We start from the raw sequence: 55,243 nt of genomic DNA on the forward strand, positions 1-55,243 counted from the left end.
GCCGACAGCTCCCCCAGAGGGGGAGCATCTTCAGGTTCAGGCCGCCTTGCGACGGCCCAGCATCAGGGTGCCGAGGATCGAACCCAGGGTTTCGGGCAGGTCCTTGCGGGCGGTGACGCGGTCGACCATGCCCTTCTCGACGAGGTATTCCGAGCGCTGGAAGCCCGGCGGCAGGGTCTCGCGGATGGTCTGCTCGATGACGCGGGGCCCTGCGAAGCCGATCAGGGCGCCCGGCTCGGCCAGGTGCACGTCGCCCAGCATGGCGTAGGAGGCGGTGACGCCGCCGGTGGTCGGGTCGGTGAGGACCACGACATAGGGCAGGGCCGCGTCGTTCAGCTCGTTGATGGCCAGGGTGGTGCGGGCCATCTGCATCAGCGACAGGGCGCCTTCCTGCATGCGCGCGCCGCCGGCGGCGGTGAAGGCGATCAGCGGGACTTCGCGAGCCAGGGCGGCCTTGGCGGCGGCGATGAAGCCTTCACCGGCGGCCATGCCGAGCGAGCCGCCCATGAAGGCGAAATCCTGGACCAGGACCACGGCGTCGACGCCGCCGACCTTGCCGTAGCCGATGGCCATGGCGTCCTGTTCGCCGGTGCTCTTGCGAGCGGCGGCCAGGCGATCCTTGTAGGGCTTGCCGTCCGAGAACTTCAGCGGGTCTTCGACGACCGACGGAGTCGGCAGCGACTCGTACTCGCCGTCGTCGAAGGTGAACTTGAAGCGCGCCTCGGGACCGATGCGCATGTGGCGTCCGGCCGGGGTGACCCACAGGGCCGCCTCCAGGTCGGAGCGATAGATCATCTCGCCCGTGTCGGGGCACTTGACCCACAGGTTCTCTGGCGTTTCGCGCTTGGCGAAGGCGCCGCGCACGCCGGGCGCGATCCGAGACAGCCAGCCGCCGCGACGGTCGGTCGAGGTCTTGGCCTTGTCGCCCTTCTTGGGGCCTTGGGGTTCAGCCATAGCCATAGCCTTAAAGCCTCATGCCGTTCCGACTCGCGCCGATCGCACAGCCTTAGCCAGCTCCGACGCCTTGGAAAGAACCTTTTGGGTCACGTTTTCGTTCAGCTTCGCCGCCGACGCGATTTCATCGACCAGCGCCGAGCCGACGACGACGCCGTCGGCCACGCGGGCCACCTCGGCGGCGCGCTCGGGGGTCTTGATGCCGAAACCGACCGCCACCGGCAGGCCCGAGGCGGCGCGCAGGCGCTCGACCGGGCCGCGCACGGCGTCGGCGTCGGCTTCCAGCACGCCGGTCACGCCCGCGACGGAGACGTAATAGATGAAGCCCGAGGTGCGCTTGACCACGGCCGGCAGGCGCGCGTCGTCGGTCGTCGGCGTCGCCAGGCGGATCAGATTCATCTTCGCCGCTTCGAGCGCGTCGGTCAGGGCGTCGGCCTCTTCCGGCGGGCAGTCGACGATGATCACGCCGTCGGCGCCGGCGTCCGAGGCGTCATTGGCGAAGGCCTCGAAGCCGTAGGACAGCACCGGGTTCAGATAGCCCATCAGCACGATCGGCGTGACCGTGTTGGTCTCGCGGAAGCGGCGGACGATGCCGAGCACGTCGCGCATCTTGGTGCCGGCGGCCAGCGAGCGCTGCGAGGCCAGCTGGATGGTCGGGCCCTCGGCCATCGGGTCCGAGAAGGGCATGCCCAGCTCGATGACGTCGGCGTGTTCGGCCAGGCCCGTCAGCAGCTCGAACGAGGTCTCCAGGTCCGGGTCGCCGGCCATGATGTAGGCGACGAACAGGGCCCGGTGGTCGTTTTCCCGCTGGAAGGCGCGCTCGAGGCGGGTGCCGTCGCGATAGCTCATCAGATCGCCCATCAGATCGTGCGCCCCAGGGCGTCGGCCACGGTGAAGATGTCCTTGTCGCCGCGGCCCGACAGGCACAGCACGATGACGCCGCCTTCGCCGATTTCCTTGGCCAGCTGCGGCAGCTTGGCCAGGGCGTGGGCGCTTTCCAGGGCCGGGATGATGCCCTCGAGCTCGGCGCACAGCTGGAAGGCCTTCAGGGCCTCGTCGTCGGTGCAGGTCAGGTACTGGGCGCGGCCGATGTCGTGCAGGAACGAGTGCTCCGGACCGATGCCCGGATAGTCGAGGCCGGCGCTGATCGAGTGGGCGTCGAGGATCTGGCCGTCGTCGTCCTGCAGCAGGTAGGTCTTGTTGCCGTGCAGAACGCCCGGGCGGCCGCCGGTCAGCGAGGCCGCGTGCTTGTCGGTGTCCAGGCCGTGACCCGAGGCTTCCACGCCGTAGATCTTGACGCTCTCGTCGGCCAGGAACGGGTGGAACATGCCGATGGCGTTCGAACCGCCGCCCACGCAGGCGACGACGGCGTCGGGCAGGCGGCCTTCCAGTTCCTGGATCTGCTCGCGGGTCTCGTTTCCGATCACCGCCTGGAAGTCGCGGACCATGGCCGGATAGGGGTGCGGGCCGGCGGCGGTGCCGATCATGTAATAGGTGTCGGCCACGTTGGTGACCCAGTCGCGCATGGCCTCGTTCATGGCGTCCTTGAGGGTCGCCGCCCCCGAGGTCACCGGGCGCACTTCGGCGCCGAGCAGGTTCATGCGGAAGACGTTGGGCTTCTGACGGGCGACGTCGACGGCGCCCATATAGACCACGCAGGGCAGGCCGAAGCGGGCCGTCACGGTGGCCGAGGCCACGCCGTGCTGGCCGGCGCCGGTCTCGGCGATGATCCGGGTCTTGCCCATGCGCTGGGCCAGCAGGATCTGGCCCATGCAGTTGTTGATCTTGTGCGCGCCGGTGTGGTTCAGCTCTTCGCGCTTGAAGTAGATCTTGGCGCCGCCGAGATGCTTGCTCAGCCGCTCGGCGAAATAGAGCGGGCTGGGCCGGCCCACATAGTGGGTCAGGTAGCCGCGCAGCTCCTTCTGGAACGCCGGATCGTTCTTGGCCTCGGTGTAGGCCCGGTCCAGCTCGAGCACGAGCGGCATCAGGGTCTCGGCCACATAGAGACCGCCGTAGTCGCCGAAGCGCCCCTTGGCGTCGGGATAGGCGGACCAGTCGTTAGGCCGTTCAGGAGTCGCGGTAGGAGCGTTCAAGATCGTCTTCCGGGCTTTTAGGCGCGTTTGACGGCGTCGAGGAACGCCGCGATCAGAGCCGGGTCCTTTAGGCCCGGACCGCGTTCCACGCCAGAGGAAACGTCCACCAGCGGGGCCCCCGAGGCCTTGACCGCCTGCGCCACGTTCCACTGATCGAGGCCGCCGGCCAGGAAATGCGGGCGAGAAAATCGCCGGCCTTCCAGCAGGCTCCAGTCGAACCTTGCGCCGGTCCCGCCGGGCAGGGCGGATCCTTCCACGGGCCTGGCGTCGAACAGGAACTGCTCGGCGACGGTCTCGAACGCGCGGGCCTGGTCGACATCGGCCGACGAGGAAACGGAGAAGGCCTTGATCACCCCGGCGCCGCTGCGCTGCGCGATCTCGCGCACGCGGCTGGGCGTCTCCTTGCCGTGCACCTGGATCAGGTCGGGGCGCATGGTCGCCATCAGCCGGTCGACCAGGGCGTCGTCGGGATCGACGGTGACGGCCACGGTCTGCACGCCCCGGCCGCGCACCGGCGCGACCAGCCGCTCGGCGGCTTCGGGCGTGATGTTGCGGGGGCTCTTGGCGAAGAAGACGAAGCCCAGATAGGCCGCGCCGCCGTCGAAGGCGGCCTTCACCGTCTCCGCCGTCGAGAGCCCGCAGATCTTGGCCTTGGTGGTCATGGCGGGGGAGTTACGGTGGGGAAGGCCTCAGCGCAACCCCCGCCGCCCAACCGGCCCGGCGTCACTGCAGGGTGAAGACCCCGTTGACCGCCCTCCACTCGGTGGGACCGATCATCCGGTTGTGGGCCACCTTCACCGAATGCAGCACGCCGTCCAGCTCGCGGCTCCAGAAGTCGAGGAAGCTCTTCAGGGTCGGGAAGCGCGGGGCCAGGTCGTACTCCTGCCAGACATAGAGCTGCAGCAGGTGCGGATGGTCGGGCAGGTGGTAGCAGATCTGGGCCGTGGTCAGGCCGTAACCCAGCATCTGCAGCTCGAACGCGCGGGTGGTCATCGAAAGCACTCCGACAACGGGTAAGCGTCACCGAAGAACCGTCCGCCCGGGGGCTGAGTTGCTCAAGAGGGCAGGGCGTCGCACCCCAAAATCCTTCTCCCCTTGCGGGAGAAGGTGGCGCCGAAGGCGACGGATGAGGGGTCGCGCGGCGGTCGAGGTCTGAGAGACCCCTCACCCGACCCGCTGCGCGGGCCACCCTCTCCCGCAGGGGGAGAGGGATCCCAAATCAATCCCGCACCAAACCCCCGTCGACCACCAGGTTCTGCCCCGTCACCGCCCGCGCCCACGGGCTGGCGAAGAAGAGCACCGCGTCGGCGAATTCGGCCGGGGTGGTGACCGAGCGCAGCGGGGTCATGCCGGCGATCAGGTCGAAGACCGGCTCGGGCGTGGCGGCGCTGGCGCCGGTGACGCGCAGCAGGCCGCCGGAGACCATGTTGACGGTGATGCCGGCCGGGCCGAGGTCGCCGCAGGCCGTGCGGGTCAGCGACAGCAGGGCGGCCTTGACCGCCGTGTAGTCGTGATAGGGCACGACCGGGTTCTGGAAGAGGTTGGTGCCGACGTTGATCACGCGGCCGAAACCGGCGTCGGCCATGTCGGGCGCGGCGACCTGGATGACGTTCAGCGCGCCCTTGAGCACCGTCGTGTTCTGCTTCTCGAAGTCTTCCCAGGCGATGCTGGCGAGATGCGCGCGGGCGTCGCCGTTGAAGCTGTAGTCCAGGGCGTTGTTGATCACGGTGGTGACGTGCGAGCCGAAGGCCTGCTTGGCGGCGGCGAACATCGCCTCGACGGCGGGGCGGTCGGCGACGTCGGCCTGGACGGCGATGGCGCGCTCGGGACCGCCCAGTTCGGCCGCCAGGGCCTCGGCGGCGTCCTTGCTGGCGCGGTAGTTGATCACGACGCGGGCGCCGTGGCGGGCGAAGGCGCGGGCGATCTCGGCCCCCAGGCCCCGGCCGGCGCCGGTGACGAGGACGATCTGGTCGGACAGCTGCATAGATAGAGACTCCAAAACTCGGCCCGTGAGGTTCCTAGCGGAGTTCGGGGCGAAAACCTCGTCCTTCGACAGGCTCAGGATGAGGTTTTGTTGCGGCCCTGGGCTTGGAATTGGTCCTCACCCTGAGCCTGTCGAAGCATGCCCTCGGGCGGGCCGCGCCGGCGGCGCGACCCGATGGGGGCGAGGGCCACGCAGGGCGCCTACCGCCTCTCGTCCAAACTCGCCACGACCCCCAGCTCCGGCGAGGGCGGGTTGGGCAGGGGGACCTGGGCCTCCAGCCGGCAGACCAAGCCCTGTGGCCGCCAGTCCATCCGCGCCTGGCCGCGCAGTTCGCCGCGCAGGCTGCGCTCGATCAGCCGCGAGCCGAAGCCGCGCCGGGCGGGCGGGGCGGTCACCGACGGGCCGCCGGTCTCGGTCCAGGTCAGGCACAGGGCGCGGGCCTCGGCGTCGAAGCTCCAGGCGACCGCCACCGCGCCTTCGGACGTGGCCCCTTCAGACGTGGAAAGCGCCCCGTACTTCAGGGCGTTGGTGGCCAGCTCGTGGAAGATCAGCGACATGGTCAGCGCCCCGCCCGGCGGCAGGAAGCAGGCCGGCCCCTCGACGCTCACCCGGCCGGCGGCGGCCGTGAACGGGGCCAATGCTCTTTGCGCCACCTCGCGCAGCTCGGCCCCGTGCCAGCTCTCGCGGGTCAGCACGTCGTGGGCCAGCGACAGGCCCAGCAGGCGGGATTCGAACTTCTCGAAGGCGGTGATCGGATCGGGCTCGTTGCGCAGGGTCTGGGCGGCCATCGACTGGACGGTGGCCAGGGTGTTCTTCACGCGGTGGTTCAGCTCGTTGATCAGCAGGCGCAGCTGGCCCTGGTGGCGCTCCTGCTCGACCTCGATCCGCTTGCGGGTGGTGATGTCGGCGATGATGGCCACCAGATAGGGCCGCTGGCCGGGCGGCTGCACGCGCGAGACGTTGAGGCGGATCCACAGGCTCGACCCGTCGCCGGCCCGCAGGCGGCGCTCGGCGTGATAGGTGTCGGTGCGGCCGGCCAGCAGCGAGCGGACGTGGCGCTGGGCGTCCGGCAGGTCCTCCGGCTCGATCAGCTCGGCGGCGTCGCCGGCCAGCAGGTGGTCGCGGTCGTGGCGGGTGATGGCGCAGAAGCGGTCGTTGACCTCCAGGAAGGTCCCGCCCGGCGCGATCCGCGCCACGCCCATGGCCGCCTGCTCGAACAGGGCCTTGTAGCGGGCCTCGGCCGCCTCCAGCCGCAGGCGCGCCTCGACGGCGGCGGTGGCCACCTCGGTATAGAGCACCAGCCCGCCGATCGCCCCGTCCTCGGTGCGCCAGGGGGCCATCGACCAGCGGATCCACTCGACCCGGCCGTTGCGGTCGACATAGCGGTCGCCGGCGTCCTCGCGCAGCTCGACCCCTTCGGCGATCACCCGCGCGTGCAGGTCGCGCCAGTGGCGGGGGATCTCGGGAAACACCTCGTAGTGCACGCGGCCCAGCAGCGGCAGGTCGGCCGGCAGGCCCTGGTCGGTCAGGTACTGGGCCGAATGGGCCAGATAGCGCATCGACCGGTCGAAGATGGCGATGCCCAGCGGCGCATGCTTCAGCGCCGTGGTCAGGCTGGGCGAGTCCTGCGCGATCATCGGGCGGGCGGCGGCTCCGGCTACGGACGGCGAGAGCGCGCATCATGACCCCGTTCGCGCGTGGGGGGAAAGGGGGCTCCTTCTCCCCTTGCGGGAGAAGGTGGCGACGAAGTCGACGGATGAGGGGTCTCTCAGATGGGAGACGCTTCGCCCGGCCTGACCGCCGCACGCGGCTTAGAGTTCCGGGAGACCCCTCACCCGACCCTGCTCCGCAGGGCCACCCTCTCCCGCAAGGGGAGAGGGAACGGGCGGGCGATCTCACGCATCAATCCCGCCCGCAGGCCCCCAACCCGTAAAATCCCCGCGAAAGCGGGGACCCAGGCTTTTTCTGAAAGGCAGGACGCGGGGATTTGACGGAAGGGAGGGGCGGACCGGATCGAAGCCCCCGCCCGGCGTGTTGCTTTCCAGATCCCCCGCCTGGAGACACCCGCCATGCTCGCCTCATTCCTGATCGGCCTCGCGGCCGGCGCCCGCGCCCTGACCCCGTTCGCCGCCGTCAGCGACGCGGCCGCCAAGGGTGCTCTGCCCGCCGACAACGGCACGCCGAAGTGGCTGGGCCATCCGCTGGTCAGCGCCGGGACCAAGGCCCCGGCGGCCGCCGAGCTCTGGGACGACAAGCTCCACTCGGCCCCCGACCGCATCGTCCCGGCCGGCCTGCTGGCCCGCGTGGTCACCGCCGGCATAGCCGGCGCGGCCCTGGCCCCCCGCAACCGCGCCCTCGCCGGCGGCCTCCTCGGCGCCACCGCGGCCATCGTCGCCGCCTACGTCACCTTCGACCTGCGGATGGCGGCCCTGAAGCGGTGGGGCCAGACGCCGACGGGGCTGATTGAGGACGCGCTGACGGTGGCGGCGGCGAGGGCGGTGGTGAGTGGGGCGAGCCGGGTCGCGATCGCCTAGGGTTTCTGGAAGCGTGGGTCGATCCGGCGGGCCAGGTCCAGCGGATAGGACTGGCTGACCGTGAAGCCGCCGTCCGGCGTACGCGACAGATAGAGCGCCCACGTCTCGCCGACCCCGGCGATCGCCTGGCCGTCGTCGCACGGGCCCGGATCGCTAGAATATCGTGTGCACGGTGCTAGCGCCGTCTAAATGGGCCGCGTCGGATCTTTCGCCGTCTGTCTCGGTGCTTCTCTTTAGCGATGCTTTATTTTCCGGTCGCCTTCAGGCGAAGGTCGACCTTTGAGTTGGCCTGTCCGCATGTGACGGTGGGGTGCACCCTAAAGTTATAATTGGAGGCTCTTCATCCATGAGGAGGTATGCCCAAAAATCCTCATAAAATACTGTTATATAAGGAAAAAACTTTTCGAAGATGCATGTATTGACGTCGTTGCAGCCAGCCGCCCGACCAGTCGATGTGGGAAAGCTCGGAACGGTGTCTGCTTCGCGGGCCTTTGACGCCCGATTGCGAGGCGAACTCGGATCGTTTCGTCGAATGACGACTGCGGGCTAAATTGGTTCTCTTTTAGATGGAAATTCGAAGCGGTAATTTTTACTATGTAAATCAATTAGTTGAACTTGCAATCATCCATCTATAACGGCTCTTAGTGGGTTGCCTAGTTGTCTGTGTCAAAAACTGTTGCGACGACTCATTAGCTTTGTTATGTCTCTCGCGTGGAGGTGTTCCGATGGACGGTACCCGGTCGAGAGAGGCGCTAGCGGACTTTCTCAGCTATTTAGCTGAGAAGGGGATGATGGCTGGAGCGACCGTTGCCTCGCGAAAAGCTGCTGCCTCAAAGATCTTAGGCATTTTGTCTGATGAGGAAGGGCAGGACGTTACGTCGATCGATATTGATGACGTCGTAAGCAGATTTCAGCGTCTTCACGGAAGAAACTACACGCCGGATAGCCTTGCTACCTATAGGAGCAGGCTAAAATCCGCTATTTCTGATTTTTCGACTTATCTTGATAACCCGCTAGCATTTCGTCCGTCTGTGCAGGGGCGGGAGAAAATTGCTCGTAGCCAAAAAGAGCCTATTGCGCCCTCGCGCCCCAAAGTCGCGGAGCAGCGGGCGGAAGCGCCGAAACCAGTCGGTGCGCCAATGGCCTCTAGCACTATCCTGCCGATCCCCCTTCGCGCGGATTTGACAATTTTTATTCAGGGAATGCCATTTGATCTTACCGAAGCCGAGGCGCGAAAAATCGCGGCGGTCGTAAGCGCGATGGCGATTTCCTAGAAATATCACCCCCTTCCAAAAGGGGTGATTAAGCCGAGCAATCGGCTGGAGCGGAGCTGCTGGGGCCGGACGTCCAAAGTCCAATCGCCCCAGCAGTCCAACTTCCAAACTGCGCTAAAATCTAACGTCCATCAAGCCTACTCCCCCGCCTCCACCGGCTGATCGTACGCCGCCATCATCGCCATGTTCAGGATCTTCGACACCGAAGCGCCGAGCGGGCAGATCTGCACCGACTTCGACAGCCCCAGCAGCACCGGCCCGATCACCGTCGCGCCGCCCAGCGACTGGACGAGCTTGGTCGAGATCGAGGCGGCGTGGATGGCCGGCATGATCAGGATGTTGGCGCTGTCGGTCAGGCGCATGAACGGGTAGGCGAGGCGCTTTTCGGGGTCGAGGGCGAGTTCGGGGGGCATTTCGCCCTCGTACTCGAAGTCGACGCCCATCTCGTCGAGGGCGGCGACGGCCTCGCGCACCTTGTCGGAGCGCTCGCCCATCGGGTTGCCGAAGGTCGAGTAGCTCATGAAGGCCACGCGCGGCTTGAAGCCGAGATTGGAGACGGCGCGGGCGGCCTCGCAGGCGATCTCGACCAGCTCGTCGGCGTCGGGCAGCTCGGTGACGTTGGTGTCGGCCACGAAGATGGTGCGGCCCTTGGCCAGCACGACCGACATGCCCATGATCCGGCCGCCGGGGGCGGGATCGACGACGCGCAGCACCTCGTCCAGGGCCTGGTCGAAGCTGCGGGTGACGCCGGTGACCATGCCGTCGGCCTCGCCCATGCTGACCATCGAGGCCGCGAAGCTGTTGCGGTCCTGGTTGATCAGACGCTGGACGTCGCGCTTGAGGAAGCCCTGGCGCTGGAGGCGGGCGTAGAGGGCGTCGACATAGTCCGGGTTGCGGTCGGACAGGCGGGCGTTGTGGATCTCCAGGCCCGAGGTCTCGGGATCCAGGCCCACCAGGCGCATGTTCTCGTGCACCAGGTTCTCGCGGCCGCAGAGGATGGCCTTGCCGTAGCCGCCGGCCTGGAAGGCGTAGGCGGCGCGGATGACGGACGGCTCTTCGCCTTCTGCGAAGACGATGCGCTTGGGCCGGGCCATGACCGAGCCGGCGATCTTCTGCAGGAAGCCGGCGGTGGGGTCGAGGCGCTGGGCCAGGCTCTGGCGATAGCCGTCCATGTCGGCGATCGGCTTGCGGGCCACGCCCGTGTCCATGGCCGCCTGGGCCACGAACGGCGGCACGTACCAGATCAGGCGCGGGTCGAAGGCCGAGGGGATGATGTAGTCGGGGCCGAACTTCAGCTGGCGGCCGTGATAGGCGGCGGCGACTTCGTCCGGCACGTCCTCGCGGGCCAGCATCGCCAGCGCCTGGGCGCAGGCGATCTTCATCTCATGGTTCACGCGGCGGGCCCGCACGTCGAGAGCGCCGCGGAAGATGTAGGGGAAGCCCAGGACGTTGTTGACCTGGTTGGGATAGTCGCTGCGGCCGGTGCCCATGATCGCGTCCTTGCGCACGCGGTGGACTTCTTCCGGGGTGATCTCAGGATCCGGGTTGGCCATGGCGAAGATCACCGGATTGGGCGCCATGCTGGCGATCATCTCCGGGGTGAAGGCGCCCTTGGCCGACAGGCCGAGCAGCACGTCCGCGCCGGCCACGGCTTCCTCCAGGGTGCGCTTGTCGGTGTCGACCGCGTGGGCGCTCTTCCACTGGTTCATGCCCTCGGTGCGGCCGCGATAGAGCACGCCCTTGCTGTCGCAGGCGATGACGTTCTCGGGGCGCACGCCCATGGCCTTGATCAGGTCCATCGAGGCGATGCCGGCCGCGCCCGGGCCGTTCAGCACCACCTTGATGTCGGCCAGGTTCTTGCCGGTGATGTGGCAGGCGTTGATCAGGCCGGCGGCGCAGATGATGGCGGTGCCGTGCTGGTCGTCGTGGAACACCGGGATGTCGAGCAGCTCCTGCAGCTCGGTCTCGATGCGGAAGCACTCGGGGCTTTTGATGTCTTCCAGATTGATGCCGCCGAAGGTGACGCCGATGTTCTTGACGACGGTGATGATCTCGTCGGCGTCCTTGGTGGAGACCTCGATGTCGATGCTGTCGACGTCGGCGAAGCGCTTGAAGAGCACGCTCTTGCCCTCCATCACCGGCTTGGAGGCCAGGGCCCCCAGGTCGCCGAGGCCCAGGATCGCCGTGCCGTTGGAGATCACCGCCACCAGGTTGCCCTTGGAGGTGTACTCGTAGGCCATGTCGGGATCGGCGGCGATCGCGTGCACGGGCACGGCCACGCCGGGCGAATAGGCCAGGCTGAGGTCGCGCTGGGTCGCCATCGGCTTGGTGGGGGTCACCGCCAGCTTTCCCGGCTGGGGATAGCGGTGGAAGGCCAGGGCCTCCGCGTCGGTGAAGGTCTTGCGTTCCGCGTCGCTCATGGCGGCGTTTCCTGTCCTGCGTAGCCAGTTGAAATGGACCCGCCGAACGATGCGACGCGCCCTTATGCACGGACCAGCCTAGCGACGGCGTCCCGGCGCGACAACCGCGCAATCATCGATGGTATCGCTACAAACGCTTGTTGGGATTGGGTTTGCGGCATGTGGGACACTGCCCCGGCGTAAGCCGGCGGAGAGACCACCGGATAAATCCGTTGACCCGACCGAGGGGCTGGGCGACGAGGCGCGGGCTCGTTTCGTGGAGAGAAAGCCCATGTCCGCCCCCCCCGTCAGGATCGCCGTCGCCGGAGCCCTGGGCCGCATGGGCAAGGCCGTGGCCGCCACGCTGGAGGGCCGGTCCGACGCCGTGGCCGTGGCCCGCTTCGACCGTCCGGGCGTCGAGGGCGAAGGCCTTGTGGCGCTGGAGAGCGCCTTGGCCCAGGCCCAGGCGATCATCGACTTCACCATCCCCGAGGCTTCGGTGGCCCTGGCCGAGACGGTCGCCGCCGCCGGCGGCGGCATCGCCCTGGTGATCGGCTCGACCGGCTTCACGCCCGAGCAGGACGCGCGGCTGGAAAAGGCCGCGCAGAGCGTCGCCATCGTGCGCTCGGGCAACTACTCGCTGGGCGTCAACATGCTGATGGGGCTGGTGCGCCAGGCCGCCGCCGCCCTGCCGGCCGCCGACTGGGACATCGAGGTCTTCGAGGCCCACCACAAGCGCAAGATCGACGCCCCGTCGGGCACCGCCCTGATGCTGGGCCAGGCCGCCGCCGAGGGGCGCGGCGTGGTGCTCTCCGAAGTGGAGGACCGCGCCCGCGACGGCGTCACCGGCGCGCGCACGGAAGGCAACATCGGCTTCTCCGTGGTGCGCGGCGGCGGCATCATCGGCGAGCACAGCGTGATCTTCGCCGGCGAGAGCGAAAGCCTGACCATCGCCCACTCGGCCATCGACCGGGGTCTGTTCGCGCGCGGCGCGGTGGCCGCGGCCGTGTGGGTGCAGGGCAAGCCGCCGGGGATCTACGACATGCAGCAGGTGCTGGGGTTCCGGGCGATCTAGCCGCCTGCACAGTCTCCCGTCGTTCCCGCCCTGGAACCGGGGACATCCACCGCTACCGACAACGCGCGCCCAAGCGGACGGGTTTGGTGTCGGCTATGGGTGGTTTGCGGAAGTAGACGGGTCGTCTGCTACGAGGGAACTAGGAGGGGCGCAATGATCCTAGAGCGTGACGAGATTGATCCAATCCGCCCTGTCGGCATTGATCACAGCATTGACGAGATATGGGCTGACGATAAGCGCAAGGTTCTCGAACAGCGCTACAACTTCCTGGAATATCACTTCGAGAAGGACGGGCGGTATTGCCGCGCCCGAGCTTACTTGGATGAACCCAAAACTGTGACCCTGTATGGTCCCTTTGTCAGCCGTGGGTCGATTGAACGCGTGGCGGATGCTGAGTTTGCTGACGCGGTGGCAACCTATCTGCGGCGCCGCTTCCCTAAGTTGAAGACGCTTTAGGTCCGTTCAGGGTCGAAACCGGGAAGTTGCGCTCGGGTGGTAGTCGACATATGCCAAGCCGCTTGGGGCAAAGGCGGTGAGATCGATGGCGGCTTCATCTGCGCGAATTTGGTCGGTTCCGGCCTTCCTGGAGTATGTTCATCCACCACTGACGGATGAGGCCGTCGAGGCTGCGGAACGACAGCTAGGGGTGAAGCTGCCTCCCACATATGTAGCGCTGCTTCGGGTGCAGAATGGCGGCTATACCGAAGTGACGCTGCCGGACTCGGTGCAAAGCCAAATCTGGGGCATTGGCTCGAAGTTTCCGACCGTATTGGACGGCTCGCTCAAACACCAAATGGCGGAGTACGCCGACGAGATCTGGCTGCCCGCCAACTCCAATGCGCTCATTCCGTTCGACGGAGATGGTCATTGGTACTTATGCTTCGATTTCCGCTCAGCCGGTCCTCGCGCCGAGCCGTCGGTCGCATATGTTGATCTTGAAACCGAAACGGAAGACCAGATCGCCGGGAGCTTTGGAGCTTTCTTAGGGCTGCTGGAGCGCGACTTCGGTGACCAAGTCGTGGTGGGCCTATCGCAAACCAGCACCGACGAGACCACGACCATTCTTGAACATCACTTGGGCGTGGCATTCGGCGCCCCCGATGATTTTGCGCACGGCTATCCCACCAGGAGCGCAAAACTCCGGGATGGTGATCCACCAGATTGGATTTGGATTGCCCCCAATATCGTGCCGTTGGGGTTCTCGCGCGGCGCCAATAGGGGCGTTCATGCAACGCCAGAAACGGTCCTTCGATTTCCCGAACAGCCGAATAGTGAGGCGATAGTCACCTGTAGCGCTGGCGCCGCCCAAGCAGTAATGGCAGCGCTCCAACGTGCGGGCCTAACTCTGCTACCGATACACATTCCCTGAACTAGAATTTCACCTGCAAGGTCGCAGAAGGGGCGTGAACCGAAGTCATTCCCACCGCCTGCCTCGGACACTCAAATCGCTGTCGCGAGTAAGTGTCTGTTTCGGTCGACACCCGCCCTTGCGGCGGGAAACCCTCCGCCAGCCGCGGGTGCGGCCGTTCCAACTTCAGTTCGCGACCCATCGCGGAGGCTGGAACGGCTCAGCGCCTGGAGGCGGCGAGGGCGCCCCTCAGTCTAAGCCCTGGCCAACTAACCCCTGGCCAGGACGCTGGCCGCCTTGCCGTCGTACTGGCCGCCGAAGTTGGTCTTCAGGTGGGCCATGATCGCGCCGACGTTGGTGTCGGGGTTCTGGGTGCGGAAGTCGTCGATGGCCGCGCGCAGTTCCGCTTCCGTCATCTGCTTGGGGCCATAGGAGGACAGGATCGCCAGTTCGGTTTCGGCCGCCTTGATCCGCTCGTCCACCCTCGACACATCGCCGGCCGCCTCGATCAGGCGCGCGCGTTCGGCCGCGAGGTTTTCCAGCGTCAGCTTCGTGTTCTTCAGGAACTTCGCGACGGTGGCGACGACCTTTTCGTCGGTGACTTCCGTCACGCCGCGCTTGAATTCCTCGGTCGTGATCTGCGTAGCTTCGCCGATCAGCGTGGTGAGCAGGTCGGCCTTCAGGCGGTCGCTCACCTTGCGCGCCGCGAGTTGGTCAGCCTTGAGCGCGTCGAGCAAAGCCATGTCGTCGTCCTTTCAATTCACTCTATTCGGTAGTGCCGTAGCCACTCATAGCGGCCTCTCGATGCGTTCGCTAATGGGCGAGTGTCGATAACGGCTCCGGGGTGGGAATGACGGGAAGAAGGGGGTGGCCGAGCGAAGGCCGCGCGTCCCTCTCCCTGTTTCAATACCGGCGCTTTCTCGACTTTTCCGCAACGGGGGCCTCACAAACGCCACGGCTTGCGGCATGGTGCGGCCGATGGCCGAGCCCCACGCCGACCCCGATTCCGCACCGAAGACCGCGAAACCCAAGCGGGGTCTCCGCCTCGACAAGGCCGCCCTGGCCGACGCCGGGCTGGAGGCCGTGTCGTTCGCGATGATGGCGTTCATCGCCCTGGGCTTTTCCGCCTATTCCGGCCGGCGCGAGATCAGCCGCGCGCTGGCGGAAGCGTGGCTGGCCGAGCGCGGCATCGAGGGCCTGATCTCGGTCGAGAGCCTGGACGCCAGCGGCTTCGCCGGCTCCATTCGCCTCGGCCCCGCCAACGACCCCTATTTCTCGGCAAAGCGGATCGAGGTGGCCTACGACCTGACCGCGCCGTGGTCGGGCGGGCCGTTCGCCATCGACACCCGGGCCGTGCGCATCACCAGCCCGCGCCTGCGCGCCCGCTACGACGGGCAAAAGCTGACCTTCGGCAAGCTCCAGCCGCTGATCGACGAGGCGCTGAAGTCACCCGGCGAGGAAAAGCAGGGCGGGCCGGCGGTTCTGGTCGAGGACGCCCGGGTGACGCTCGACACCCCCGGCGGCGTGGCCCGCCTGACCGGCGACGCCAGCCTCGACGACGGCCAGCTGCTGCGGCTGGACGCGGCGGTGGCGGCCATGCGCTACGCCACCGACAATCTGCAGGTCGAACTGCGCGGGGCGGCCCTGCGCGCCCGCAAGCGCGGCGATCGCCTCACCGTCGACGCCCGCGCCGACGTCGAGGGCCTGGACGCCGAACAGATCGACCTGGAAGAGGCCGACGCCCGCCTCGAGGCCGACGTCGCCTATCCCGATCTCAAGCGCCTGGCCGCGACCGGTCCGGCCGACGTCAAGCTGTCGATCAAGGCGCAAGGCCTGCGGGCCGGCGAGACCAGTCTGGCCTACGTCGAGACCCGCCTGACCCTGGCGGGCCTAGTGGCCGGCGACTTCAAGAAGGGCGGCGCGGCCGCGCGGGTGTCGGGCCAGGCCCGGGCCGGCCGGCTGGTCGCCCCCGGCGTCGAGGCCCGCAGCTTCGCCGCCGAGATCGACAGCGACGCCATGCGGGTGGACTTCGATCAGGCCGGTCTGCGGGCCATCGGTCCGGCGCGGCTGCGCGGCGCGGCCGACCAGGCCCTGGCCGGCGGCGCGGCGCTCAGCCGGGCGTCGGTGGACGTCAAGTCGACGAACCTGGCGTTCTCGGCGCCGAAGGGCGGGGCGATCGGCCTGACGGGCGCGGTGACCGTGGCGGCCGGCGTCGGCCGCGCGGCGCGCGACGGCCTGGGTCTTTCGGCGCTGGTGCTCGACGCCAAGGGCCGCTTCCGGGCCGGCGAGGGGCTGAACCTGAGCCTGGCCGGGCGGGCGGGGGCGGACGGCGCGGTGTCGGCGCCCGACGCCGAGCGCCTGACCGCCGGCCTGCCCAATCCCGCCTACGCCGGCGCCGCACGCAAGGCCCTGGGCGATTTCGAACTCGACGCGCCCGACCTGCGGCTGGAGATCGGCGGCGGCAAGGTTTCGGCCTTCGCCGGCAAGCCGGTGACCCTGGCCTCGGCCAGCGGCGCCAAGGCGACCCTGACCGCAGGCGGCGGCCGACTTGTGGAAAGCGCCGGCGGCGTCTCGCGCGGTTCGGCGACCCTGGCGCTGGCGGGCGGCGGCCTGCCCGAACTGACCCTGACGGCCAGCGACTGGCGCGCCGACGCAGGCGGCTTCGCCTCGCCCGTGACCCTGGCCGGCACGCTCGACGTGCCGCCGGCCGAGGGGATCAAGCTCGACGCCAAGGGCCAGGCCCGCTTCGCCGGCGGGGTGCTGGACGTGCGCCTGGCCGGTTGCACGCCGGTGACCGTGGCCGCCATCGCGGCGGGCGAGGCCGGCGAGCGGCCGATCCAGGACATCGCCCTGGACGTCTGCCCGGTCGCGGCGCCCCTGGTGCGGGTGGCCGGCGGCCGCTGGGAGGCCCAGGCGCGGTTCGCCAACGGACGCGGAACGATCACCGCCGCAGAGGCGAAAGCCGAAGACGTGGCCGGAACCTTCGTCGGCGGCGGGCAGGGCTTCGACCGGGCCGAGGTGCGGCTGACCCAAGGCCGGCTGGTCGACGCGGCCTCGGCCAAGCGGTTCGAGCCGGTCAAGGCGACGGGACGGCTGGCCCTGGCCTCGGGCGTGTGGAGCGGCGGCGTCGATTTCGGCACGGCCAGCGGCTTCGCCCTGGGCCGCATCGACATCCGTCATGGCGTCGAGAGCGGCCGCGGCTCGGCGCTCATCGACGCCTCGAACATCGTCTTCAGCAAGCAGCAGGGCCTGCAGCCGGTGGCGGTCAGCCCGATGGCCGCCTTCGCCAGCGAGGCCGAGGGCAAGGCCAGCTTCAAGGGCCGCTTCGACTGGACCGACAAGGGCGTGACCAGCAGCGGCGAGGTCTCGACCCAGGGGCTGGACTTCCGCGCCAGTCCGCTGGGCTTCGTGGCCACCCTGAACGGCGACGTGAAATTCGACAGCCTGGCGCCGCTGACCAGCGCGCCGGACCAGAAGCTGGCGATCACCCGCATCGACTCCATCGTGCCGCTGGAGGCGGTGGGCGCGGTCTTCACCCTGGGCGCCACCTCGCTGAAGGTGTCGGAGGCGTCGCTGACGGCGGCCAAGGGCAAGATCTCGATCGAGCCGATCGACGTGCCGCTGGACGGCAAGGCGATCACCGGCGTCATCGTCATCGACGGCCTGGACCTTGGCGAGCTGACCGCCGGCTCGACCCTGGCCGACAAGGTCAAGCTGGACGCGGTGGTCTCGGGCCGCCTGCCGTTCCAGTTCAGCGACAAGGGCTTCAAGCTGCTGGACGGCAAGCTGAGCGCCATCAAGCCCGGCCGCATCTCGATCGCCCGCGAGGCCCTGACCGGCGTCGAGGCCAACCAGACCGCCAGCCAGGCCGAGAACGACAGCCCGGGCAATCCCAACAACGCGACCGTCGCCCAACAGCCGGTCAACGCCATCCAGGACTTCGCCTACCAGGCCATGGAGAACCTGGCGTTCGACACCATGGAGGCCGGGGTCAATTCGACGCCGAACGGCCGCCTGTCGCTGCTGTTCCACATCAAGGGCGAGCACGATCCGAAGGTCGCCGAGAAGGCCAAGGTCGGGATCCTGGAGCTGATCCGCGGCAAGGCCTTCCAGCGGCGGATCCCCCTGCCGGCCAAGACGCCGGTGGACCTGACGCTCGACACCTCGCTCAATTTCGACGAGCTTCTGGCCGCCTGGGGCCGTCGTTTCGCCGAGGAAACCGAAGACCGAGCGCGTTAGGCGAAAGTGTATGCGGTTTCGCCGGCTAACGCGCTCGATTGCAAAGAAACCGTCTTTCATTCCAAGGAATGAAAGACTTGGGCCGTTCAGCGCCGGTTCAGCCGTGACCGCGCAACGTGAACCCCGAACTGGAGACTAAGCCATGCACAAGCGCGTCCTGATCGCGACCCTGCTGGCGGCGGGAGGCCTTGCGGCCTGCACCCCGACCGTCCGCGTCAAGGTCGATCCGATCAACATCTACGCCAAGCTGGACGCCGATGTGCGGGTGCGGCTGGACAAGGAAGTCCAGACGCTGATCCAGCAGAACCCGAACCTGTTCTAAGAGGAGGAACCGCCATGATCCGCAAGACGATGACGGTCCTGGCCATCGCGGCCGCCATGGGCGCGGTCGCCGCGCCCGTTCTGGCCCAGTCGGCCGCCGCCAAGGCCGCCGTGGACGCCGGCAAGGCCGCCGGCACGATCGGCGAGCAGGCCGACGGCTTCCTGGGCATCGTGTCGGGCGGCGACGCCGACCTGCGCGCCGCCGTGGCCGAGATCAACACCGGCCGCGCGGCCGTCTACAAGGACACCGCCGCCAAGACCGGCGTCACCGCCGACGCCGCCGGCCAGGCCACCGCCAAGCAGCTCTACGCCCGCCTGGCGCCGGGGCAGTACTGGAAGCCGCTCGGCGGCGGCTGGGTGAAGAAGTAGCCCTGGCCTTAGATGCTCCCCCAGAGGGGGAGGATCTGGATCCTGATCCTTCTCCCCTTGCGGGAGAAGGTGTCGGCGAAGCCGACGGATGAGGGGTCTCTCAAACGCAAGACGCCGCGACGGCTGAACAGCTGTCGCGGCGTTTCTGTATGTGCGACCCCTCACCCGACCCCACTCCGTGGGGCCACCCTCTCCCGCAAGGGGAGAGGGAACCGGATCAGCGCGGGGCCATGCGGATTCCGCCGTCGAGGCGGACGTCTTCGCCGTTGAAGTAGCCGCAGGTGATCATGGTCAGGGCCAGCTGGGCGTATTCGGCAGGGTTGCCCAGGCGCTTGGGGAAGGGCACCGAGGCGGCCAGGGCGGCTTTGACGTTGTCGGGGGCGGCGTTCATCAGCGGGGTGTTGAAGATGCCCGGCAGGATGGTGTTGACGCGGATGCCGTCGTTCATCAGGTCGCGGGCGATCGGCAGGGTCATGCCGATGACGCCGCCCTTGGAGGCCGAATAGGCGGCTTGGCCGATCTGGCCGTCCTCGCCGGCGACGCTGGCGGTGTTGACGATGGCGCCGCGCTCGCCGTCCTCCAGGGGCTCGAGATCGAGCATGCCCTTGGCCGACTTGGCGATGCAGCGGAACGTGCCGACCAGATTGATCTGGATCACCCGGTCGAAGATATCGAGCGGGAAGTGCTTGGTCTCGCCGGTAGCCTTGTCGCGGCTGGCGGTCTTGGCGGCGTTGCCGACGCCGGCGCAGTTGACCAGGATCCGCTCCTGGCCGTGGGCGGCGCGGGCCTTTTCGAAGCCGGCGTCGACGTCGGCGTCGCTGGTGACGTTGACCTTGCAGTAGACGCCGCCGATCTCCTTGGCGACCTCCTCGCCGCGGGCCTCGTTCATGTCGAAGATGGCGACCTTCACCCCCTGGGCGGCCAGGGCGCGAGCGGTGGCTTCGCCGAGGCCCGAGGCGCCCCCGGTGACGACGGCGGCGACGGTGTTGTCGAGTTTCATGGACGTTTCCCCTGGGGTTGCGTTTAATCGTTGTGTTGAGGAGCGGTTTAACCCCATGAGCGCCGACGCCAAACCATCCCCCGACGTCAACGGCGGCGTCACGCCCGACGACGTGCTGGATCCCAGGAAGGCGCTCGTGCCGGCCACGGTGCGGGTCAACGAGCAGCGGGTGGCGCGCGGCTTCTGGCCGAAGATGCGCCGCGTGGCCGCCAAGGTGCCGTTCGCCGCCGACGCTCTGTCGGTGTGGTGGTGCGCCCGCGACCCGGAAACCCCGGCCGCGGCCAAGGGCATGATGTTCGCGGCCCTGGCCTATTTCGTGCTGCCGACCGACGCCATTCCCGACCTGCTGCCGGCCATCGGCTTCACCGACGATGCGGCCGTGATCGCCGCCGTGCTGGCCATCGTCGGCAAGAACCTCAAGCCCCGCCACAAGGACGCCGCCCAGGCCTTCCTCACCAAGCTGTCGTCGGATGACTGACACGCAGCTGTGGGCGATCTGCGGGGTCTGCGCCCTGGCCTATGGCTTCGTGCTGGTGCAGCGGCCGCCGTCGTTCGTGCGCACCGTGGTCAAGGCGGCGGCGACCAGCGCCCTGGCGGTGCTGGCCTATCTGGAAGGCGGCACGGTGCTGCTGGCCGTGGCCCTGACCCTGTGCGCCCTGGGCGACGTGTTCCTGGCCGGCGATCCCAAGCGCTGGCTGCCCTACGGCCTGGCGGCGTTCCTGGCGGGGCACGTGGTCTATGTCATCGTGTTCTGGCGCGAGCGCACGACGCCCAGCCAGGCCTTCTTCGTCATCGCGCCGGTCGCAGCCCTGGTCGGGGCCGTGATGCTGCGGCGGCTTTGGGGATCGCTGGGACCGCTGCGGCCGGCGGTGCTGGCCTATGTGGCGGCGATCCTGGCCATGGTGGTCTCGGCCGCCGCCCTGCCGACAACGCGCTGGCCGGCCACGGCGGGCGCCGTGGCGTTCATGGCTTCGGACGCGATCCTGGCCTTCGACCTCTTCAAGGGGGCCAAGCTTTTTGGCTCGGCGAGGCTCACGGCGTGGGCCGTGTGGTTCCTCTACATCGGCGGCCAGGCGGCGATCGCCTGGGGGATGTTGCGCTGACCGGCTGGCGCCGGCCCCCTCAGTCGCTCCGCGACAGCTCCCCCAGAGGGGGAGCATCTTGAAGGCTCGGCGCTCCTAGATCCTCCCCCTTTGGGGGAGGTGGCCCGGAGGGCCGGAGGGGGTCTTCCCCGGCTTTCAGTAAGCCCCGTCGGTGAACAGCCGGCCGATGTCGCCCTGCCATTCGCCGTGGAACTTCTCCAGCAGGCGTTCGGCGGGGGTGATCCCGCTGTCGGCGATCTCTTCCAGTTCGCCCAGATAGATCGTCTCGTCGAGGAAGCCGCCGTTCAGCTGGGCGCGGGCCTTGAGGCCCTGCTTGGCGATGGCGACGAAGTCCTTGGCGACGTCCTGCACGGTGCGGCCGGCGACCTTGGCCTTCAGGCCCAGGGTCGGCACGTCGCGGCGCAGGCCTTCGCGGTCCTCCACCGTCCAGTCCTTGGCCAGGTCCCAGGCCGCCGCGAGGGCTGCGTCATCGTAGAACACGCCGGTCCACAAGGCGGGCAGGGCGCATAGACGGCTCCAGGGGCCGGCGTCGGCGCCGCGCATTTCCAGATAGGTCTTCAGGCGCACTTCGGGGAAGGCGGTGGTGGCGTGGTCGGCCCAGTCCTTGATCGTGGCCCGCTCGCCGCCGACCTCGTCGATCTTGCCGTCGATGAAGTCGCGGAAGCTGCGGCCGGCCAGGTCGATATAGCGGTCGCCGCGCTTGGCGAAATACATCGGCACGTCGAGCAGGTACTTGGCGTAGCGCTCGAAGCCGAAGCCGTCCTGGAACACGAAGTCCAGCAGGCCCGTGCGGTTGGGATCGGTGTCGGTCCAGACGTTGGCGCGAGCCGACAGGAAGCCGTTCGGCTTGCCTTCCGTGAACGGAGAATTGGCGAACAGGGCCGTGGCGATCGGCTGCAGGGCCAGGCTCATGCGGAACTTGGCGACCATGTCGGCTTCGCTTTCGAAGTCGAGATTGGCCTGCACGGTGCAGGTGCGCAGCATCATGTCGAGGCCCAGGCCCCCGACCTTGGGCATGTAGTTGCGCATGATGACGTACCGGCCCTTGGGCATGATCGGCACCTCTTCGCGCTTCCACTGCGGCGAGAAGCCTACCCCTAAGAAGCCCAGGCCCAGCTCGTCGGCGACGGTCTTGACCTCGTCGAGGTGGCCGCCGGTCTCCTCGCAGATGTCGTGCATGGTCAGCAGCGGCGCGCCCGACAGCTCGAACTGGCCGCCCGGCTCCAGGCTGACATTGGCGCCGTTGCGCTCGAGGCCGATGATCACATCGCCTTCCATCACCGGCTTCCAGCCAAAGCGCTGCAGGCCGACCAGCAGGGCGTGAACGCCCTTATCGCCCTCGTAGGGCACGGGCGTGTGCGAACCCAGATAGAAGCCGAACTTCTCGTGCTCGGCGCCGACGCGGAAGGCCGACTTCGGCTTATTGCCCTTGGCGAAATAGGCGGTCAGGTCTTCGAGGGTCAGCGGGCGCTGATCCAGGCTGGCGGTGTCGGCCATCGCCGTCTCCCCTAAAATCGAACGCTACAGGAGGGGAGGGGCCCGTTCCCCCCGACCGCCACGAAACGCGTGGAGCGCAGTTGGGAGCCGTCTTAGCCGACCTCAAGAGGGTCCGCTACAATTAGCGTTACCGTTCGGTCTCGGACCCAGAGTCCTTCTCCCCCTGCGGGAGAAGGTGGCGGCCGAAGGCCGTCGGATGAGGGGTCTCTCAGACCTATCCACCTCATCCAGTCGTTCCGCTGTCGAAGCGGACAGGGTGTTCGACCCCTCACCCGACCCGCTTCGCGGGCCACCCTCTCCCGCAAGGGGAGAGGGGATTTAGCGCCAATCCCCCGCCGCGGCCTGCCACAGCGTCATGGCGCTGATCGCGGCCGTATCCGCCCGCAGGATGCGTGGACCCAGCGACACCGGCACGACGAACGGCAGCGACCGCAGGCGTTCGCGCTCCTCGGGGGCGAAGCCGCCTTCGGGGCCGATCAGGATGGCGGCGGGCGCGGCCGTGCCGGCCAGGGCCTCGATGGCCGGTTTCGCATCGCCGCCCTCGTCGCAGAACACCAGGCGGCGGGTCTCGTCCCAGCCGTCGAGGATCTTGTCGAGCTTCTCGGGATCCAGGATCGCCGGCACGTCGAGGCGGCCGGTCTGCTCGGCGGCCTCCATGGCGATGGCGTCCAGGCGGCCCAGCTTCATGTAGTCGACATTGGTGCGGCGGGTGATGGTCAGCCGCACGCGGCGGGCGCCCAGTTCGGCGGCCTTCTCGACGATGGTCTCGACCCGGCCGCGCTTGACCATGGCCACGACCAGATCGAGGTCGGGCGTGACGACCTGCTCCCGGGTCTGTTCCTCGGCCTTCAGCAGGCAGCCGCGCTTGCCGGCGTCGACCAGACTGGCGCGCCACTCGCCGTCGGTCCCGTTGAACACCAGGATCTCGTCGCCGACCGACAGGCGCATGACCGAGACGAGATAGCGCGACTGCTCATGGGTCGGAGCGATTCCGGCGTCCTTGGACAGCGGCTGGGGCACGAAGAGGCGGATCATGCGCTCCTTCTAGCGCAGGTTTCCTTTCTGGGGGTAGGCTCCACAAATGACCAAGTCCCGCGACTACGACGAAGAGCTGCGCGACCTGCAGATCGCGCTGATCGCCCTCCAGAGGCACGCCATCGACAAGGGCTGGAAGCTGCTGGCGATCTTCGAGGGGCGCGACGCCGCCGGCAAGGACGGCACGATCGCCCGCATCACCGAGCACCTGCACCGCCGCCAGACGACGGTCGTGGCCCTGCCCGCGCCGACCGAGCGCCAACGCAGCGAGTGGTATTTCCAGCGCTATGTGGAATGGCTGCCGGCCTGCGGCGAGGCGGTGATCTTCAACCGCTCCTGGTACAACCGCGCCGGGGTCGAGAAGGTGATGGCCTTCTCCACGCCCGAGCAGCAGGCCCAGTTCCTGCGCGACGTGCCGGCCTTCGAGACCATGCTGGTCGAGAGCGGCATGCGGTTCTCGAAGTTCTGGCTGGATATCGACAAGGAGACGCAAGCCGAGCGCCTGAAGGCCCGTCGCGACGATCCGCTGAAGGCCTTCAAGACCAGTTCGCTGGACGCCGTCGCCCAGGAGAAGTGGGACGACTACACCGCCGCCCGCGACGACATGCTGGTGCGCACCCACACCGAGACCGCCCCCTGGGTGTGCGTGAAGGCCGACCACAAGAAGGCCGCTCGCCTGAACGTCATCCGCTGGCTGCTGCACACCGCAGCGCCCGCCGGGGCGGCCGGCAAGAAGATCCTCAAGGGCGTGCCCGAGCCTGATCCGGAAGTGATTTTCCGCTTCGAACCGGCGGCCCTGAGCGACGGGCGGCTGGCGCGGTAGGGCGGTTTTTCCTCCGACTCCGGATGGTGACGCGCCGCCGAATTCGCACTTGCAAAATCCGAGCGGCTTATCTTAGGGTTGAGCAAAAGTGCGCGGGGGCGGGCCGAAGTGACGAAAAACAGGGCGGCCGCCGAGGCGAAGGCGAACAATCGCTGGGCGGATCACAGCCCTCGGAAGAGGCGTAACCGCCGGATAACGTTGGCGCTTCCTGTTTCAGTACGCGTGCGTTAACCATGGCTTGGCCCTGGCCGCGTGAGCCTTCTACCTGCGTCTTCGTCGTGGAGGCGGACTTCCCGACCATCGCCGCGATCGGCATCGCGGCCACCGAGGAGGAGCTACGTCAGCTCACGGCCATGATCTGCTCAGGGGTCCCCGACAAGATCGAGTTCGTCGCCAAGTGGCGCGGCGAGGCGGCCGGCGCGGTCAGCCTGTCGATCGACGTCCCTGATCAGGTGCAGTTCTACCAGACGTTCGTACGGACGCCCGAAGGACTGTGCGCCCATCAGGGCGTGTTCTGGATCAACGAGAAGTATCGTCAGGGCGGCCATGCCTGGCGGCTGATGCGCGCCCTGGCCCACGTCTATGCCGACCTGAAGGTCGTGGGCGTCACGACCACGGCCGGAATGGACAACGGCGGCTACACCTGGGCGGCGGCGGGCGCGCGGGCGGTCGATCCGGACCTGCATCGCCGCGAGCTGGTCAAGCGCCTGGACGTCTGCATCGCGAAAGGCGAGGTCGACGCCGACTATCGAGACGCCGTCGTGGAGGTCATCGAGTCCGCGAAGGATGACGATCTGATGCTGACCGTGGCCGCCCTGAGAGACGGGCGAGGCGCGTCGATCGGCAAGGCCATGCTCGTTTCCTATATCTGGGACGCCTACTGGAACCCCAGTGATCCCAGGCTCCGCCAACATCTGATACAGGCTCTGTCATGACCCACACGCCCAGGGCCACGGCCCGCCCCGCCATGCCTGAAGGCATGATCGACGCCTTCAGCGCCGACGCCGACCTGTTCAAGCTGAAGCCGATCGTCCTGCAGCCGGCAAAGGCCAAGGCGGGCAAGGCCGTGGAAGTCGCTCCGGTCGAAGCCGCCGAACCCGTGCTGGCCTTCAAATAGGCTGGCAAATAGGCTGGCAGATAGGCGGGGGGCGAGCGGACGAGGGCCGCGCGCGGCCCTACTTCTGGTGCGCGGCCTTCTTTGTGGGTTGGGGCGCGGCGCCGGCGCGGCCCTTGGGCTGCAGCACGATGGGCGTGATGCGCAGGTCGTCGGCGGCGTCGGCGAAGGCGTCGATGAAGCCGGCCGGGATGGCCGTCTTGCGAGAATTCTGCGGCGTCGTCGCCATGGGCAATCTCCGTTCAAGGCGCGACGGGGTCGCGTCGCGAGCCTGTTGAGAACGGCGGCCTGTAAATCCGTCAGGACAGTCCGTCGTCGCCGCCGTGATCCGAAGATCTCGACGGATGGAAAGCTAAGCTCTGCAGCTTTAAGATACGCCTAAGCGCAGAGCTTTATCGTTAACTCGGGTTAAGAAAACTCTTTACATCCAGTGTTCGTTCCACCTGCTTGATCTGGATCAAGCAAGTCCTGTCGGAGCGGCGTCGACAGCGTTGTCTATGTTGATAGATAGGCTTTTTCGGGGTCTCTTCTCGTCAGCGGGGCGACAATGTTTCGACGCAGCGCCAGCCTCTCGCCTTGGGGGAGGGGCGAGCGACCCCACAGTTGGGTATCCGCGTCCGATCGTCGCAAGGGGACGGTCGAGGTATTTCTCGGCGGCGGAAAAACGAAGACGGCCGCCCCTTTCGGAGCGGCCGCCAGATCGTCTTCCAGAGGAAGAAACGCCTCAGTTGGCGCCGTACAGCTTCCTGACGTCGGCGCGGAAGGCAGCCCCGCTGTCGGGGCGGCTGTAGAACATGTGGCCGCCGGGGTAGTTGGACAGGGTCACCCGGCCGTTGGCGGCGGCCGGCATGGCGTCGACCACCAGGCGCGAGGCGAAGAACGGGCACGACAGGTCGTTGTAGCCGTGGACGATCAGCACCTTCAGCTTGGGGTCCACCGAGACCGACTTGCGCAGGTCGGTGACGGACTCGGTGTCGGGGCCGCGGCCACGATCCCAGGCCTGGTTGACGTCGCCCGACAGCGCCTCGTAGCGGCTCTCGACCTTCCAGCCGACGGTGCGGGTGGTGAAGTCGACGATGGCGCTGGTGGTTGGGGCGATGATCGAGTCGAGGATCGGGTCGTTGGTCTCCTGCTCGGGGGCGAACGGGAAGGGGTCCAGCGAGGTGACGTTGCTGTCGTAGCGGCTGCCCAGGCGGCCCGTCTGGCGGAACACCTCGCGCAGGAACGACTGGGTCTCCAGCCGCCCGCCGGCGCGACGCACATAGGTGGGATCAAGGCCGGTCATGGCCGAGACCTTGGTGGTCAGGCGATCCAGGGCGGCCGGGTCGCTGCCCTTCATCAGGTCGACCATGTATTCGCCGCGCGTGTAGTCCTCGACGTCCTTGATGGCGGCCGGGGTCAGCTTGCCGTCACGCTCCAGCTTGGCGGCGGCGATCGACGGCAGGGTCCACATGGCCGGCAGGGGCGAGATCTCCTGGGCGGTGCGGCCGGCGCTCGACAGCAGCGGCGAGACCAGGACCAGGCCGTTGATCCCGACGCCGTAGTCGGTCTGCAGGGTGTAGGTCAGGCGCGGGCCGCGGAAGCCGCCATAGCTTTCGCCGACGATGTACTTGGGCGAGGGCAGGCGCTCGTTCTTGACCAGCCAGTCGAAGACCACGCGCGACAGGTAGTCGATGTCCTGCTTGACGCCGTAGAAGCGCTTCTTGGTCTCTTCTGGCGTCGTCAGGCTGCGCGAGAAGCCGGTGCCGACGGCGTCGATGAAGACGAGATCGGTGAAGTCCAGCCAGCTGGCCGGGTTGTCCTGCAGGCGGGTGGGGGCCGACGGGCTGTCGCCCTCGGCGCCGAACTGCACGCGCTTGGGGCCCAGGGCGAAGTTCAGATAGACCGAGGCCGCGCCGGGGCCGCCGTTGAAGGCGAAGGTCACCGGGCGGTTGGGATCGCGCGGGCCGTCCAGGGTGTAGGCGGTGAACACCACCTCGGCGATCTTCTTGCCCTTCTCGTCACGCACCGGCAGCGAGCCGACGGTGGCGGTGTAGGCGATGGTCTTGCCGGCCAGGACGGTGGTCTGCTTGACCGACTTGTCGGCCGGGAAGGCGGGCAGTTCGACGGCGGGAGCCTTTTCGGCGGGTTTGGCCTCGTCGGCCAGGGCCGCGCCCGGCAGGGTTCCGGCGGCCATCATTCCGATCGCGAGGGCCGCGCCGGCGGTCCACGACTTCCAAGTGCTGAGCAATGTCGCCTCTGTGTTCCGGAGCCTGGAGCGGGCCGAGTTTCTTCAGGCGCGCTCGGGTGAGGACGAAATGGCTAGAGCAAGGCCAAGCTGTCGGCAAGGACGCCGCTTAAAAGTGGGCTCGCGGCAAGATCGTGCCCGGCGAAGACCCTGCCCGGGTTCGCCTCAAACGCGAGCACGGCTTGGGCGGGCGAGCCGGATTTCCCTTATCCGATCACGACTAAGCACGAAAAACGGGTTCCGTTTTGTCCCCCGCCGCACTAGGAGTAGCCCCGCCTCGGCAAGGCCTGCCAACGCGTCTTGCCGACCCTATATTTTGTCCGGCGCCGGTCCGGCGCGTTGCTCCAAGGCGAAGATCCCATGGCCCAATACGACGTCGTCATCATCGGGGGCGGTCCCGGCGGCTACAACGCGGCGACCCGCGCTGGTCAGCTGGGCCTGAAGACCGCGATCGTCGAAGGTCGCGGCAAGCTGGGCGGCACCTGCCTGAACGTCGGCTGCATGCCCTCCAAGGCTCTGCTGCACGCCTCGGAATACTATGAAGCCGCCGCCGGCGGCGAGTTCGCCAAGCTCGGCATCGAAGTGAAGCCGAAGCTGAACCTCGACCAGATGATGGCCCAGAAGGCCGAGAGCGTCGAAGCCCTGACCAAGGGCGTCGAGTTCATCATGAAGAAGAACAAGGTCGAGTACGTGAAGGGCTGGGGCCGCATCGACGGGCCCGGCAAGGTCGTCGTGAAGGCCGAGGACGGTTCGGAACGCGTCCTGGAAACCAAGAACATCGTCATCGCCACGGGCTCGGAGCCCACCCCGCTGCCGGGCGTGACCATCGACAACGCCGGCCGCATCGTCGACTCGACGGGCGCCCTGTCGCTGCCGACCGTGCCCAAGAGCCTGATCGTGGTCGGCGCCGGCGTCATCGGCCTGGAACTGGGTTCGGTGTGGCGTCGCCTGGGCGCGGAAGTCACCGTCGTCGAGTACCTGGACCGCATCGTCCCGGGCACCGACACCGAAGTGGCGACCGCCTTCCAGAAGATCCTCACCAAGCAGGGCTTCAAGTTCAAGCTGGGCGCCAAGGTCACCGGCGCGGCCGACAAGGGCAAGCAGGCCGAACTGACCCTCGAGCCGGTCGCCGGCGGTCCCGCCGAGACCCTGCAGGCCGACTACGTGCTGGTGGCCATCGGCCGTCGCCCGTTCACGCAAGGGTTGGGCCTGGAAACCGTGGGCATCACCCCCGACAAGCGCGGGATCATCGCCAACGACCACTACAAGACCGGCGTCGACGGCATCTGGGTGATTGGCGACGTGACCTCGGGTCCGATGCTGGCCCACAAGGCCGAGGACGAGGCCGTGGCCTGCATCGAGCTGATCGCGGGCAAGGCCGGCCACGTGAACTACGACATCATCCCGGGCGTCATCTACACCAAGCCGGAAGTCGCCACCGTCGGTAAGACGGAAGACGAGCTGAAGGCCGCGGGCGTCGCCTACAAGGTCGGCAAGTTCCCGTTCCTGGCCAACAGCCGCGCCAAGATCAACCACGAGACCGACGGCTTCGTGAAGGTGCTGGCCGACGCCAAGACCGACCGCATCCTGGGCGCCCATGCCGTGGGTCCCAACGTCGGCGACATGATCGCCGAGATCTGCGTGGCCATGGAGTTCGGCGGTTCGTCGGAAGACGTCGCCCGCACCTGCCACCCGCACCCGACCCGCTCGGAAGCCCTGCGCCAGGCGGCCATGGGCGTCGAAGGCTGGACGATGCAAGCCTAAGACTTGGGCAGGCCTAACAGGCCACGCATCGCCCGAAGATCGGAAAGCCCCGCCGGAGACGGCGGGGCTTTTTCTTTTTCAGGCGAGGGCCTCGGCGGCGACCGAAAGCGGCAGCGGCGGGGCCTCGAGCGTGCGGGTGTGTTGCATGGCGATGCGGGCGTTGCCCTTGGCCAGCGGCGGGAGATGGCCGCCGCTGAAGCTCTCGATGAATTGGCTGACGCCGTTCCAGTTCAGGCCCGTGGGCAGGTGCTTGTTGCTGAAGTAGACGGCGACCTCGACGTTGATCAGGAACGGAGCCGCCGAATGGGGGCGGCGCACCAGCACCTGGCCCAGCAGGGGTGTCGCGCCCTCCGCCTCCAGCGACTTCGCCGCGATGATGTATTGCCAGGAGCCGGCGACGCTGCCGCTCACGCCCGAAAGGTTGAGGACCTCCAGGCTCGCGATCGAACTGGTGGTCGTGTTGGAAATCGTCTGGCTGCTGCCGATCGAGACGCTGGGCCCCGACGGCGAGAAGCCGATGCTTCCGTTGAAGCTGTAGCTGAGCGAGTCGCTGTAGGTCGTCGTCGTCACCGTCGTGTCGGGCGAACTGAGGATGAGTTCCACGGGCGGCGGCGGCTCGTTGGGCGTGTTGAAGTCGATCGTGAGACCGTAGCCGACGGGCGGGCGGTTGCCCTTGTTGACGGTCAGCGAGCTCTGGCCGACCAGCTCGATCAAAAAGTAGTCGTAGATGTCGGTCTGACCCGTCGGCTGGACCGACACCGCCTTGCCGGTGACGGAGATCGTGGACTGCCAGACCCCGATCGCGGTGTTGCCGTTCCAGGTGTCGTTCAGGACGTAGGGGACGGTGGCGATATCGGCGAAAAGGTTGTCGGTTGTCGTTCCGGTAGACATTTGCGGTTCCCCCAGTGGATGGCGCGGTGCGTCCGGCGTGTGGCGGCCGGACAATCAATCTTAAATTGCGCGACCGTTTTGGCCGCGCAACAGGATCGGCGGGGGGAGGCTCAGATTGAGACGCCTGGTCGAATCCGGGCCGATGGTGGTGAACCGGAAGAAGGGATCCCTCTCCCCTTGCGGGAGAGGGTGGCCTCGCGGAGCGAGGTCGGGTGAGGGGTTGAAAGCCCTGTCCGCCACGGCGGCGGATGGGCTGTCGCGGTGTTTGATTTCTGAGAGACCCCTCATCCGACGGCCTTCGGCCGCCACCTTTTCCCGCAAGGGGAGAAGGGCTTTTGTTACGCGCCGCCGCCCCCTCCACCGCAAGCGGAGGAGGAATAAAAAACCCCGCCGGACGGGCCGGCGGGGCTGGTAGTCATGAGGAGGATACGCCCCCGATACGCGGGGCGGTACGCGCACTAGATCGGGATCAGAATTCTTCCCAGTCGTCGCTGCTGGCGGCCGGGGCCGACGAGGCGAAGGCGGCGAGCTTGGCCTGGGCCGAGCGGACCGGGTTGACGCCCGGGCGGCTGTCGGCGCCGGCCAGCGACACGGGGGCCTTGGGGGCGGGCCGGGCGGCCGGACGCGAGATCGGCGGCGGAGCGCTGCGGCGGGTCTGGCCGCCGCTGGCCGAGACGCGGGTGGCCTCGGCGCCGGCGACGCGGAAGCGCGAGATCATCTGCATCAGGCCGTTGGCTTCGCCCTTGAGCGAGTGGCTGGCCGCGGTCGACTGCTCGACCATGGCGGCGTTCTGCTGGACGGTCTGGTCCATCTGGTTGACGGCGGCGTTGACCTGGTTGAGGCCGGTGGCCTGCTCCTGGCCCGAGGCCGCGATCTCGCCGACCAGGGCGTCGATCTCGCCGACCTTGGAGACGATGGCCTGCAGGGCCTCGCCGGTCTGGCCGACCATCGACACGCCTTGATTGACCTGCTGCGACGAGGTCGAGATCAGGGTCTTGATCTCCTTGGCCGCTTCGGCCGAGCGCTGGGCCAGGGCCCGCACTTCTTGCGCCACGACCGCGAAGCCCTTGCCGGCGTCGCCGGCGCGAGCGGCTTCGACGCCCGCGTTCAGGGCCAGAAGGTTGGTCTGGAAGGCGATCTCGTCGATCACGCCGATGATCTGGCTGATCTCGCTCGACGACTTCTCGATCTGCTGCATGGCGTCGACGGCGCCCTTGACCACGACGCTGGAGCGTTCGGCGTCGGCGCGGGTCGAGCCGACCACGCGGGCGGCTTCCTGGGCGCCGGCCGAGCTGCGGCGGACGGTGGCGGTGATCTCGTCGAGGGCGGCGGCGGTCTCTTCCAGGCTGGCGGCCTGCTGCTCGCTGCGGCGCGACAGGTCGTCGGCGGCCGAGGCGATCTCGTCGCTGCCGGCGCCGATGCCGTTGGCGGCATGGACGATGGTGCGCATCGCGTCTTCCATCTGGGCGATGGCGCCGTTGAAGTCCGATTGCAGGCGCTTGTAGTCGGCCGGGAAGTCGGCGTCGACGCGGTAGGTCAGGTCGCCTTCGGCCAGACGGTTCAGGCCGGTGGCGATGGCTTCCATGACGAAGGCCTGCTCCTTGGCGGCGGCTTCGCGGACCTGCTCGTTCTTGCGACGCTCGGTCTCGGTCTCGGCGGCGGCGCGCTGCTGGGCGGCCTCGGCGGTGCGCAGGGCCAGGGCGTTGTCCTTGAACACCTGGACCGAGCGGGCCATGGCGCCGACTTCGTCGCGGCGCTCGGCGCCGACCACGTTCACGTCGACGCTGCCCTGAGCCAGGACTTCCATGGTCTTGGACAGGTTGATCAGCGGGCGGGCGATCTTGCTGCGGCCGATCCAGACGGCGAACATCAGGGCGGCGGCGGCCGAGATCAGGCCGAACAGCATGGTGATGGCGACGCCAGTCGCGCCGTCCTTGCGGGCCTTCTCGACGGTGGCCTGGGTCTCGGCCGAATGCTTGTCGGTCCAGGCCGAGACGTCCTTGGTCAGGGCGGTGATGTCCGGATCGATCACGGCCATGACCATGATCGCGGCTTCGTTGGCGTCCTGCAGGCCCAGATCAGCGCCCTGGCGGCCGCTGTCGTAGACCTTCTTGAAGCGGGCGCGGAAACCGGCCACGTCCTTGGCGGTCTCGGGGTCGGCCTTGGCGACCTTGTCGAGGCGCTCGTTGCCGCTCTTGAAGTTGTCGTCGATTTCCTTCGAGGCCTGGCCGGCGGCTTCCGACGAGCCGCTGTTGGCGACCGTGCGGTAGGCGGCGTAGCCGATGCCGGAGACGCGACGGTTGAAGCGGGCCATCTCGAGTTCGGCCGGGGCGCGCTGTTCGACGATCCGTACGACGGCGGTTTCCAGCTTCTTCTGCTGCCACACGCCCACGCCCACGCAGGCGACGGCGACGAGCGCCAGCACGATGGCCGGCAGCATCACCTTGGTGGCGATCTTCAGATCGTCGAGTTTCATCAGGCGGTCCCGCTTTCAGCGTTCCTCCGAACGCCGCAGCGCGGCCGGAGGTGTTTCATCTTTGGATTTCACCAAGCGGGGTGCGCGGTAAAAGCGTGGTTAAGCCGGGGATTTTCCTTATCTCCCGCGACCGCTTGTCGCAGATCGTCGGTCGGGCGGCCGACCAAGTGTGAAGGCGAGCACAGTTCCGTTGCAATTTTAGCGTCAGCTTCCGGTCCAGGGCGAACGCGCCCGGACCTGGGGAGGCGACCATGGCCAAGCGGCCCAACATCCTGCTGATCACCTGCGACCAGTACCGCTTTCCACGCTTCTCCTACGGCCCCCTGCATGGGCTGGACGAGGACCTGAAGGCGGTGCTGGGCTTCCAGCCCCTGGAGCCGCGCAACAGCTACGCCGAGCATTTCCCGGGCCTGCTGGCGCTGCGCGACAACGCCGTGCTGCTGGCCAACCACACGGTGGCGGCCAGCGCCTGCACGCCCAGCCGGACGGTGATCTATACCGGCCAGTATGGGACGCGGACCGGCGTCACCCAGACCGACGGCCTGTTCAAGAGCGGCGATTCGCCCAACTTCCCGTGGCTGGCGGCCGACGGGATCCCCACCCTGGGCGCCTGGATGCGCCAGGCCGGCTACACCACCCACTATTTCGGCAAGTGGCACGTCAGCGATCCGCCGGACCACTCGCTGGAGGCCTTCGGCTTCGACGACTGGGAAAAGAGCTGGCCCGAGCCGCACGGCGCGGCGATCAACAATCTGGGCCTCTATCGCGACGCCGGCTTCACCGACTCCGCCTGCGCCTTCATCCGCCGCCAGGCCCTGGCGGTGAACTACGACCGGGCGGTGGCGACGGCGCAATCGATCGACCCCTACGCCTCCGGTCCCGATCCGGCCGACCTGAAGCCGTGGTTCGCGGTCGCCTCCTTCACCAACCCGCACGACATCGCCACCTATCCGGCGGTGATCGGCCAGGCCCTGCCCACGCCCGACGGCAGCGGCGTGCAGGGGATCTTCAACCCGCTGACCGTGCCCCTGCAGGGCCAGAGCACCCCGGCCCCGACCGCCGGCACGGCGACCATCCCGCTCAATCCCGGCGGCTTTCCGCAGGAGTGCGGGCACGTGCCGCCGACCTGGAACGAGGACCTGTCGAGCAAGCCCTCGTGCCAGGCCGACTACGCCTGGAAGATGGGCCTGGCCCTGAACGCCAAGACCGGCTTCAACGTCGCCCGAGCCCTGCCCACCCAGTCCGAGCAGCAGGCCCTCGAAGCGGCGGCCGACATCGCCCTGCAAGGCCCGATCCCGTTCCAGCTGACCGACGATCCGCGCGGCGGGGTGAAGGCCTTCGTCCAGCTCTATGGCTGGCTGCACAGCGTGGTCGACGTCCACATCGCCGCGGTGCTGAAGGCGCTGGAGGAGAGCGGCCAGGCCGACAACACCATCGTCGTCTTCCTGTCGGACCACGGCGAATACGCCGGCGCCCACGGCATGATGATCGAGAAGTGGCACACGGCCTATCAGGAGGCGTTGCACGTGCCGGTGGTCGTGCGCTTCCCGCCGGCCCTGGCCAGCATCGAGACCCCGGACGGCGTTCCGCTGGCCAAGGACGCCCTGACCAGCCACGTCGATATCCTGCCGACCATCCTGGGCCTGGCCGGCGTGCACGAGGCCGAGCGTGACGCCATCGCCGGGGTGCTGGCCAAGACCCAGCCCGTTCCGCCGCTGCCGGGCGTGAACCTGGCTCCGTTGATCCGGGGCGAGACCGACAAGGTGATCGAGCCCGACGGCTGCGAGCGCCAGGGCGTGCTGTTCATCACCGACGACGAGATCACCGCCCCCTCGCCGCCGCTGAACAACCCGCACAACACCAAGTGCGAAAAGGAGTTCGCGGTGTTCGACGTGGCGGTGGAGAAGCTGCGGGCGGGCAATCCGAAACGTCCGCCGGTGGACATCGCCCCCGGCTCGGTGCGCCAGCCCAACCACGTGCGCTCGGTGCGCACCCAGCGCTTCAAGCTCAGCCGCTATTTCGATCCGTCGGGCCGCGCCGGGCAGGAGTGGGAGATGTACGACCTGCTCGACGATCCCAACGAGGCGGTGAACCTCGTCTATGTCGAAGCCGACCCGCCCCGCGCCCGCCTGGACCCGGCCCTGCAGCCCGAGGTGGACCGGCTGGCGGCGCTGCTGGCGGCGCTGGAGGAAAGGGATCTTTCCTGACGCCCCTTCTCCCCTTGCGGGAGAAGGTGTCGGCGAAGCCGACGGATGAGGGGTTTCTCAGAAATCAGACGCCCGCCCGGCCTATCGGTTTCGCGGTGGCGAGGTTTGAGAGACCCCTCACCCGACCTCCCTCCGGGAGGCCACCCTCTCCCGCAAGGGGAGAGGGCTTAGCGTCTTGGATGCGCCTTGCCGTAGGCGGCCAGCAGGCCCTCGGCGTCCACCTGGGTGTAGCGCTGGGTCGTCGACAGCGAGGCGTGGCCCAGGAGGTCCTGGATCGAGCGCAGATCGGCGCCGGCGCCCAGCAGGTGGGTGGCGAAGCTGTGGCGCAGGGCGTGGGGCGTGGCGCGGTCCGACAGCCCGAGACGCCCGCGCAGCAGCTGCATGGCCGCCTGCACGTGGCGGGGCGACAGCGGTCCGCCGCGCTTGGCCCGGAACAGCGGCTCGTCGGGGCCGAGCACGAAGGGCAGGGCGGCGACATAGGCGTCCACCGCCGTGCGCACGGCGTCGAGTACTGGCACGATCCGGGTCTTGCCGCCCTTGCCGGTGATGCGCAGCGTTTCGGCCAAGGGCGCGTCGGCGCGGGTCAGGGACAGGCCCTCGGAGATCCGCAGGCCGCAGCCCCAGAGCAGGGTCAGCACCGCCTCGTCGCGGGCGGCCTCCCATTCCTCGCGGTCAGGGTCGAGGGCGATCTCGGTCAGCAGGCCGCGCGCCTGGTCTTCCGAGACCGGACGCGGGGCGCCGATCTTGATGCGCGGGCCGCGCACCAGGCCGATGGCGGCGTTGGGCGTGTTCAGGCGCGCGTCGAGAAAGCGGTGGAAGGCGCGGATCGACGACAGGCTCTGGCTGACCGAGCGCGGCGACAGCGGATGATCGCCCGAGCGTCGGAAGGCCAGATAGGCCCGCAGGTCGGCGGCCGAGACGGCGCCGAGGTCCTTGAGCGACAGGCCGCCGCCGTTGTGGCGCTCGATGAAGTTCAGATAGGCCAGGACGTTGTCGCCATAGGCCCGCACCGTGCGCGGCGAGGCGCGGCGCTCGTCGGCGAGATGGGTGAGCCAGGCGGCCAGGGCTTCGCGGGCGGAGCTCATTGGATCCTCCCCCTCTGGGGGAGGTGTCGGCGAAGCCGACGGAGGGGGGAGTAGGGGCAAGGCCGGTCAGCTTTTCGGAAGCTGAAACCGCCCCCCCTCCGGCCCTCTGGGCCACCTCCCCCAGGGGGGGAGGATCTTAGGGAACCGGCCAACGCTCGGCCGTGCGCTCGACGACGCGGGCGAGGAAGGCCACGAGGTCGGAGCCCATGTCGGGGGTGAAGGCTTCGGGGTCGGTCGAGCCGAAGGCCAGGACGGCCTGGCGCGAGGGCTCCCACAGGGCCATGCGGACGATGGCCATGCTGCGGATGGTTTCGAACTTCTCGCCGAACAGGCCCAGCGCCGGCGCGAAGAAGCCCATGCGGGCGACGCCGTGGTCGCCCATGATCATGTCGACCTGGCCGTCGACCAGGGCGTGCCAGCCGGCGGGCACCCGGGCGGGGCCTTCCAGGGCCAGGGTGCCGGCGGCGAGGCTGAAGCGCAGGGCGGCCATTTCGTCGACCCGGCGGGCCAGATCCGAATGGTTGCGGGCGTCGAGCAGGTCGATGACGGCGGCGTGGACCTGGGCCTGGGCCGACATGTTGGCCTCCGCGGTGGCCTCGACGAACTTGCGCGCATGGGCCTCGCGTTCGCGGGCGGCGGCGGCCTTGGCGATGGCGACGTGACCGAACTCGACGACATTGCCGCCATCGAGCTTGAGGCCCAGGTCGCTGAGCAGGTCGGCGTCGTCGCGCAGCATCTCCGGCTGGTCGCGCAGGAAGTCGCGGACCAGGTCCGGATCGATCTGCGGCTGGGCCAGCGCCTGACTGAACTCGCTCATGAACACCTATCCCTGCGTTCGCCCGCACGCGTCAGGCGAACCCGATGAAGCCCTGTTTCGGTTAACGACGGCTTGATGAGCTGAGCCGAACCCCCATCTCGACGCGGCCACGTTTCTGGAGCAGAAGGCGGGTCCCATGCCGCGCATCGCCTCCGTCCTGCTGCCCATGCCGCTGCCCGAGGCCTTCGACTACGCCGAGCCGGAAGGCCTGGCGCTGGCCGTCGGCGACCACGTGGCCGTGCCCCTGGGTCCGCGCACCGTGCGCGGGGTGGTGACTGGATTGCGCGAAGGCGCGGGCGGCAACCGGCCGCTGAAACCCGTGCTGCACCGGGTGGACGACCCGCCCCTGCCGGCCAACGTCATCACCTTTGTGGAATGGGCCGCGCGCTATTCGGTGGATGTTCCGGGCTGGCCGCTGGCCATGGCCCTGCGCGGCCTGCGCCATCCGGCCGCCAAGCCCGAAAAGGCCGTGGCCCTGACCGGCGTCCAGCCCGGCCGCATGACGCCCGCGCGCCTGAAGGTGCTGGCGGCGGCCGAGCATGGCCCGATGAGCGCCGCCGAACTGGCCCGCCAGGCCGGGGTCTCGGCCGGGGTGGTCAAGGGCCTGGTGGACGAAGGCGCGCTGGAGGCGGTGCTGGTCGCCGCCGACGACTCGGTGGCCCAGCCGGACCTGACCCTGCCGCCCCAGACCCTGAACCCGAGTCAGAAGGCCGCGGCCGACGTCATGGCCGACATGCTGGCGGCCGGTGGTTTCCAGGCGGCGCTGCTGGACGGCGTCACCGGCTCGGGCAAGACCGAGGTCTATCTGGAGGTCGCCGCCGCCGCCCTGGCCGCCGATCCGGCCGCCCAGGTGCTGGTGCTGCTGCCCGAGATCGCCCTGACCCAGGCCGTCATGGCCCGCTTCGAGCAGCGGTTCGGCGCCGCCCCCATCGAGTGGCACTCGGGCGTCTCGCCGCCGCGTCGCCGCCGGGCGTGGGAGGCCGTGGCCGACGGCCGCGCCCGCATCGTGGTCGGGGCCCGCTCGGCGCTGTTCCTGCCGTTCACGAACCTCAAGCTGATCGTCGTCGACGAGGAGCACGACGGCTCGTTCAAGCAGGAGGAGGGCTTCATCTATCAGGCGCGCGACCTGGCCGTGGCCCGCGCCAAGATCGAGAAGGCCCTGGTGGTGCTGGCCAGCGCGACGCCGTCGCTGGAAAGCCTGTGGAACGCCCAGTCCGGCCGCTATCGCTGGCTGCGCCTGGGGGCGCGCCACGGCACGGCGCAGCTGCCCGACGTGCACCTGATCGACATGCGGGCCAATCCGCCCGAGCCCGGCCGGTGGCTGTCGCCGACCCTGGTCAAGGCCGTGTCGCTGACCTTGCAGAAGGGCGAGCAGAGCCTGCTCTTCCTCAATCGCCGGGGCTATGCGCCGCTCGTTTTGTGCCGGGCCTGCGGCGAGAAGCTGAAGTCGCCCGACAGCGACAGCTGGCTGGTCGAGCACCGCTATACCGGCCGCCTGGTCTGCCACCTGACCGGCTTCTCGATGAAGAAGCCCGAGGCCTGCCCGCACTGCGGGGCCAAGGACAGCCTGGTCTCGATCGGCCCGGGCGTGGAGCGGGTCGAGGAAGAGGCGCGCTACCTGTTCCCCGACGCCCGCATCGCCGTGTTCTCGTCGGACACGGTGTTCGATCCGGCGGGGGCGCGGGCGCTGGTGGACTCGATGGTCGCCGGCGAGATCGACATTCTCGTCGCCACCCAGGCCGCCGCCAAGGGCCACAACTTCCCCAACCTCACCCTGGTGGGGGTGATCGACGCCGACCTCAGCTTGCGGGGCGGCGACCTGCGGGCCGGCGAGCGGACGTTCCAGCTTCTCGCCCAGGCGACGGGCCGCGCCGGCCGTCACGAGAAGCCTGGTCGCGCCTATCTGCAGACCTACGCGCCCGAGCACGCGGTGCTGCAGGCCCTGAAGGCCCAGGACCGCGACGCCTTCGTCGAGGCCGAGATGGCCATGCGCGAGGAGGCCGGCCTGCCGCCGTTCGGACGCCTGGCCGCGGTGATCGCCTCCGGTCCCGACGCCGAAGCGCTGGAGGCCTATGTCCAGGCCCTGGCCGCGGCGACCCCCAACGCCGAGGGGGTGGAGGTCTACGGCCCCGCCGACGCACCGCTGGGTCTGGTGCGGGGCCGTCGGCGCAAGCGGTTCCTGGTGCGGGCGGGACGCAATGTCGACCTGCCGGCGTTCATGGCGGCGTGGCGGGCGCGGGCCAGGATCCCGAACTCGGTGCGGGTGACGATCGACATCGACCCGTATTCGTTTCTCTGATCCCTCTCCCCTTGCGGGAGAGGGTGGCCTCCGAAGGAGGTCGGGTGAGGGGTCTCTCAGAAGTTGGCGGACAGGGCTTTCGACCCCTCATCCGTCGGCTTCGCCGCCACCTTCTCCCGCAAGGGGAGAAGGATCGGTTCTATTCCTTCTCCAGCACCGGCTCCTGCGTCGGCATGCGCGACCTCAGCGGCAGGGCGGGGACGAAGAAGATCACGATCACGCCCAGCACGATCACCAGCAGCGCCGCCTGCATCACGCCGCTGACGGCGTAGGCCAGGGCCTGGCCCAGGGCCGGGTCGCGATGGCCGCCGACCACGCCGCTCTCCAGGGCCAGGCCCTGCAGGGCGCCGAGATCCAGCTTGCCGCCGCCGTAGCTGGCGAGGCGCGTGGTCAGCAGGGCGCCGGCCACCGCGACGCCGACGGTCGAGCCGATCTGGCGGAAGAACTGGTTGGAGCTGGTGGCCACGCCGATGTCGCGCGGCGACACCGCGTTCTGGGTGGCCAGGTTGAAGAGGCTCTGGTTGGGTCCGAGGCCCACGCCGACCACCAGCAGCAGCAGGCACAGCCAGTAGAGGTGGCTGATCCCGGCCAGGTGGGTCATCGGGGTCACCCCGACCAGCAGCAGCACCGCCCCGGCCAGCATGAACGGCTTGTACTTGCCCGTGCGGCTGACCAGTTGGCCCGAGACCGACGAGCCGACGATCAGCCCGCCCATCAGGGGCAGCATGGCCAGGCCCGAGGTCGTGGCGTCCACGCCCAGGCCCAGCTGCATGTAGAGCGGCAGGAACACCGCCACCCCCATGAAGGCCATGGAGATCAGGAAGGCCGCCAGGTTGGCGGTGACGAAGGTCTTGTTCTTGAAGAGATGCAGCGGAACGATCGGGTTCGACACTCGGCTCTCGACATAGACGAACAGGGCGAGGGCCACGGCCGCGCCGGCGAACAGGCCCACGCTCTGGACCGAGGCCCAGGCGATGTCGTGGCCGCCCAGGCTCAAGGCCAGCAGCAGCGGCACGAAGGCGGCGATCAGCAGGGCCGCGCCGAGGAAGTCGATGTTTCCCGAGCGCTGGTGCGGCAGGGCCGGCATCTTCACCAGGATCATGAACAGCGACAGCAGGCACAGCGGCAGGTTGACGTAGAACACCCAGCGCCAGCCGGCGATCACGTGGGCGCCCAGCTGGATCGTGCCATGATCAGTGAAATAACCGCCGATCAGCGGGCCCAGCACGCTGGAAAGGCCGAACACCGAGCCGAAGATGCCGGCGAACTTGCCCCGCTCGCGCGGCGGATAGAGGTCGGCGATGATGGCGAAGGCGGTGGTGAACAGCGCCCCGCCGCCGATCCCTTGCAAGGCGCGGAAGACGATCAGCTGCACCATGCCGCTCATGCCGGCGATCGGGCCGAACTCGCCCGAGAGACCCGACAGCCACGAGCCGATCATGAAGATCGAGATGCCGGCCACCAGCACCGGCTTGCGGCCGTAGATGTCGCCCAGCTTGCCCCAGATCGGCACCATCACCGTCGAGCTCAGCAGGTAGGCGGTGGTCACCCAGGAATAGAGCGTCAGGCCGTGCAGCTCGGAGATGATCCGCGGCATGGCGGTGGAGACGATGGTCTGGTCCAGCGCGCTGAGCAGGAAGACGATCATCAGGCCGGCCAGGGTGGTGCGGCGTTCGGCGTCGGTGAATTGGCCGGTCATGCGATGGTCCGTGGGCGATGTCCCGAGGGGGTCGCCCCGCCTAGCATGGTTCGCGCCGGAAGGCGGAGAGGGAACGGCGATCTCGTTCGCAGAGCGGACGTTCTCATCCCTCTCCCCTTGCGGGAGAGGGTGGCCCTGCGGAGCAGGGTCGGGTGAGGGGTCTCTCAGAACTTAAAGCCGTGAAAGCGGTCAGGCCGGGTGATGAGTCTCATGTCTGAGAGACCCCTCATCCGTCGGCCTTCGGCCGCCACCTTCTCCCGCAAGGGGAGAAGGCAACTGGGAGTTGCTCGCCCCGCGCGCCGGGGCGGCGTAAGCGTCTTGCGCCCTCCAGGGAGACCCCGCCCATGCGCCGCCTCGTTCTGTTCCTCGCCCTCCTGGCCCTGGCGCCCATCGTCGCGACGGCCGCGCCGCGCGGCGCGCCGGTGTCGGTGCGCGAGGCCTGGGCGCGGCCGGCGCCGGCGGGGATGAACGGGGCCGGCTACCTCGTTCTGATCAACACCGGCGAGCGGCCGGTGACGCTGGTCCGGGCCGAGAGCCCGTCGGCCCGCGAGGTGATGATCCACCAGACCCGGATGCAGGGCGGCGTCGCCTCGATGCAGGGCATGGGCGAGGGCGTGGTGATCCCGGCGGGCGGCAAGCTCGTCTTCGGTCCCGGCGGCCGGCACTTCATGCTGATGGGGCTGCGGGCGGAACTGACCCCCGGCGGGCGCCTGCCGCTGACCCTGATCTTCGACGACGGTCGCCGCGTCGAGGCCCGTCTGGCGATCCAGCGCAACGCGCCGCGACCGATGGTTGCGGCCCCGCCCGCTCCCCCGCACCGTCACTGACCAGGCAAAGGGCGCCGGCCCGGTTTCCGGCAAACATGACAGAATTTTAAGGCAGGAAATTTCAGCGTCCGGCGCAGATTGCCGCGGGTTTTCCAACGGATCTGCCTTTCGATGAAAAAAGCTTGGTTCGGCGCCGCCGCGGCGGTCGCCCTTTCGATGTCCGCCTACGCCGTCCAGGCCCATGAGGAGCACGCCTGCGTCGACGACGCCTGCACCGTGCAGTCGCTGCTGCCCCAGGGCTCCGACGCCGGCGGCGCCGAGGTCTCGCTGGAGTCGCCGCGCTACGGCCAGTGGGGCTTCGACCTCTCGGGCATGGACACATCGGTGAAGCCGGGCGACGACTTCTACAAGTACGCCAACGGCAAGTGGGACGAGGTCACGACCATCCCGTCCGACCGCACCCGCTACGGCAATTTCGACAAGCTGGCCGAGCTGTCCGAGGCCCGCACCCGCGCCATCATCGAGGGCGCCGCGGCCGGCAAGACCACCGACGCCGACAGCGTCAAGGTCGGCGCCGCCTACAAGGCCTTCATGGACGAGGCCCGGATCAACGCCCTGGACGTCGCGCCGATCGCCGGCGAGCTGAAGCAGGTCCGGGAGGTCAAGGCCAAGGCCGACTTCACCGCCCTGATGGGCAAGAGCGCGACCACGGGCTTCTCGTCGATCCTGGGCCTCTATGTCTCGACCGACGCCAAGAACCCGACCCGCTACGCCGTCTACGCCGGCCCGGGCGGCCTGTCGCTGCCCGACCGCGACTACTATCTCGACGCCAAGTTCGCCGACAAGAAGGCCGCCTACGAGCTCTATGTCGCCAAGATGCTGACCTCCGTCGGCTGGGAAAACGCGACCGAGAGCGCCAAGGCCGTGGTCGCCTTCGAGACGCGGCTGGCCGAGGCCAGCTGGACGCGCGTCGAGCGCCGCAACCGCGACAAGACCTACAATCCCAAGACCTGGGCCGAGCTGCAGGCCCTGACCCCGGGCTACGACTGGAACCGCTTCCTGGTCGGCACCGAACTGCCGAAGATCAATCGCGTCGTGGTGACCACCGACACGGCCTTCCCGAAGTTCGCCAAGATCTACGCCGAAACCCCGCTGGAGACGCTGAAGGCCTGGCAGACGTTCAAGGTCGTCGACGGCGCCGCGCCGCTGCTGTCCAAGCGCTTCGTCGACGCCAGCTTCGCGTTCCGCAACAAGACCCTGGCCGGCCAGCCCGAGCAGAAGCCCCGCTGGAAGCGCGGCGTCGCCCAGGTCAACGACATGCTCGGCGAGAGCGTCGGCAAGGTCTATGTGGCCGAATACTTCCCGCCGGACTCCAAGGCCAAGATGGTCGACCTGGTCGGCAACCTGCGCACGGCGCTCAAGGCCCGGATCGAGAACCTCGACTGGATGGGTCCGGAGACCAAGGAACGGGCGCTGGACAAGCTGGCCAAGTTCACCGTCAAGATCGGCTATCCCGACAAGTGGCGCGACTATTCCAAGCTGGAGATCCGCGAGGGCGACGCCTACGGCAACAGCCTGCGCGCCAACGCCTTCGAATGGCGCCATGACGTCGAGCGCCTGAACCAGCCGGTCGACAAGACCGAGTGGGGCATGACCCCGCAGACGGTCAACGCCTACTACAACTCGGTCAACAACGAGATCGTGTTCCCGGCCGCCATCCTGCAGGCGCCGTTCTTCCATCCGGACGCCGATCCGGCCGTCAACTACGGCGGCATCGGCGGGGTGATCGGCCACGAGATCGGCCACGGCTTCGACGACCAGGGCCGCAAGTCCGACGGCGACGGCGTGCTGCGCGACTGGTGGACGGCCGAGGACGCCGCCAAGTTCGAGGTCCAGAAGACCAAGCTGGGCAAGCAGTACTCGGCGTTCGAGCCCTTCCCGGGCGTGCACGTCAACGGCGACCTGACCATGGGCGAGAACATCGGCGACATGGGCGGCCTGTCTTTCGGCCTGGACGCCTATCACGCCTCGCTGAAGGGTCAGCCGGCCCCGGTGCTGGACGGCTTCACCGGCGATCAGCGGGTCTATCTCGGCTGGGCCCAGGTGTGGCGCCAGAAGAGCCGCGACGACGCGCTCAAGCAGCAGATCGCCAGCGACCCGCACTCGCCGGCCTATTACCGCGTCAACGGCACGATCCGGAACCAGCCGGGCTGGTACAAGGCCTACGACGTGCAACCCGGCGACAAGCTCTACATCGCGCCGGAAGAGCGCGTGAAGATCTGGTGATCGCCCTGATCCCTCTCCCCTTGCGGGAGAGGGTGGCCCCGCGGAGCGGGGTCGGGTGAGGGGTCTCTCAGACACCGGACGCCGCGACAGCCGAAAGGCCGTCGCGGCGTTTTCCGTTGGTGCGACCCCTCATCCGTCATCCTTCGGATGACACCTTCTCCCGCAAGGGGAGAAGGAAGCTTCAGGTCGCCGCCTCGAAGATCGCCTCGCGCACCAGGTCGGGGCGCTCCATCGGCAGGAAGTGGCTGGTCCCGACCACGGTCTCGATGCGCACGGCCTTGCCGCGACGGGTGAAGGCGGCGCCGTCGCCGGTGCGGCAGGTCGAGCCGTGCTCGGCCTTGAGGATCCTCACCGGACCGCGGAACTCGCTCACGGCGCGCCAGGGATCGTGGCCCTGGGCGGCGTAGTTGGAGGCTTCCCAGGCGGGCGTGCAGGCCAGCTCGACCTTGCCGTCGGGCCGGTCCCTGAACCCGCCGCCGACATAGTCGGCCAGCATCGCCTCGGGCCAGGACTTGAAGGCCCCGCGGCCGCGATAGGCGTTGAAGGCGGCCTCGCGGCTGTCGAACACCTCGCGCCGGCGGGTGGCGGCCTGGGCGATCGGCAGGCGCTTCCACAGCCGCCCCGAGGTCCACGGCGCCTTGGCGTAGAGGGCCAGCATGCGCGGCATGACGACGGGATCGAGCAGGACGAGACTGGAGACCTTGCCCGGAGCCTGGGCGGCGGCCAGCAGGCTGACCGTGGCGCCCATCGAGTGGCCGGCCAGCACCACCGGCGCCTGGTCCAGGGCCTGGAGCAGGGCCAGCAGGTCGTCGCGCAGGTCGAGCCACGAGCGGCGTCCCTCCGGATCGGCCTTCAGCCGGCTGTCGCCATGGCCGCGCTGGTCGACCGCCAACACCCGCAGGCCGGCCGACAGCGGGGCCAGCAGGGTGCGGTAGGTCTGGGCGTTGAAGCCGTTGGCGTGAACGAAGACGACGTCGACGGCGCGGCTGGGCGGGCCAAAGTCCAGCGCCGCCATCTCGCCGCCGCCGGCCGGGCTGTCGATGGCGATCAGGCGCCGCTTGGGTTCGCGGAAGACGGCGGCGTCCATAGGCCCGAGGTTCCTTCTTCGTCGACTTGCGCCTTAAGGTAGGGGCGGGCAGCCCCGCCGTCCAATGGAGCCGCGATGAATCCGCTCGCCACGATAGGCTATGAGACCGATACGCAGGCCGGGATGATCGGGCGCCTGAAAGTCGCCCAGGTCGAGCTGGTGGTCGATGTGCGGGCCGTGGCCTCGTCGCGCAAGGCCGGCTTCTCCAAGACCCTGTTGGGAAACAGCCTGCTGGCCGAGGGCATCGGCTACCTGCACCTGCAGCCGCTGGGCACGCCCAAGGCCGGCCGCGACGCCGCCCGCGCCGGTCGGGTGGGCGAGATGCACGAGATCTTCCTGGCCCATCTGGAGGAGCCCAAGGCCCAGGTGGCCCTGGCCCAGGCGACGCAGCTGGCCGGCGAAAAGCGCATCGCCCTGCTGTGCTACGAGGACGACCCGGCCTGCTGTCACCGCCGCCTGGTCGCCGACCGCATCCGCGCCAGCCTGAAGTGCGAAGTCGTCGACCTGTGATCGACGCGGTGCTGGCCGGCTACGAGGCCGACGGGGCGGTGCTTGTCGAGCGGTTCGAAACCATCGACCCGGCCGAGCTCTACGCTCCGGTGGCCGGGTTCATCCCGACGGCGCCCGCGCGGATCGCCGACATCGGCGCGGGGACCGGGCGCGACGCGGCCTGGCTGGCGGGGATGGGCCACGCGGTGGTCGCGGTCGAGCCGGCGGCGGCCCTGCGCGAGGCGGGGCGGGCGCTGCGGCCCGACCTGGCGTGGATAGACGACCGCTTGCCGGACCTGGCGCGACTGTCGGGGCCGTTCGACCGCCTGCTGCTGAGCGGGGTCTGGCAGCACCTGGACGAGGCCGCTCGGGCGATCGCCATGCGCAGGCTGGCGGCCTTGCTGGCGCCGCGCGGCGTGCTGGTCATGTCGCTGCGCCACGGCCCCGGCGCGCCGTCGCGGCCGGTGTGGCCGATCGACGTGGAGCAGACGATCACGCTGGCGGAGGGGGCGGGTCTGCGGCTGCTCCACCGCGCCAAGGCGGCGTCGGTGCAGGCCGGCAACCAGGCGGCCGGGGTGACCTGGACGTGGGTGTGTTTCGAGGCGCCTGCTCCTCCCCCGTGAAACGGGGGAGGTGGCGCGGCGCTATCAGCGCCGTGACGGAGGGGGCGAGGGCCATAGAACCGTGGGCGCCGTGCGCGCCGCCGCCCCCTCCACCACTTCGTGGTCCCCCTCCCCCGCTTTGCGGGGGAGGGGCTGGTTCATCAGACCTGCGTCAGCTGCCACTCGCCGCGGCCGTCGCGGCAGGCGCTGTAGCGCTCGGTGGTCGGGCGCTGGCCGCTGGTCGACACCGAGGCGGCGATGGTGCGGCACGAGGGGGGCGGGCCGTAGTTGCTGGCGGTCAGCAGCGAGGCGGAGACATAGCCGGTCCCGTAGCCGTTGCGGCCCACCAGCAGCCAGTTGGAGCCCGGGACGGCGCCCAGGATCTCGACCCGCTCGCCGGTCGACAGCTTGCCGACCACGGTTCCGCTGGTCGACGGGCCGCTGCGCAGGTTGGCGGTCGAGCGGGCGGTGTAGTCGGCGCCGACGGCGTCGTAGCTGGGCAGCTGCTGGATGTTGCGCTCGAAGCGCAAGGAGTCCCCGGCGACCGGCGGGCCGTAGCTGGACGAGACCACGTCGATGCGGCCCGAGGCGCCCGTGCGCGGGTTGTTCCACACCTGGGCCTGGCCGGTCTCCAGGGCCTTCTTGGTGGCGGCCTGGGCGCGGGCGGTGTCGGTCGACTGCATGCGGCAGCCGATATAGGAGCCCGCCGCCGCGCCGGCGGCCGCGCCGACCAGGGCGCCCAGGGTCTTCTCGTTCTTGGAGATCTTGCTGCCGACCAGGGCGCCGACGCCGGCCCCGATCAGGGCGCCGCCTTCCTGCTTGCCGCCGGTGCCCTCGCACGAGAACAGGCCGCCCAGCGGCTTGCTCTGGGCCAGGGCGGGAAGCGGGGCGGCCAGGCCGGAGGCCAGGACGGCGCCGATCGAGAGGGCGGCGGCGAAGGGCTTGCGCATTTTTGTCTGCTCCTTGCGAGGGGCGGGCGCTCGGGGGATCGGCCCGCGGGATTTGACGTCGCCGCCGTCGCCCGTGCTATCGTTCAGGTGAACAACGATAAGGGAGGCGACGATGGGTAATGGAACACCGGTCGATTATAGCTGCTTTACAGTAGAGATCGAGGCCGGCGTCGCCCACCTGAAGCTGATAAGGGCGGAAAGCTTCAACTCCATGACGCGTTCGTTCTGGCGCGAGCTGCCCGAAATCGTGAACGACCTGGACCGGCGAGGCGGGGTGCGGGCGATCGTCATCTCCTCGACCGGCAAGCACTTCAGCGCCGGCATGGACCTGTCGGTGTTCGCCGACGAGGGCATTACCGGCGGCGAGCCCGTCGATCGCCACGTCGCGGCCGAGGCCTTCCGCCACAAGGTGAAGGGGCTGCAGGAGACCTTTTCGTGCCTGGAGCGGGCGCGGATGCCGGTGATCATGGCGATCCAGGGCGGCTGCATCGGCGGGGCGGTCGACTTCGCCACCGCCTGCGACATCCGCTACGCGACGTCGGATGCGTACTTCGTGATCCAGGAGATCAACATCGGCATGACCGCCGACGTCGGCACCTTCCCGCGCCTGTGCAAGCTGATCCCCGAGGGCTGGGTCAAGGAGCTGGCCTATACCGGTCGCAAGCTGCCGGCCGCCAAGGCCCTGGAGCTGGGCCTGATCAACGCCGTGTTCGACAGCCACGAGGCCGTGGTCGCCCACGCCCTGGAGACGGCCCGCGAGATCGCGTCCAAGACCCCGCTGGCGGTGACCGGCAGCAAGGTGATCATCAACTACGCCCGCGATCATTCGGTCGCAGACACGCTGGATTACCTGGCCGTCTGGCAGTCGGGCATGCTGGCCGGCCCGCACATGGCCGAGGCCTTCGCGGCGAAAGCCGGCAAGCGCGAGCCGGTCTATCCCGACCTCGCGCCGATCAAGGCGGGAATCTAGGGATCCTTCTCCCCTTGCGGGAGAAGGTGTCATCCGAAGGATGACGGATGAGGGGTCTCTCAGAAACTGCGCGTCGCACCCTGCCGCTCCGCCGTTGCCGCGGATAGATTTGAGAGACCCCTCACCCGACCCGGCTCCGCCGGGCCACCCTCTCCCGCAAGGGGAGAGGGGGCGTTCACGCCAGGACCCAGGATGGGAAGCTTTTCTAGATCTTGCGGGTGATCTCGATCGCCTGCCAGCCGGCGTTGGGGCCATGGCCGTCGGGGTCGAAGCTGTAGTGCACGGCGCGCCAGCCGTCGCCGACGCTGCGATGCCAGCCGATCGCCTTCCAGCCTTCCGGATAGTTCAGCGTGTCGTCGAAATCGGGCGCGCCCAGGGGCGAGCCGAGCACGACCTCGCCCTTCAGCCGCTCGACCGTGGCGGCCGGATCGGCGGGCTGGAAATAGACGCGGCACTCCGAGGTGCCGCCGAGGTCGGCGACGTAGATCAGCGCGGGCCGGCCGGCGATCTCACCCTGGCGGACCTCCTGCAGGCGGGCCGCGCCCTGGCCGAGCAGCAGGGCTGGCACGGCCTGGCCCTTCAGCGCGGTCCAGCCGGTGGCGCGGGCCTTGCGCAGGATTTCGCCGTGCGAGGCGGGCGCGATGCAGACGCCGCGGAAGGCCGCCAGTTCGCTGTGCAGGTCCGGCGGAGCGACCGGCGCCCGGGCGGCCGAAACGGCCAGGGTCGCGCCGCCGACGAGGGCGGCGGTCGCGGCGAGGAGGGCGACGAGCGTGCGAGTCTTCATGATCTCAGGTTGTGTCGTCGCTGTCCCTACCGGTCAAGCCCGGTTCAGCTTCCGGCCGCCTCCAGCGCCTTGAGGCGCTTGACGGCGTTGGTGTTGCCGGGATCCAGGGCCAGCGAGCGGCGGTAGTGGACGATCGCGGCAGCCTTGTCGCCGTTGGCCTCGTAGGCGTCGGCCAGACTGTCCTGGGCGTTGCCGCTCTGCGGATAGAGCTCTGCGGTCAGCTTCAGCACGACCAGGGCGGTCGGGGCCTTGCCGAAGGCCAGCAGGCGGTAGCCCCAGTCGTTCAGCTCGTGCTCGTCGGGCCTGAAGGCCGGGTCGTGGCGCAGGCGGGCGACGACGGCCTCGGCCTGCTCCGGCGGGGCGGCGGCCAGTTCGGCGCGCAGGGCGGCGACGCCGGTCAGGGTCATGCCGGGGACGAAGCCCTGGGCGATCTCGTCGATCAGGTCTTCCGGCGTCGAGCCGGCCAGGTTGCTGAGGATCGCCACCCCGACCTTGTCGTTCGGATAGAGATAGACGGCGTTGCGGCTGCCGCCGGTCATGCCCACGACCAGGCGGTCCGGGCGCTTCAGCACCAGCCAACCCAGGCCCCACTGGCCCGGCTTGCCGTCGGTGTAGGAGACCGGCGTCCACATGGTCGTCTTCGCCGTCTGGCCCAGCAGGCGGCCGTCCATCAGGGCGATCATCCAGCGGCCCATGTCCTCGCCGGTGCTGTCGAGGCCGGCGGCGGCGCGGGCCAGGGGCGAGAACACCTCGCGCCGCACGGCCGGCTGGTCGGGCGTCTCGCGCTTGTAGCCGTAGGAGACGGTGCGCCCGGGGCTTGGATCCAGGCTGTCGCCGTAGCGCGAGCGGGTCATGCCCGCGAGGGCGATTTGCTCGCCGCCCAGCGGCTCGGAGACCGGTCGGCCGTGCAGGCGGTCGATCGCCATCTGCACCAGGGCGTAGTTGGTCTGACAGTAGTGGAAGCGCTCGCCGGGCGGGAACAGCACCGGCGCGGCCAGGGTCTCCTTCCAGGCGTCTGCCTCGGAAACCGCGCCGTCCTTCTGGCGGGGCACGAAGTCGGGCAGGCCGGAGGTGTGGCTGAGCAGTCGGCGCACGGCGATCCCGCGCCAGGCCTCGGGGAGGTCCGGCACATAGGCGCCGATCGGCTTGTCCAGGTCCAGCCGCCCGGCCTGCACCTCGCGCATCGCCGCCACGCCGGTGAAGGCCTTGGTGATCGAGTTGATGGGGAAGGTCGTCTCCGCGGTGACCGGCGCCTTGGTCGCCAGGTCGGCGACGCCGTAGGCGCGGGAGAGGACGATGTGGCCGTCCTTGACCACCACGACCTGCAGCCCGGGGATATGCCGCTCGGTCATGGCCCGGCGGATGACGGCGTCGGCCCTAGTTGCCGGATCGGTGGCTGGTGCGGCCACGGCGATGGCCGGCGCCAGCAGGGCGGCGGCGCAGATCAGCGGCGTCCAGCGCATGTCGAAATCCCCTCGCGTTGCGGCGGGCAGAGGATCAGGCGCGGGCGGGGGAGCCCAGTTAAGTTTTGGTCATGGGGGGCATTCTGAACCCTCTCTCAAAGAGAGAGGGTTTGGGTTACCGCCCCAGCCAGATCTCCGGCCGTTGGTCGAGGAAGCCCGACACGCGGGCCGAGATCCCCTGTTGATCCCGGGCCGAAGGGTGCCAGTCGCAGGCGGTCAGCTCCATCTCGCCGACGGGGATGACGGCCAGGCGGGTCTCGCCGCCGGCCTTGAGGTTTTGGGCCACCCGATCGACCTGGGCGGCGATCTCGTTCTCGGCGCTGGGCGGGGCCAGCAGGATCAGGAAGGCCTGGGGCTGGCGGGCGCGGATCGTCTGGGCGAAGCGGGCGTAGGTGGCGACATAGTCGTCGCGCAGGGCCTGGCGGTCCTTCCACCGCTCACCGGGATTCAGGGGCGTCGAGAAGTCGTTGGTGCCGAGATTGATCACCACCACCTGCGGCGCCCAGTCGGCGTTGGCGTAGGCGGGAGCCGCGCCCAGCAGCACCTTGGGCCAGGCCAGCGGCAGGGTGTCGCCGGGCATGCCGCCGTAGTTGCGCACGATCCCGCGGCCCGAGATGGCGTTGACCTGATGGTCGGCTCCGAAGCGCGCGGCGGTCAGCGGGCCGAAGGCGATGGAATTGTCGGTGGTGCTCCACACCTCGTCGCTCGTGCAGGCGCGCTTGTCGGAGGCGTCGCCGTAACCGACGCTGTGGGAGTCGCCGATGAACTCGATCTGGCGGCGGGGCGCGGTCAGCGGCAGGGGCTTTGACCCGCCTTCCAGGAAGAAGCCGCCGAAGCGGGCCGGGCCGGCCTGCATCTCGCCGACCACGGCGGCGCGCACCAGGTGGCGGCCGGGAGACAAACCGTCGAGGCGGTAGAGGCCGGGGGCGGGCTTGACCAGCCGACCGGCCGGAACGCCGTCGACGGACAGGTGCAGGATCTGGTCGCCGGCGCCGACCTTGATCAGCACGGCCTGGCCTTCGAAGGCGGCCTCGAAATGGACGCTCGGCCACTGGTAGGTCCAGCCGTCGGGACCGGTCGCGACACGGCCGCCGGCCAGGGCGGGCAGGGGCGTGAGGGCGGCGGTTTCGGGATTTACGGCCAGGCGCAGCTGGGCGGCGGCGGGCGAGGCGCAAAGAGCGGTCAGCGCGACGGCCGTCAGAAGTCCCCGAAGTCTCATGGCCCGTCCCCGTTGCCTGTGCGGACGTCGGGTGTAGCGGGCGGGGTGAATAAGAAAAGACGGAAAAGGTATTGTCGCGCGCGAGGGCCTAGACGGTCAGACGAGCACGAAGGGCGTCGAACGGCCAGATGTGCGCCACCGCCGCATAGTTGGTGGTCGCGAGGTATTCGGCCACCCATTTGCGGTGGGGCGTCAGCATCTCGACCAGGCTGTCCAGCAAGGCGGCGCGCTCTTTCTCGCTCAGGGCCGACGGATCCAGGCCGCAGCTGACAGCGACGTTCAGGCACAGTTGCAGGACCAACACGTATTCCTCGTAGACGATCGCCCGTCCACCGGCCCCGATGGCGTGAACATAGCCGGCGGTGTCGAGGGCGGCCTCGCGCAGCTCTTCCGCGGAAAAGGCTTGGTCGACGAAGCTCGGATCGACACGGCCCTCGGCGACGACCCTGTCGGAAAGGGCCGAGCAGGCTTCGCGCCAGCGGGTGGAGACCGGCGCTTCTCTAGCTCTTCGGCGCAACGAAGCCTTCCGGCAGCTCGGCGCCGCGCAGGTCGCAGCCGGCGAGGTTGGCGCGGGCCAGGTCGGCGTCGATCAGGCGGGCGCGGACGGCGCCGGCGCCGGTGAGGTTGGCGGCGCGCAGGGTGGCGCGGGTCAGGTCTGTGCGCAGGGCGCGGCCCTCGCTGATCACCAGCGGGCCGAGCTTGGCGCCCGTCAGGTCGGCGCGGGCGAGGTCGGCGTCGGCCAGGCGCGCGCCGCGCAGGTCGGCGCCCTTCAGCTTGGTCCCGCGCAGGTCGGCGCCGACAAGGTTGGCGCCTTGCAGCTCGACGCCCTCCAGGTCCATGCCGAAGAAGATCGCGCCGGGGGCCGACAGGCCGCTCAGCTTGCGGCCCTTGAGGCGTCGCAGGGGACGGAAGTCGACCTGCGGGATCGAGATCGCCCGGCCCTGGGCGCCGCCGCTGGTGCAGAAGCGCTCGTGCTCGTCGAGCAGGTCGTGCAGGGGCTGGTCGTCGACATAGATCAGCGGCGGCGGGGCGCGCAGCACCCCGGCCATGTCGGCGTCCTCGAGATTGGCGCCTGAAACGTCGACCCCGGTCATCACCGCCCGCTTGAGCAGGGCGCCCGACATGTCGGCGCCGAAGATCTCGGCTCCGGTCAGGTCGACCCGGTTCATGGTGGCGTTGTTCAGCCGCGCGCCCGACAGGGTGGCCCCCGAGAGGTCGGCGTCGGTGAGGTCGGCGGCGCGGGCGAAGGCGTCGGACATCTGGGCGCCGGCGAGGCTCGCGCCCTTCAGCATCGCGTAGTCGAGACCGGCGCGGTCTTCGGCGTGGCGCAGCAGGCGGAAGCCCTCGGCTCCGTCCTGCACGGCGGTAAGGCCCTCGCGCAGGTCGCAGCCCGACAGGTCGGCCCCCGACAGGTTGGCGCCGCGCAGATAGGCCCCGCGCATGTCCACCCGCATCAGGCGGGCGCCGCGCAGGTCGGCGTCGCGCAGGTCGGCGCCGTAGAGCACCGCCCTGTCCAACACAGCGCCCCGCAGCGAGGCCCCGGCCAGCAGCGCGCCGGTCAGGTCGGCCTCGGACAGGTCGACGCCGTCGAGCTCGAAGTGCGAGAGGTCGATATAGGCCAGGGACGCGCGGCGGCCGGCGGGCAGGCCCTTCAGATAGCGGCCATGCGCCTCGACCGCGGCCTTGACGGCGGCGGCCTGGGGCCTGCGGATCAGGCTTTGCGGCGCTGTGGCGGGAAGGGGCGACATAGGCTTTTTATCAAGGGTTCCCGCAACTTATGACGCCGCTCCATTTAAGGAACGGTTTGTTTTTCAGCTGTGCAACAAATCACAGCCAGCCTTTTCGGCGGAACCACATCAAGGGAATCAGCGCCGCCGCCAGCATCAGGCCCAGCGCGATCGGATAGCCCTCCAGCCAGCGCAGTTCGGGCATGTGCTCGAAGTTCATGCCGTAGATCCCCGCGATCAGGGTGGGCGGCAGGAACACGGCCGAGAACACCGAGAAGATCTTGAAGATCTGGTTCTGCTCGATGTTGATGAAACCGAGCGCCGCGTCGAGCAGGAAGGTGATGTTGCCCGACAGGTAGCTGGAATGGTCGGTGATCGAGGTCACGTCGCGCTGCAGCGATTTCAGGTGATCGCGCAGTTCGCGGTCGCCCTCGAACTGCTCGGCCAGGCTGGCGAAGCTGAGCAGGCGGGCGAGACTCACCAGGCTGTCGCGGGCCTTGGCGTTGACGATCTGGGCCCGGCCCAGGCGCTCGAGGATCTTCTCGAAGGCCGCGCCGCGCGGGCGGCCGAAGATCATCCGCGACTGGGTCTCGACCTCGCTGGCGGTGCGCTCGAGGATGTCGGCGGTGCGGTCGATGACGGCGTCGAGCAGGCCAAGGAAGGTCTGCGGGCCGCCGGGGCACAGGCTGGGCTGGCGCTCGGCCTGGGCGGTGAACACCGAGAAGGCGCGCGGCTCGACGTAGCGGATGGTCACCAGCTTGTCGCCGGTCAGCACGAAGGTCACCGGCGCGGCCGTCGGCAGTTCGCCCTCGGCGTTGACCAGGATGGTGGCGGTCATGAAGGTGCCGCCGTCCTCCTGGTAGAGGCGCGAGGAGGCCTCGATCTCGGCCATCTCCTCGCGGGTGGGCAGCAGCAGGCCGATCGACTGCTCGACGGCCACTTCCTCGGCGCGGGTGGGGTCGACGAGCTCGATCCAGACGGCGTCGGACGGCAGGCGCCAGTCGGGCGTATGGCCGCCCGGCTCGAAGCCCGGGGCGCCTTGTCGGAGAACTCTCAGCATGGATCGACCCGGACCTTCACCCCGCGGGTGTGGCCCAGGCGAAGGGTCGCGTCAACGCGCCAGCGCGCGACGCGATAGGCCGGGGATCAGCGCTGTTGCTGAGCGGGCTTGTCGTCGCCTTGGGCGGCGGCGATCAGGGCGGCGATGCGGTCGGTGGAATCGGCGGCCTGGTTGATCATGTCCAGCGGGTTGGCGCGGACCGACGAGGCGACCTGGTTGGCGGCCTGCTTGGCCAGCGACACGGCGGCGTTCTGGGCGAGCGCCAGCTTGCTGGTGGCGGCGGCGATCGTGACCGCCTGCTGGTTCTGGTAGATGAAGCCGTGGGTCGGATAGACCGTGGTGCCCAGATCGCGGATCGGGTCGTACCAGACCTTGACCTGGCTCCAGTCGCCGGCGGCCGACACGTCGACGACGGTGACGTCCTGTTCGACCTGGCCGCGGGCGCCGTTCATGACGGACCAGTTGGCGTGGGTGACCTGGATCACCCGGTCGGTCAGAACCTGCGAAACGAAGGCCACGTGGCCGAGGTTCATGCGGGCGGTGGGCTTGAAGCAGAGGACGGCGCCGGCCTTCGGCGTGAAGCCGGTGTCGTACTTGCCGACCGCCTGGCCCCACCAGGTGCGGGCGTCGCCGAAGATCTGGATGCCCGACATGAGGCGGGCGAAGGGGACGCACTGCCAGTACCCGTCGGCCACGGCGCTCGAGATCGGCGCGAGGCTGACCATGGCCGCAGCGGCCAGGGAACCCCAGAGGGCTCTCTTCCGTTTCGTCATGCTGTGGGTACTCCCCCGCGTCACTGGGTAAGTCGATAACCCTGGGGGAAAAATATGAAAAGAGTGTTTATTGAGCCACAGTGACGGTTGTGGCGGCGCCACTGCGGCGCTTGGCCAAAGACTTCATCAAGTCCCGGGCCGGCTTTTCCACCAGGTGGTACGAGGCCGCGGACAGCGGAATCAAGGCTGCGACGATTAACGCCCAGACCAGAAGCGGCAGTTTGTCGCCATCGATATTCAAGAGCTTGGCCGCGCCGTTGACCGCCAGGATTTTCCACGGAATGCAGATCATGTAAGTCGAGTAGCTGATCTCGCCCAGATACACGAAGATGCTTTGAGTGGCGAAGCTCGAACCGGCCTTGGCCAGGCGCGCCAGCGATAGAATAAAACCGCCCAAAATGGCCACGATCAACGCATCTGGCGCCTGGAGCTGCACTGT

General features: G+C 68.8%; 50 protein-coding genes and 1 pseudogene (1 of these 51 cut by a window edge). 22 read left to right on the top strand and 29 right to left on the bottom strand.

Translation table 11 applies throughout. From position 1 onward, the window contains the following. Positions 1–36 precede the first annotated feature (36 nt). The 5 genes from AC07NG_RS09260 to AC07NG_RS09280 all read right to left on the bottom strand — a co-directional run bounded on the left by AC07NG_RS09260 (position 37) and on the right by AC07NG_RS09280 (position 4,040). Positions 37–960: an acetyl-CoA carboxylase carboxyltransferase subunit beta gene (locus AC07NG_RS09260; protein ID WP_492856393.1), complete on the bottom strand. Its 924-nt coding sequence runs from the start codon at positions 958–960 to the stop codon at positions 37–39. A 12-nt stretch (positions 961–972) separates the two neighbouring features. Continuing rightward, on the bottom strand, positions 973–1,803 hold the full coding sequence (gene trpA / locus AC07NG_RS09265; RefSeq protein WP_494593929.1) for a tryptophan synthase subunit alpha: 831 nt from the start codon (positions 1,801–1,803) through the stop codon (positions 973–975). Positions 1,804–1,814: 11 nt separating this feature from the next. Next, complete coding sequence (gene trpB, locus AC07NG_RS09270; protein ID WP_487291941.1) at positions 1,815–3,047, bottom strand: tryptophan synthase subunit beta; 1,233 nt, start codon at positions 3,045–3,047, stop codon at positions 1,815–1,817. A 17-nt stretch (positions 3,048–3,064) separates the two neighbouring features. Beyond that, positions 3,065–3,709 (bottom strand): phosphoribosylanthranilate isomerase, encoded by a 645-nt coding sequence (locus AC07NG_RS09275; RefSeq protein WP_492856395.1) that lies wholly within the window; start codon positions 3,707–3,709, stop codon positions 3,065–3,067. A gap of 61 nt (positions 3,710–3,770) precedes the next feature. Then, on the bottom strand, positions 3,771–4,040 hold the full coding sequence (locus AC07NG_RS09280) for an usg protein (protein WP_494593506.1): 270 nt from the start codon (positions 4,038–4,040) through the stop codon (positions 3,771–3,773). A 90-nt stretch (positions 4,041–4,130) separates the two neighbouring features. Here AC07NG_RS09280 and AC07NG_RS09285 point away from each other — a divergent pair. Next, positions 4,131–4,259: pseudogene (locus AC07NG_RS09285) on the top strand (hypothetical protein); the annotation flags it as partial. Between the two features lie 7 nt (positions 4,260–4,266). Here the strand turns inward: AC07NG_RS09285 and AC07NG_RS09290 are convergent. Both AC07NG_RS09290 and AC07NG_RS09295 read right to left on the bottom strand, forming a co-directional pair. Continuing rightward, complete coding sequence (locus AC07NG_RS09290; protein WP_494593508.1) at positions 4,267–5,031, bottom strand: 3-oxoacyl-ACP reductase; 765 nt, start codon at positions 5,029–5,031, stop codon at positions 4,267–4,269. Between the two features lie 200 nt (positions 5,032–5,231). Beyond that, positions 5,232–6,668 carry a sensor histidine kinase gene (locus tag AC07NG_RS09295; protein ID WP_494593510.1) on the bottom strand — a complete coding sequence of 479 codons (1,437 nt, stop codon included), beginning with the start codon at positions 6,666–6,668 and terminating at the stop codon, positions 5,232–5,234. Between the two features lie 432 nt (positions 6,669–7,100). Here AC07NG_RS09295 and AC07NG_RS09300 point away from each other — a divergent pair, with 432 nt between their 5' ends. Both AC07NG_RS09300 and AC07NG_RS09305 read left to right on the top strand, forming a co-directional pair. After that, positions 7,101–7,565 carry a DUF4126 domain-containing protein gene (locus AC07NG_RS09300; protein ID WP_494593512.1) on the top strand — a complete coding sequence of 155 codons (465 nt, stop codon included), beginning with the start codon at positions 7,101–7,103 and terminating at the stop codon, positions 7,563–7,565. Between the two features lie 725 nt (positions 7,566–8,290). Further along, positions 8,291–8,839: a hypothetical protein gene (locus AC07NG_RS09305; protein WP_494593514.1), complete on the top strand. Its 549-nt coding sequence runs from the start codon at positions 8,291–8,293 to the stop codon at positions 8,837–8,839. A gap of 137 nt (positions 8,840–8,976) precedes the next feature. Here the strand turns inward: AC07NG_RS09305 and AC07NG_RS09310 are convergent, their stop codons facing one another. Continuing rightward, complete coding sequence (locus AC07NG_RS09310; RefSeq protein ID WP_492856613.1) at positions 8,977–11,259, bottom strand: NADP-dependent malic enzyme; 2,283 nt, start codon at positions 11,257–11,259, stop codon at positions 8,977–8,979. Between the two features lie 271 nt (positions 11,260–11,530). On the opposite strand from AC07NG_RS09310, the gene dapB reads away from it, so the two are divergent. From dapB to AC07NG_RS09325, 3 genes are all read left to right on the top strand, one after another. Further along, complete coding sequence (dapB, locus tag AC07NG_RS09315; RefSeq protein WP_494593516.1) at positions 11,531–12,313, top strand: 4-hydroxy-tetrahydrodipicolinate reductase; 783 nt, start codon at positions 11,531–11,533, stop codon at positions 12,311–12,313. Between the two features lie 153 nt (positions 12,314–12,466). Then, positions 12,467–12,769, top strand: coding sequence for a hypothetical protein (locus AC07NG_RS09320; RefSeq protein WP_494593518.1), 303 nt, complete (start codon positions 12,467–12,469; stop codon positions 12,767–12,769). 85 nt (positions 12,770–12,854) lie between these two features. Continuing rightward, entirely contained in the window at positions 12,855–13,682 is an 828-nt protein-coding gene (locus AC07NG_RS09325) for an SMI1/KNR4 family protein (RefSeq protein ID WP_494593520.1), read from the top strand. Positions 13,683–13,930: 248 nt separating this feature from the next. On the opposite strand, the gene AC07NG_RS09330 is transcribed toward AC07NG_RS09325, so the two are convergent. Further along, the gene (locus AC07NG_RS09330) at positions 13,931–14,404 is read right to left on the bottom strand and encodes a GatB/YqeY domain-containing protein (protein ID WP_494593521.1); all 474 of its coding nucleotides are present in this window, start codon (positions 14,402–14,404) and stop codon (positions 13,931–13,933) included. Positions 14,405–14,639: 235 nt separating this feature from the next. On the opposite strand from AC07NG_RS09330, the gene AC07NG_RS09335 reads away from it, so the two are divergent. The 3 genes from AC07NG_RS09335 to AC07NG_RS09345 all read left to right on the top strand — a co-directional run bounded on the left by AC07NG_RS09335 (position 14,640) and on the right by AC07NG_RS09345 (position 18,590). After that, complete coding sequence (locus tag AC07NG_RS09335) at positions 14,640–17,900, top strand: intermembrane phospholipid transport protein YdbH family protein (protein WP_494593523.1); 3,261 nt, start codon at positions 14,640–14,642, stop codon at positions 17,898–17,900. Positions 17,901–18,042: 142 nt separating this feature from the next. Further along, complete coding sequence (locus AC07NG_RS09340) at positions 18,043–18,222, top strand: YnbE family lipoprotein (protein WP_058349385.1); 180 nt, start codon at positions 18,043–18,045, stop codon at positions 18,220–18,222. Between the two features lie 14 nt (positions 18,223–18,236). Beyond that, positions 18,237–18,590: a YdbL family probable chaperone protein gene (locus tag AC07NG_RS09345; protein ID WP_110120767.1), complete on the top strand. Its 354-nt coding sequence runs from the start codon at positions 18,237–18,239 to the stop codon at positions 18,588–18,590. A gap of 217 nt (positions 18,591–18,807) precedes the next feature. Here the strand turns inward: AC07NG_RS09345 and AC07NG_RS09350 are convergent, their stop codons facing one another. Then, complete coding sequence (locus AC07NG_RS09350) at positions 18,808–19,590, bottom strand: SDR family NAD(P)-dependent oxidoreductase (RefSeq protein ID WP_110120766.1); 783 nt, start codon at positions 19,588–19,590, stop codon at positions 18,808–18,810. A gap of 55 nt (positions 19,591–19,645) precedes the next feature. Between AC07NG_RS09350 and AC07NG_RS09355 the strand changes: the two genes are divergently transcribed. Beyond that, positions 19,646–20,068 (top strand): YkvA family protein, encoded by a 423-nt coding sequence (locus tag AC07NG_RS09355; RefSeq protein ID WP_492856622.1) that lies wholly within the window; start codon positions 19,646–19,648, stop codon positions 20,066–20,068. Next, positions 20,061–20,693 carry a lysoplasmalogenase gene (locus AC07NG_RS09360; RefSeq protein WP_494593526.1) on the top strand — a complete coding sequence of 211 codons (633 nt, stop codon included), beginning with the start codon at positions 20,061–20,063 and terminating at the stop codon, positions 20,691–20,693. Before AC07NG_RS09355 ends, AC07NG_RS09360 begins: the two co-directional genes overlap by 8 nt. Before the next feature lie 135 nt (positions 20,694–20,828). Here the strand turns inward: AC07NG_RS09360 and AC07NG_RS09365 are convergent, their stop codons facing one another. Both AC07NG_RS09365 and AC07NG_RS09370 read right to left on the bottom strand, forming a co-directional pair. Then, entirely contained in the window at positions 20,829–22,190 is a 1,362-nt protein-coding gene (locus AC07NG_RS09365) for a glutamate--cysteine ligase (RefSeq protein ID WP_494593528.1), read from the bottom strand. A 318-nt stretch (positions 22,191–22,508) separates the two neighbouring features. Then, positions 22,509–23,225, bottom strand: coding sequence for a 16S rRNA (uracil(1498)-N(3))-methyltransferase (locus AC07NG_RS09370; RefSeq protein ID WP_494593530.1), 717 nt, complete (start codon positions 23,223–23,225; stop codon positions 22,509–22,511). Between the two features lie 46 nt (positions 23,226–23,271). Between AC07NG_RS09370 and ppk2 the strand changes: the two genes are divergently transcribed. The 3 genes from ppk2 to AC07NG_RS09385 all read left to right on the top strand — a co-directional run bounded on the left by ppk2 (position 23,272) and on the right by AC07NG_RS09385 (position 25,165). Next, on the top strand, positions 23,272–24,048 hold the full coding sequence (gene ppk2, locus AC07NG_RS09375) for a polyphosphate kinase 2 (RefSeq protein ID WP_492856628.1): 777 nt from the start codon (positions 23,272–23,274) through the stop codon (positions 24,046–24,048). 233 nt (positions 24,049–24,281) lie between these two features. Continuing rightward, positions 24,282–24,983: a hypothetical protein gene (locus tag AC07NG_RS09380; RefSeq protein ID WP_494593532.1), complete on the top strand. Its 702-nt coding sequence runs from the start codon at positions 24,282–24,284 to the stop codon at positions 24,981–24,983. Next, positions 24,980–25,165, top strand: coding sequence for a hypothetical protein (locus AC07NG_RS09385; RefSeq protein ID WP_494593534.1), 186 nt, complete (start codon positions 24,980–24,982; stop codon positions 25,163–25,165). Before AC07NG_RS09380 ends, AC07NG_RS09385 begins: the two co-directional genes overlap by 4 nt. Before the next feature lie 58 nt (positions 25,166–25,223). Here the strand turns inward: AC07NG_RS09385 and AC07NG_RS09390 are convergent, their stop codons facing one another. After that, positions 25,224–25,391 carry a hypothetical protein gene (locus AC07NG_RS09390; RefSeq protein WP_494593536.1) on the bottom strand — a complete coding sequence of 56 codons (168 nt, stop codon included), beginning with the start codon at positions 25,389–25,391 and terminating at the stop codon, positions 25,224–25,226. 495 nt (positions 25,392–25,886) lie between these two features. Next, entirely contained in the window at positions 25,887–27,341 is a 1,455-nt protein-coding gene (locus AC07NG_RS09395; protein ID WP_494593931.1) for a S10 family peptidase, read from the bottom strand. 408 nt (positions 27,342–27,749) lie between these two features. On the opposite strand from AC07NG_RS09395, the gene lpdA reads away from it, so the two are divergent. Beyond that, a complete protein-coding gene (lpdA, locus tag AC07NG_RS09400; protein ID WP_494593538.1) occupies positions 27,750–29,153 on the top strand; it encodes a dihydrolipoyl dehydrogenase in 1,404 nt (467 codons plus the stop codon). A 78-nt stretch (positions 29,154–29,231) separates the two neighbouring features. Here lpdA and AC07NG_RS09405 read toward each other — a convergent pair whose 3' ends face one another. Both AC07NG_RS09405 and AC07NG_RS09410 read right to left on the bottom strand, forming a co-directional pair. Next, positions 29,232–30,044 (bottom strand): hypothetical protein, encoded by an 813-nt coding sequence (locus AC07NG_RS09405; protein ID WP_494593540.1) that lies wholly within the window; start codon positions 30,042–30,044, stop codon positions 29,232–29,234. Positions 30,045–30,513: 469 nt separating this feature from the next. Then, complete coding sequence (locus AC07NG_RS09410) at positions 30,514–32,520, bottom strand: methyl-accepting chemotaxis protein (protein ID WP_494593541.1); 2,007 nt, start codon at positions 32,518–32,520, stop codon at positions 30,514–30,516. A gap of 251 nt (positions 32,521–32,771) precedes the next feature. Between AC07NG_RS09410 and AC07NG_RS09415 the strand changes: the two genes are divergently transcribed. Next, positions 32,772–34,727 (top strand): sulfatase-like hydrolase/transferase, encoded by a 1,956-nt coding sequence (locus AC07NG_RS09415; RefSeq protein ID WP_494593543.1) that lies wholly within the window; start codon positions 32,772–32,774, stop codon positions 34,725–34,727. A 167-nt stretch (positions 34,728–34,894) separates the two neighbouring features. Here the strand turns inward: AC07NG_RS09415 and AC07NG_RS09420 are convergent, their stop codons facing one another. Next, positions 34,895–35,812 carry a tyrosine recombinase XerC gene (locus AC07NG_RS09420; RefSeq protein ID WP_494593545.1) on the bottom strand — a complete coding sequence of 306 codons (918 nt, stop codon included), beginning with the start codon at positions 35,810–35,812 and terminating at the stop codon, positions 34,895–34,897. Between the two features lie 136 nt (positions 35,813–35,948). After that, positions 35,949–36,629, bottom strand: a complete 681-nt coding sequence (locus AC07NG_RS09425; protein WP_110120749.1) for a DUF484 family protein — start codon at positions 36,627–36,629, stop codon at positions 35,949–35,951. A 136-nt stretch (positions 36,630–36,765) separates the two neighbouring features. Between AC07NG_RS09425 and AC07NG_RS09430 the strand changes: the two genes are divergently transcribed. Continuing rightward, positions 36,766–38,928, top strand: a complete 2,163-nt coding sequence (locus tag AC07NG_RS09430; RefSeq protein WP_494593547.1) for a primosomal protein N' — start codon at positions 36,766–36,768, stop codon at positions 38,926–38,928. A 139-nt stretch (positions 38,929–39,067) separates the two neighbouring features. On the opposite strand, the gene AC07NG_RS09435 is transcribed toward AC07NG_RS09430, so the two are convergent. Then, on the bottom strand, positions 39,068–40,627 hold the full coding sequence (locus AC07NG_RS09435; protein ID WP_494593549.1) for an MDR family MFS transporter: 1,560 nt from the start codon (positions 40,625–40,627) through the stop codon (positions 39,068–39,070). A gap of 344 nt (positions 40,628–40,971) precedes the next feature. On the opposite strand from AC07NG_RS09435, the gene AC07NG_RS09440 reads away from it, so the two are divergent. Continuing rightward, positions 40,972–41,454: a copper chaperone PCu(A)C gene (locus tag AC07NG_RS09440; RefSeq protein WP_494593551.1), complete on the top strand. Its 483-nt coding sequence runs from the start codon at positions 40,972–40,974 to the stop codon at positions 41,452–41,454. A gap of 111 nt (positions 41,455–41,565) precedes the next feature. Further along, positions 41,566–43,680 carry a M13 family metallopeptidase gene (locus tag AC07NG_RS09445; protein WP_494593553.1) on the top strand — a complete coding sequence of 705 codons (2,115 nt, stop codon included), beginning with the start codon at positions 41,566–41,568 and terminating at the stop codon, positions 43,678–43,680. Between the two features lie 181 nt (positions 43,681–43,861). Here AC07NG_RS09445 and AC07NG_RS09450 read toward each other — a convergent pair whose 3' ends face one another. Further along, positions 43,862–44,767 carry an alpha/beta fold hydrolase gene (locus tag AC07NG_RS09450; RefSeq protein ID WP_494593555.1) on the bottom strand — a complete coding sequence of 302 codons (906 nt, stop codon included), beginning with the start codon at positions 44,765–44,767 and terminating at the stop codon, positions 43,862–43,864. 75 nt (positions 44,768–44,842) lie between these two features. On the opposite strand from AC07NG_RS09450, the gene AC07NG_RS09455 reads away from it, so the two are divergent. Beyond that, complete coding sequence (locus AC07NG_RS09455; protein ID WP_494593557.1) at positions 44,843–45,277, top strand: DUF488 domain-containing protein; 435 nt, start codon at positions 44,843–44,845, stop codon at positions 45,275–45,277. Continuing rightward, positions 45,274–45,879, top strand: a complete 606-nt coding sequence (locus tag AC07NG_RS09460; protein ID WP_494593559.1) for a class I SAM-dependent methyltransferase — start codon at positions 45,274–45,276, stop codon at positions 45,877–45,879. The genes AC07NG_RS09455 and AC07NG_RS09460 overlap by 4 nt, the downstream gene beginning before the upstream one ends. Positions 45,880–46,019: 140 nt before the next feature. On the opposite strand, the gene AC07NG_RS09465 is transcribed toward AC07NG_RS09460, so the two are convergent. Beyond that, positions 46,020–46,808 (bottom strand): SH3 domain-containing protein, encoded by a 789-nt coding sequence (locus tag AC07NG_RS09465; RefSeq protein WP_494593561.1) that lies wholly within the window; start codon positions 46,806–46,808, stop codon positions 46,020–46,022. Between the two features lie 112 nt (positions 46,809–46,920). Here AC07NG_RS09465 and AC07NG_RS09470 point away from each other — a divergent pair, with 112 nt between their 5' ends. Further along, positions 46,921–47,778, top strand: coding sequence for a crotonase/enoyl-CoA hydratase family protein (locus tag AC07NG_RS09470; protein ID WP_494593563.1), 858 nt, complete (start codon positions 46,921–46,923; stop codon positions 47,776–47,778). A 205-nt stretch (positions 47,779–47,983) separates the two neighbouring features. On the opposite strand, the gene AC07NG_RS09475 is transcribed toward AC07NG_RS09470, so the two are convergent. The 8 genes from AC07NG_RS09475 to AC07NG_RS09510 form a co-directional block, all read right to left on the bottom strand. Next, complete coding sequence (locus AC07NG_RS09475; RefSeq protein ID WP_494593565.1) at positions 47,984–48,562, bottom strand: hypothetical protein; 579 nt, start codon at positions 48,560–48,562, stop codon at positions 47,984–47,986. A 44-nt stretch (positions 48,563–48,606) separates the two neighbouring features. Continuing rightward, complete coding sequence (locus AC07NG_RS09480) at positions 48,607–50,025, bottom strand: serine hydrolase (RefSeq protein ID WP_494593567.1); 1,419 nt, start codon at positions 50,023–50,025, stop codon at positions 48,607–48,609. A gap of 115 nt (positions 50,026–50,140) precedes the next feature. Continuing rightward, the gene (locus AC07NG_RS09485; protein WP_494593569.1) at positions 50,141–51,244 is read right to left on the bottom strand and encodes an SGNH/GDSL hydrolase family protein; all 1,104 of its coding nucleotides are present in this window, start codon (positions 51,242–51,244) and stop codon (positions 50,141–50,143) included. Between the two features lie 88 nt (positions 51,245–51,332). After that, entirely contained in the window at positions 51,333–51,761 is a 429-nt protein-coding gene (locus AC07NG_RS09490; RefSeq protein ID WP_494593571.1) for a hypothetical protein, read from the bottom strand. Continuing rightward, entirely contained in the window at positions 51,745–52,992 is a 1,248-nt protein-coding gene (locus AC07NG_RS09495) for a pentapeptide repeat-containing protein (RefSeq protein ID WP_494593573.1), read from the bottom strand. The genes AC07NG_RS09490 and AC07NG_RS09495 overlap by 17 nt, the downstream gene beginning before the upstream one ends. 79 nt (positions 52,993–53,071) lie before the next feature. After that, complete coding sequence (locus tag AC07NG_RS09500) at positions 53,072–54,031, bottom strand: magnesium transporter CorA family protein (protein ID WP_110122176.1); 960 nt, start codon at positions 54,029–54,031, stop codon at positions 53,072–53,074. Between the two features lie 86 nt (positions 54,032–54,117). Continuing rightward, positions 54,118–54,804, bottom strand: coding sequence for a CHAP domain-containing protein (locus AC07NG_RS09505; RefSeq protein WP_487292215.1), 687 nt, complete (start codon positions 54,802–54,804; stop codon positions 54,118–54,120). A gap of 67 nt (positions 54,805–54,871) precedes the next feature. Beyond that, positions 54,872–55,243, bottom strand: partial view of an acyltransferase family protein gene (locus AC07NG_RS09510; protein ID WP_494593576.1) — the 3' end only. It continues 729 nt past the right edge of the window; 372 of the gene's 1,101 nt are visible here — the last part of the coding sequence; its start codon lies beyond the right edge, outside the window — the gene reads right to left on this strand; the stop codon is at positions 54,872–54,874.

It is taken from the genome of Caulobacter sp. GW821-FHT10C03 (assembly GCF_059415485.1).

What these genes read in the sequence shown, in the direction of transcription:
- AC07NG_RS09260 (WP_492856393.1), bottom strand. Translation starts at nt 960, where the DNA reads ATGGCTATGGCTGAACCCCAAGGCCCCAAGAAGGGCGACAAGGCCAAG.
- trpA (WP_494593929.1), bottom strand. Translation starts at nt 1,803, where the DNA reads ATGAGCTATCGCGACGGCACCCGCCTCGAGCGCGCCTTCCAGCGGGAA.
- AC07NG_RS09275 (WP_492856395.1), bottom strand. Translation starts at nt 3,709, where the DNA reads ATGACCACCAAGGCCAAGATCTGCGGGCTCTCGACGGCGGAGACGGTG.
- AC07NG_RS09280 (WP_494593506.1), bottom strand. Translation starts at nt 4,040, where the DNA reads ATGACCACCCGCGCGTTCGAGCTGCAGATGCTGGGTTACGGCCTGACC.
- AC07NG_RS09290 (WP_494593508.1), bottom strand. Translation starts at nt 5,031, where the DNA reads ATGCAGCTGTCCGACCAGATCGTCCTCGTCACCGGCGCCGGCCGGGGC.
- AC07NG_RS09295 (WP_494593510.1), bottom strand. Translation starts at nt 6,668, where the DNA reads ATGATCGCGCAGGACTCGCCCAGCCTGACCACGGCGCTGAAGCATGCG.
- AC07NG_RS09300 (WP_494593512.1), top strand. Translation starts at nt 7,101, where the DNA reads ATGCTCGCCTCATTCCTGATCGGCCTCGCGGCCGGCGCCCGCGCCCTG.
- AC07NG_RS09305 (WP_494593514.1), top strand. Translation starts at nt 8,291, where the DNA reads ATGGACGGTACCCGGTCGAGAGAGGCGCTAGCGGACTTTCTCAGCTAT.
- AC07NG_RS09310 (WP_492856613.1), bottom strand. Translation starts at nt 11,259, where the DNA reads ATGAGCGACGCGGAACGCAAGACCTTCACCGACGCGGAGGCCCTGGCC.
- dapB (WP_494593516.1), top strand. Translation starts at nt 11,531, where the DNA reads ATGTCCGCCCCCCCCGTCAGGATCGCCGTCGCCGGAGCCCTGGGCCGC.
- AC07NG_RS09320 (WP_494593518.1), top strand. Translation starts at nt 12,467, where the DNA reads ATGATCCTAGAGCGTGACGAGATTGATCCAATCCGCCCTGTCGGCATT.
- AC07NG_RS09325 (WP_494593520.1), top strand. Translation starts at nt 12,855, where the DNA reads ATGGCGGCTTCATCTGCGCGAATTTGGTCGGTTCCGGCCTTCCTGGAG.
- AC07NG_RS09330 (WP_494593521.1), bottom strand. Translation starts at nt 14,404, where the DNA reads ATGGCTTTGCTCGACGCGCTCAAGGCTGACCAACTCGCGGCGCGCAAG.
- AC07NG_RS09335 (WP_494593523.1), top strand. Translation starts at nt 14,640, where the DNA reads ATGGCCGAGCCCCACGCCGACCCCGATTCCGCACCGAAGACCGCGAAA.
- AC07NG_RS09340 (WP_058349385.1), top strand. Translation starts at nt 18,043, where the DNA reads ATGCACAAGCGCGTCCTGATCGCGACCCTGCTGGCGGCGGGAGGCCTT.
- AC07NG_RS09345 (WP_110120767.1), top strand. Translation starts at nt 18,237, where the DNA reads ATGATCCGCAAGACGATGACGGTCCTGGCCATCGCGGCCGCCATGGGC.
- AC07NG_RS09350 (WP_110120766.1), bottom strand. Translation starts at nt 19,590, where the DNA reads ATGAAACTCGACAACACCGTCGCCGCCGTCGTCACCGGGGGCGCCTCG.
- AC07NG_RS09355 (WP_492856622.1), top strand. Translation starts at nt 19,646, where the DNA reads ATGAGCGCCGACGCCAAACCATCCCCCGACGTCAACGGCGGCGTCACG.
- AC07NG_RS09360 (WP_494593526.1), top strand. Translation starts at nt 20,061, where the DNA reads ATGACTGACACGCAGCTGTGGGCGATCTGCGGGGTCTGCGCCCTGGCC.
- AC07NG_RS09365 (WP_494593528.1), bottom strand. Translation starts at nt 22,190, where the DNA reads ATGGCCGACACCGCCAGCCTGGATCAGCGCCCGCTGACCCTCGAAGAC.
- AC07NG_RS09370 (WP_494593530.1), bottom strand. Translation starts at nt 23,225, where the DNA reads ATGATCCGCCTCTTCGTGCCCCAGCCGCTGTCCAAGGACGCCGGAATC.
- ppk2 (WP_492856628.1), top strand. Translation starts at nt 23,272, where the DNA reads ATGACCAAGTCCCGCGACTACGACGAAGAGCTGCGCGACCTGCAGATC.
- AC07NG_RS09380 (WP_494593532.1), top strand. Translation starts at nt 24,282, where the DNA reads ATGGCTTGGCCCTGGCCGCGTGAGCCTTCTACCTGCGTCTTCGTCGTG.
- AC07NG_RS09385 (WP_494593534.1), top strand. Translation starts at nt 24,980, where the DNA reads ATGACCCACACGCCCAGGGCCACGGCCCGCCCCGCCATGCCTGAAGGC.
- AC07NG_RS09390 (WP_494593536.1), bottom strand. Translation starts at nt 25,391, where the DNA reads ATGGCGACGACGCCGCAGAATTCTCGCAAGACGGCCATCCCGGCCGGC.
- AC07NG_RS09395 (WP_494593931.1), bottom strand. Translation starts at nt 27,341, where the DNA reads ATGATGGCCGCCGGAACCCTGCCGGGCGCGGCCCTGGCCGACGAGGCC.
- lpdA (WP_494593538.1), top strand. Translation starts at nt 27,750, where the DNA reads ATGGCCCAATACGACGTCGTCATCATCGGGGGCGGTCCCGGCGGCTAC.
- AC07NG_RS09405 (WP_494593540.1), bottom strand. Translation starts at nt 30,044, where the DNA reads ATGTCTACCGGAACGACAACCGACAACCTTTTCGCCGATATCGCCACC.
- AC07NG_RS09410 (WP_494593541.1), bottom strand. Translation starts at nt 32,520, where the DNA reads ATGAAACTCGACGATCTGAAGATCGCCACCAAGGTGATGCTGCCGGCC.
- AC07NG_RS09415 (WP_494593543.1), top strand. Translation starts at nt 32,772, where the DNA reads ATGGCCAAGCGGCCCAACATCCTGCTGATCACCTGCGACCAGTACCGC.
- AC07NG_RS09420 (WP_494593545.1), bottom strand. Translation starts at nt 35,812, where the DNA reads ATGAGCTCCGCCCGCGAAGCCCTGGCCGCCTGGCTCACCCATCTCGCC.
- AC07NG_RS09425 (WP_110120749.1), bottom strand. Translation starts at nt 36,629, where the DNA reads ATGAGCGAGTTCAGTCAGGCGCTGGCCCAGCCGCAGATCGATCCGGAC.
- AC07NG_RS09430 (WP_494593547.1), top strand. Translation starts at nt 36,766, where the DNA reads ATGCCGCGCATCGCCTCCGTCCTGCTGCCCATGCCGCTGCCCGAGGCC.
- AC07NG_RS09435 (WP_494593549.1), bottom strand. Translation starts at nt 40,627, where the DNA reads ATGACCGGCCAATTCACCGACGCCGAACGCCGCACCACCCTGGCCGGC.
- AC07NG_RS09440 (WP_494593551.1), top strand. Translation starts at nt 40,972, where the DNA reads ATGCGCCGCCTCGTTCTGTTCCTCGCCCTCCTGGCCCTGGCGCCCATC.
- AC07NG_RS09445 (WP_494593553.1), top strand. Translation starts at nt 41,566, where the DNA reads ATGAAAAAAGCTTGGTTCGGCGCCGCCGCGGCGGTCGCCCTTTCGATG.
- AC07NG_RS09450 (WP_494593555.1), bottom strand. Translation starts at nt 44,767, where the DNA reads ATGGACGCCGCCGTCTTCCGCGAACCCAAGCGGCGCCTGATCGCCATC.
- AC07NG_RS09455 (WP_494593557.1), top strand. Translation starts at nt 44,843, where the DNA reads ATGAATCCGCTCGCCACGATAGGCTATGAGACCGATACGCAGGCCGGG.
- AC07NG_RS09465 (WP_494593561.1), bottom strand. Translation starts at nt 46,808, where the DNA reads ATGCGCAAGCCCTTCGCCGCCGCCCTCTCGATCGGCGCCGTCCTGGCC.
- AC07NG_RS09470 (WP_494593563.1), top strand. Translation starts at nt 46,921, where the DNA reads ATGGGTAATGGAACACCGGTCGATTATAGCTGCTTTACAGTAGAGATC.
- AC07NG_RS09475 (WP_494593565.1), bottom strand. Translation starts at nt 48,562, where the DNA reads ATGAAGACTCGCACGCTCGTCGCCCTCCTCGCCGCGACCGCCGCCCTC.
- AC07NG_RS09480 (WP_494593567.1), bottom strand. Translation starts at nt 50,025, where the DNA reads ATGCGCTGGACGCCGCTGATCTGCGCCGCCGCCCTGCTGGCGCCGGCC.
- AC07NG_RS09485 (WP_494593569.1), bottom strand. Translation starts at nt 51,244, where the DNA reads ATGAGACTTCGGGGACTTCTGACGGCCGTCGCGCTGACCGCTCTTTGC.
- AC07NG_RS09495 (WP_494593573.1), bottom strand. Translation starts at nt 52,992, where the DNA reads ATGTCGCCCCTTCCCGCCACAGCGCCGCAAAGCCTGATCCGCAGGCCC.
- AC07NG_RS09500 (WP_110122176.1), bottom strand. Translation starts at nt 54,031, where the DNA reads ATGCTGAGAGTTCTCCGACAAGGCGCCCCGGGCTTCGAGCCGGGCGGC.
- AC07NG_RS09505 (WP_487292215.1), bottom strand. Translation starts at nt 54,804, where the DNA reads ATGACGAAACGGAAGAGAGCCCTCTGGGGTTCCCTGGCCGCTGCGGCC.